Source organism: Hanstruepera marina (assembly GCF_019880635.1).
GTDB classification, from domain to species: Bacteria; Bacteroidota; Bacteroidia; order Flavobacteriales; family Flavobacteriaceae; genus Hanstruepera; species Hanstruepera marina.
The window spans coordinates 519,041-569,330 of the sequence record NZ_JAINVX010000002.1 but is presented as its reverse complement, the minus strand read 5'-3'; the positions used below and the strand labels follow the sequence as shown (position 1 = coordinate 569,330).

Below are 50,290 nucleotides of genomic sequence, written 5' to 3'. Positions count from 1 at the left end.
TCTCGGAAATTCCTACGTGTTTGCTAACTTTGGTTTACGGCGGAATAGTTCTCCCGAACCATTCCGCAACGAAACCATAGCCAAAACCGTTAGCACACATTTGAGAAAAAAATCGTGAAAATTGAAAAACCACATATTAAACTTCACAAAATGAATAACCAAACTGTTCTTGATATTGACACGTGGGAATTGAAAGACATTATCGAAGATTATTTGCGTGAGGAATGTGATATAGACTATGAATTTTTCCAAGAAATAAACCCTGAATTAGCTAAAACCAACTACGAAAGTTATCGACTTTTCTTCGCTAAAGAGTATTCTGAAAAAACAATAGCTGACTTTTTGAAAAAATACTCTGACAGAGAATTGATTGAAATTGTGGAATTTCAAAGAGCTCAAGCGAATGGCAGATTTTACTGTGATTGTTGTGGTTACAATACGCTGAATGAAAAACCAAACGGAACTTATCAGATTTGTACAACTTGTTTCTGGGAAGACGACCCAATTCAAAAAGAAGACCCGAATTATGAAGGTGGAGCAAATCAAGTTTCATTAAACCAAGCGAAAAAGAACTTTGCGGAATTTGGAGCTTGCGAAAGAGATATGATAAAAAACGTACAGAAAGTACATAAAAGTGACATTCGAAATCCGAAATATAAAGTTGAATAAAAAACGTGTGCTAACAATGTATAACCGCAATTACGGCGGATTCGACTACGTCCGAATCCACTCGGAATTGCTAACGTCAGTTCTTAACCGAAAAACATTAACTTTAAACCCGTAACTGACGGTTATACGAGACCGTTGGCAACAATAAAAGGAACTATATGAAAAACAAAACAATAAAGAATGTATTATTCATTTTAATCCTAATCATTACTTCTTATTCGTTTGGACAATCTATTAAGCCTCACACAATCGGAATAGTGGTTAGCGATATTGAAAAGTCTACTGATTGGTATGAAAACCTTTTGGAATTAAAACTTTATAAAGAAATGGCTTTTCCTGAATATGACAGTCTAAAGATTAACTTTCTGAAAGGAAAATATTTTCAGCTTGAATTAATGGAAAAGAAAACATCTTTCACAATTAATGAATATGTTGCTGATTACAGTCTAAACAACAAACCTTTAATCGGATTTTCTAAAATCGCATTTTCTGTTCCTAATATTGCTTCCATTTATAAAAGAATTAAAGAAATGAATGTCACAGAAGTTTTAGGAATTACGGAAGACAAAGAATTTAATTTGAGGTATTTTATAATTAAGGATTTAGACGAAAATGTTATACAGTTCATTGAACAAAAATCTGATTAATAAATACTGTTGCCAACACCGTGTAAGCGCAATAACGGCTGAATTTCCTAATCAGAAATTCAACTCGTTTTGCTAAATTAGATGCGTCAGCGGAAAGTACTCGCGCACTTTCCCGTTACTGACGCTTACACAAAACCGTTGAATCACATTCAGCTAAAGCTGACTTGTGTCCCTATATTTTGCAAGCAAAATCCCATTACACAAGATATGTGATTCAACGTCAGCGTTATGCCAAATTGCGCCAGGCGCGGGAATCTTGGGGATTGTATTACTAACAGCTCCAGCCGCCCATCTAGGGAAAACGTGAGCCAACTGCCATTATACGCAATTTGTTTACGTTTACTCTGTATTTTAAATAACACCGAATAAATTCGCTATATTTAAAATCCAAAACGTAACTACGCATAACGCTGACTTTCACCATAATAATTGTAACTTGCTAAATATCTATTAACCAATTAAATATAACAATATGAAAACAAAAATGACATTTGTATTAATTATGATTTTCGGAATTGTAATAACGGGATGTAAGCAAAAGGAGGAAAAAGTAGAAATAGTTGAAGTTGAAAAAGTTAAAATTGATTTAGTCAACGATGAATTTCCTGAAGCAAAACAAGAGGTAATGGAAACCTTTGGAGCAATTGCTCAAAGCATCAAAGACGGAGATATAGATAAACTAATTTCTTTTCATGCCTACAGTCCAAAGTTTACTGAATTTAAAAATGGAGAACCACGTAATGGCAGTGAAGCTAATGAAGCCCATGAACGCAATGTTTTTGGTTCAGTAACCGAAGTTGTAAAATTCGATGCAAAAGATTTGCAAATTGCAGTTTATGGCGACGTTGCTAATTTAACCTTTCACTCTGATTTTCATTTAAAATTTGGTGAGGATTTAGTTGTGGTAAATGACCAAATCACATTGTTATTCGTAAAAACGGACAACGGATGGAAAATGGTCCACGAACATCATTCTCCTTTGAAAAAAGAAGAAAGTTAAAAACGTGCTACAACACCGTATAAAAAAATTGCTAGTTTTAGCTAAACCAAAGTTAGTTGACAACAAGCTCAACGAAACGCTCTGAATTGAAAACCAAACAACCATACCTAAAAGGAAAATCCGTTTTTATAGTTTCATTACTTGTAATAGGAATTACAATCCTGACTGTTTATTTGACTGGAACAAATTACAATAGGGATTTGACTTCTAATCTCTATTTGTCTCTCGGAATTATCGCTACAGCCATATTTCTGTTTATGACTTACGGACTCTACTCTGGAATTGGTTTGATTGACAATTTTCCAAAATTTCGGAATTTTAAAAGTGGTGATTTGCTTGCTCATAGCGGAACTGGACCCACAATGGAGATTCCATCAGTCGGAGATGGAATTGGCGGAATAGTTTTATCAATTTTGTTATGGATAGCAATGTCAATATTATTTGTTATTTTACTAATAGTTCTGGAAGCCGTTTTTTGGTTTTCGTTATTTATAATTTTAGCAATGCTTTACTGGATTTTCTTTAGAGCATTGAAACTAGTTTTTAAAAAATCAAAAGATACTAAAGGAGATATTGGAATTTCAGCAGCTTACTCAATGACCTATACCCTACTCTATGTTGGTTGGATATTCGGAGTTGTATATCTGACCGAAATAATAAAATAAAGCCAATTGATGTATTATACATCGCAACAAACCTTGCCCATACTGTAAGCAACATTCTCCCCATTCTTATTAAGCATCGATATTTTTTTGTTTAGGTATAACTCTATTATTCGTATCTTTAAAATCCACTAAAAACCAACACCTTATGAAATCTTTATTACTTTCTGGACTTTTTATATGTTTGAGTATGAATTTATTCGCCCAAGACGACCCCTATTTGTGGTTAGAAGAGGTTGATGGCAAAAAAGCCCTTGACTTTGTAAATACCCAAAACCAACAAACAGAAGACAAACTTACCACCCTGCCTTATTATCAAGACATTTACGATAAGGCCTTGGCTATTTACAATTCTACCGACCGTATTGCCTACCCAACCACGCATGGCAATTATGTATATAATTTTTGGAAAGACAAAGACCATGTACGTGGTATTTGGCGTAGAACCTTACGTAATGATTATTTAAGCGGAAACCCTAACTGGGAAACCCTTTTGGATATTGATGTGCTATCTAAACAGGATGATGTAAAATGGGTTTACAAAGGTGTCAGCGGTTTACACCCAGACTATAATCGGTTTTTGGTCCGCTTATCCAAGGGTGGTGGTGATGCCGTGGTAACCAAAGAGTTTGATGTAAACACCAAACAGTTTATTGAAGACGGTTTTTATATTCCGGAAGCCAAAGGAAATTCTGCCTATGTTCACGAAAATACTATACTCGTTGCTTCCGATTTTGGTGACCATACCATGACGACATCAGGCTATCCGAACCAAATTAAACTTTGGAAACGCGGAACCGCTTTAAAAGATGCCAAGCTTATTCACGAAGGCAACCCAACCGATGTAGGATCTTGGGGAGCTGTTATGCGCGATGGTGAGAAAAGCTATATTATGGTCTATCAGGCTATTACTTTTTACACCAGAAGTGTAAAAGTGTGGCACAATAATAACATGGTGACGTTAGATATTCCTGATGATGCTGCACCTAGTGGTATTTTAAACAATCAATTGATTTTAAATTTAAAGTCTGATTGGACCGTTGCTGGACAAACCTTTAAACAAGGTACCATAATAAGTTTGAACATGACCGACTTATTGAATGGTAAACACAAGGCACATATCATTTATCAACCCGATACTTACTCCAGTGTTACTGGTATATCTACCACCAAAAACAAGTTGCTTTTAAACCTATTAACCAACGTAACCAGTAAACTATATGTATATTCTTTTAATGCTACAGCATGGACCAACGAGCAGGTACAAGCACCTGGTTATGGTAATTTATCGGTTGTAGACACCAACGAGTTGTCTGACGATTATTTCTTTCAGTTTGAAAATTTCTTGATTCCGGAAACATTATATACAGCAAATGCAGACAATAATACATTTAAAGCCTTCCAATCGTTACCTGCCTATTTTGATGGCGACAAGTACAAAGTGAAGCAATTCATGGCTACTTCAAAAGACGGTACCAAAATACCATATTTTGTGGTTGGCTCCAAGACTATGTCTGTTGATGGCAGCAATCCTACCTTATTGAATGCCTATGGTGGTTTTGAAGTATCGCGAACGCCTTTCTATTTGGGTTCTATGGGTGAAAACTGGCTAGAGAATGGCGGCGTATATGTATTGGCCAATATTAGAGGTGGTGGTGAGTTTGGACCTAAATGGCACCAAGCTGGGTTAAAGGAAAACAGACAACGTGTTTATGATGATTTCCATGCTGTTGCCGAAGACCTAATAGCCAACAAGGTTACAGCACCAGAGCATTTGGGCATTATGGGTGGCAGCAATGGTGGCTTATTAGTTGGTGTGGCCTTTACCCAACGTCCTGATTTATACAATGCGGTTATGTGCCAGGTCCCTCTATTGGATATGAAACGCTACAACAAACTATTGGCAGGTGCCAGTTGGATGGGCGAATATGGTAATCCAGATATTCCAGAGGAATGGGCTTACATTAAAAAATACTCACCGTATCAAAACGTTAATAAAGACACGAACTATCCTGAAGTGTTTTTTTATACCTCAACCCGAGATGATCGTGTTCACCCTGGTCATGCCCGTAAAATGGCGGCCAAAATGTTGGATATGGGACATCCCATTTACTATTATGAAAACACCGAAGGTGGCCATGCAGGCTCCTCAACTAACGAGCAGCGTGCCAAATCAAGTGCCATGGGATTATCGTATTTGTTGATGAAACTGAAATAATGGTGTGCGGGACATAAGCTACATCTTTCTGTTTCTAGCTTTAATTGCTGAAATAGTTGGTACTATTGGTGGTTTTGGTTCATCGGTGTTTTTTGTTCCGGTTGCTAATTTTTATTTCGATTTTTATTCGGTTTTAGGGCTTACTGCCCTGTTCCATTTGTCCAGCAACTTGAGTAAGATTTTCCTGTTCCGTAAAGGATTGGACAAAAAACTACTGATAAACATTGGAATTCCATCAGTGGTGTTTGTTATAATTGGCGGTTTTTTATCGAAGTATTTAGATAGCACGTACCTTGAAATTTTTCTTGGCGTGTTTTTGGTGGTCTTTAGTTTGTACTTTTTGATTAAAAGCAAAGTGATTGTACTACCCAACAAAAAGAATGCTGTTATTGGCGGTACGCTCTCAGGATTTTCGGCAGGCTTGTTAGGTACTGGTGGCGCCATAAGAGGTTTGACCATGGCCGCTTTTAACTTGGAAAAGAGTGTGTTTATTGCTACGTCGGCATTTATAGATTTTATGATAGACTTCTCCAGAACTTTTGTTTATTACCAAAATGGTTATATACAAGGCGACCTATTGAAATATGTACCGTTTCTATTTGTCATAGGACTCGTAGGCTCGTACATTGGTAAAAAGATATTGGTCTATATCCCTCAAACGAAATTCCGAGTCATTTCATTGGTTTTGATACTTCTGATTGGCTTGGTAACTATTGGTCAGTTGGTGATTAAGCATGATGTTCTATAAGTTGTCCAATTGGTTATCGGTTTTGTTTTCGCTAATCGTCCAAAAGAAGCCAATAAAGAAGAAGCTATCTGCTGCTGGTTTTAAGGCTCGACTGTTGTAATACCCATTACCATCTGGCATATTGGCAAATTGATATCCATTGATATTCTGTGTGCCCAAGACATTGTTAACCGATAGATACAATATTTTTTGCTGGGTAATTAAATAAGCCCAGTTCATGCTTATACTGTTGTAGTTTTTTGTTGTTTGGTTTAAAAAACCACCCAAATTAGGATCGGTATACGTGCGGCCAGTTGCAAAGGCATAGCTTATGCCTACCTGGCTTTTCCAATCATCAATCCAATATTTCCCTACAATAGATAGGTTGTGTGTATTGGCAAAGCTTGGCGTTGCCATTTCGGGAAAGTTTTGGTAATCACGTTCCGTATCTAAATAGCTATAGCTTACCCAATAGTCCACATTATTAATGCTTTTATTATCTCGCCAAAACAAATCGAGACCTGTAGCATATGCAGATCCTTTGTTGGTATAATTACTATTAAACATGGTAAACTCGGTATCGTATTTTACCAAATCGTCATAATTTTTATAATAGGCCTCGGCTCTAAAAATCTGACCTTCACGATTTAACTGGTAATTTAGAATATAGTGCTGGGTATTTTCGGCAACCAGATCTTGATTGAACTTTAAAATACTGCTATTCGGGTTTTGGTAGAAATTACCATAGGCCAGGGATATTTGGCTGTTTTGACCTGTTTTATATGCCAAAGCCATGCGTGGTGACAGGGTAAGCTGCTTAAACAGCTGACTGTACTCCAAACGCAAACCAGCCTTCAAAGCCAATTGTTTGGAGAAAATTATATCCGCTTCAGTAAATCCTGCAGCTATATTGTTATTGAATCCGTAATCCATAGCTTCGGTAAATGGATTACTGTAGTTTTCGTTAAAATCGGTTGTAAAATATTCAGCACCAAAGTTTAGTTTAAATCGACTACTAAATCGTCGTTTAAGCTTGAGCTTAGCATGAATCGAGTTTTCTGTATCGACTATATCATTTGTAATATATTGCGTATCGGTCTTGGCATAAGTATAACTCATACCTCCAAAAATAGACCACTTATCTGTTAACATGCCACGATACGAGCCGTTAAAATACAAATTGCTATTGTTTAATTTAGTATATACCCCTTCAGGAAAATTAATATCCTCTTGTGTTAAGGCAAACCCACCAACATCAAAAGCCGAATAGAGTTTCAACATACCAGAATAGAACTTTCGTCTAAAAACGGCTTCACCAGAACCTCCATAAAAAGGCTTATCCCAATCGTTTCTATCAGGAAACAAGGCTATATAAGGTGCTAGATTAATATATGAACCATTAACGCTTAAGGAACTTTTCTCCCACTTTTCAGTATGCCCCAAAGCAGCACCAACACTCATAATACCAATATCGGTTTTCTCTTGGTCGGGTTCCTCAATAGTATTCAGCAATAAGACACTGGATAGCGCCTGACCGAATTCAGCCGAATAACCACCAGTAGAAAAGGTTATGCCATCGAACAAAAAAGGTGAATACCTACCACGTGTTGGTATATTGTTGGTTGTTGGTGTGAATGGTGTAAACACACGAATGCCATCGATAAAAATTTGGGTTTCATTGGCATCACCACCACGCACGAACAAACGGCCATCCTCTGCAACGGTAGCCGTTCCAGGCAAAGTTTGTAGAGCACCTACAAAATCGCCCAGTGCACTTGCTGTAGTAACCACATCTAAAGGTTTTAAGACCGAAACCTTACTGTTATCTCCAGCTTCAAATGTACCTGCCGAGATTACTACCGTATCCAAAGCATTAACATCATCACGTAGTTTAATTGTAATATTATTAAATGTGCTGACATCTGCAAATTTCTGATAGGTTTCAAAAGACAAAAACGAAACCACAAGGGTTTGGTTTCCTGTTTCTTCTGTTATAAACGAAAAAGCGCCCTTTTCATCAGAAGTGGCTCCATCGTAAGTGCCTTCTAAGTACACATTAGCGCCTTCAATAGGTAGGTTTTTGGAATCGACAACAACTCCTGATATTTCAGTTTGGGCAATACCCATAGCCACGCAAAACACACATAATAGGTTGGTTAGTATTTTCATTTTTGATTATTTATTACTGTTTGCTTTAATTGATGCCCCAAAATTGCGGTATACATATAGATCATCAAACTAAAACGCACCGAACTGTCAAATTTTAATACTGAATTGCATATTTTTGATAGAAAAGATACATCATGCTAACCAAAATCGAAAAACTATTTACCGCATTCTTTTGCATTCTACTTTGTTTTGAAATGATAACCGCTGAATTACACTCCTTTTGGCACTATTTTGCAAAACCCTCATTACTTATAGCTTTATTGGTCTTTTACTATACCCGAAGTAAGTCTATACCTGTACCTTTAAAACGACTCACACTTGGAGCCTTGCTGTTTTCACTTTTAGGTGATATTGCACTCATGTTTGTCGATCAATCAGCTCATTATTTCACCGCTGGATTGGCGTCATTTTTAATCGCTCATATTCTCTATATTTTTGTATTCCTAAAGGCTAGAAATCGAAGCAAATCACCATGGCTTCTTGCAAGTATTTTATTAGTGTACGGCACAGGTTTATTTTGGCTTTTAAATGACAATTTAGGCCCGATGCTTTTACCGGTATTTTTATATATGCTTGTTATACTAACCATGGCAACAACTGCATTTTTACGTGAAGGTCGTGTGCCTAAAATCAGTTTTTATCTTGTGTTTTTTGGTGCTATTTTATTTTTAATTTCAGATAGTTTACTTGCTGTCAATAAATTTTATACACCTTTGGCATTTTCAAATATAAGTATTATGTTTACATACGCCTCTGCACAGCTTTTTATCGTTTTTGGGCTTATAAAACAACAATAGATTTTATTTATAGTAAACATTTAAATAATTATCTATCAATTACTTAATAACTCAATTTTAAACTATTACTTTACTTTATGAAAAGGACGAATAATTAAGCGTGCAGCCTTGTCAAAATTAATATAATTATACACCCAATTAAAGAAAACCACTACTCTATTTCGAAATCCCACGAGTGCCATGAGGTGAATAAACATCCAAACGAACCAAGCAAAAAACCCACCAAACTTTATCTTCCCTAAATCAACAACAGCTTTGTTTCTTCCGATAGTCGCCATAGAACCTTTATCGTTATATTTGAATTTTTGCATCGGTTTATCAGCTATAAACCTTAAGATATTTTTGCCCAATAATTGACCCTGTTGAATTGCCGGTTGAGCAACTTGTGGATGTCCCTTTGGAAAAGCTTCGGTTTCCATATATGCGATGTCTCCCAAAGCAAAAATATTTGGATAATTTTCTACCTGATTATAGCGGTTAACTTTATACCTATTTGAACGCTCCATTAATGAATTTGCTGACAAGCCTTTTACAGGACTTCCTGTTACACCAGCAGCCCAAATTAAGGTTTCGGATTCCAACTCTAAATTGGTATTGGTTTCTACTTTTTTTCCATTGTATTCTTTAACCAAGGTATTACAATGCACATGAACCCCTAGATCTTTTAAAAACTGTTCTGCTTTTGCAGAAGCCTCTTCACTCATGGGTGGCAATACCCGATTAGCCCCTTCCAACAAATGAATCTGCATGTCATTTGCGTTTAAATCGCGATAATCGCGTGGCACAATATGATTCTTTAGCTCGGCAATAGCACCGGCAAGCTCAACTCCTGTTGGACCAGCCCCAACAATAACAAAATTCAAAAACGCCTTACGCTCCGCCTCTGTTTTAGCTATAGTAGCTTTTTCGAGGTTTTGCAAAATTAAACTTCTGATATTTAGAGCCTGGGGAACGGTTTTCATGGGCATACTATACTTTTCAACATCGGCATTGCCAAAAAAGTTAGTTTTGGTACCAGTAGCCAAGACCAAATAATCATACGTTATTTCCCCTATTGTAGTTTTTATACGATTATTGTCCGGTTGAATTTCTTCAACTTCAGCCAAGCGAAAAAAAGTATTATTAGATTTTTTAATAATCTTACGCAATGGATATGCAATTGAGTCAGGCTCTAAACCCGAACTGGACACCTGATACAATAGAGGTTGAAAGGTATGGTAGTTATGCTTATCAATTAAAACCACTTGAAGAGGTTTGTTTTTAAGTGATTTTGCCAAATTAATGCCCGCAAAACCACCTCCAACTATAACTAGTCTTGGAAAATTGGACTTGGGAATATTCATACTAAAGAAGTAAAAAAAGTGTATGACAAAGATACAACATACCAATCTTAAAGACTATTTTTATGGAATATTTCAAATACCTGTAACATTTTAAACTTTATGCTACTTATAGAGTAACTAAACTACCAAATTGAGCGAAGAATTAGAACATAGTTTTATCGAGCAACTTGAAAAGCATCAAAACATTGTGCATAAGGTCTGTAGGTTATACACCAACAACCAAGATGCCCATAACGATCTCTTTCAAGAGATTACCATACAACTCTGGAAAGCCTACCCAAAGTTTCGTGGTGATGCCAAGTTTAGTACATGGATGTATAGAGTGGGATTAAATACCGCTATAACGCTTTATAGAAAGAAAAAACGCACTATTGACACACAGCAGTTTGACAATATTGAGTTTAAAATAAAGAGTGAAGAGTATGATGATACAGAAGAACAGCAACTCAAATTGCTTTACAGTGCTGTGCATCAATTAAACGACATTGAAAAGGCCTTGGTGTTTTTGTATCTGGAAGATAAGAATTACCGAGAAATAAGTGAAACAATGGGTATTAGCGAGGTGAATGCTCGTGTGAAGATGAATAGGGTAAAAACGAAGTTAAAAACCATTTTAAATCCGTAACATTATGGATGAATTAGATTTATTAAAAAGGGATTGGAAGAAAACAGAAGATGATTTTCCAAAATTATCCTATAATGATATTTATAAGATGATTTTAAAAAAATCATCCTCAATTGTCAAGTGGATATTCATCATTAGTTTGCTTGAGTTTGGTTTGTGGCTTATAATTTCGTTTGCACTAAAGGACAACAAAAGCATGGAGCGCTTTAAAACCTATGATGCCGATTTAATTTTAATCCCTCTAACGGTTATTGGCTATGTAGTTTTAGCTTACTTCTTTTATTTATTCTATAAAAATTATCGCACCATTTCGGTAACAGACAACGCCAAAGTCTTAATGGAAAATATTTTAAAAACAAGACGCTCTGTAAAGCATTATGTTGCTTTTAATTTAATTTATTTAGCTGTTTCTGTTGTATTGGTAATGTTTATACAGTTTGACCAAGACGAGCAGTTTATTGCACAAATACAACAGGCTTCGGCAGATGGTGAACTGGTAAAATACTATGTTATTGTTATTCTAACCACTATGGCCTTTTTAGCCATTGCAATTGGTGTATTACTACTATTTTATTGGTTAGTTTACGGCATCCTTTTAGGGCGTCTAAACAAAAATTACAGAGAGTTAAAAAAATTAGAGTTCTAGTTAGCTTTCCTTATAACTCCACCTACGTTTTTCGTTCAAGCGTTCTTGCTCCTCTAGTTCTTCTTGCGGAATAACTTTTAAAAAAGAAGGGTGCTGCTCTATGGCATATTCAATTTTTTCGACAATTTCTGCTATCGATTCATTTTCATAATCAATATCCAATGGTTCTTTTATTTCCATAGATTGCAGAATATTCTTTTTCTTAACCCGTAGCCCTTTTTTGTCAAACGAACGTCTAAATCCATCTATAACAATAGGAACCACAATAGGCTTGTAGTGTTTAATAATATGAGCGGTACCTTTCCTAATCGGCTTAAAAGGTGTGGTTGTACCTTGCGGAAAGGTAATAACCCAACCATCGTCCAAAGCCTTTTTTATATTTGAAATATCACTCATTTTAACCTGTCTCTGCACGTCCTTACCATCGGCACGCCACGTCCGCTCGATACTTATGGAACCTGCATAAGCCAGGATTTTTGGCAATAATCCAGATTTCATGGTTTCTTTGGCCGCCACATAATAAATATTCAGTTTTGGATGCCATAAATACCCTACATTCTTAATATTGTCATCACGATTACTTAAACTCGCATTGAAAACATGAAACATAGCCACAACATCTGCAAAATACGTTTGATGATTTGAGATAAAGAGCACATTGTTTTCTGGTAAATTTTTAATAATATCCGACCCTTCTATCTGCAGCTCATTAAAACCCCTAAAACGCCTATGGGTTAGCGTTCCGATAATTCGAATAACCCATTTTTTTAAAAAAAGATAATGTCCGAAAGGATTCGTTTTAAACAATCCCATGAAAATATTGTTGTTAGTTAAGAATACAAATGTAGTAAAACTGATAGTTTAGAGCATTTCTTTTAACAAGTCTTTTATCTCGCTTAACATCATGGCGGTAGCTCCCCAAACCACATGGTTATTGAGCTTAAAAGCCGGAACATCCACATCAACCTTATATGATGTTGATACTCTTTCGGTTATAACATTAGCATCATCCAATAAATCATTTATAGCCACTTCAATAATGGCTTCAACCTCATCATCCTGCTTTGTGAACATCGGAGTTTTAGGTGTTACCCCTACATAAGGCTGAACAAAAAAATTACTCGGTGGAATATAAACCTGCGTTAACTCCTTTAGCACTTCAATGCTGTGAACGGGTACACCTACCTCCTCATAGGTTTCGCGCAAAGCTGCATCTTTTATGGTTGCATCTTGTTTTTCCAACTTTCCGCCTGGAAATCCCACTTGGGCAGAATGCACCCCTTTATAAGTTTTTCGCAAGATTAACACCAGGCTTGTTTGGTTCTCAAAATTAGGGTAAAACAATGCCATGACCCCTGCTCTTTTAGCCTGTTTAATCTTGTCCTTTTGCATTTCCTGAAGCTTCAGCCTAAAGGGTGGTGACATTTTAAACTGCGATGTTTCGGCTGGGAGAGGGATATTTTCTATTTTTGAAACAGCATATAAAAATTGGTCAAAATTCATTTATGAAACGTATCGTAATAATTAGTGTTCTACTTGTTTTTTTAAGTTGTGAAGATAAGCAATCCCAACAAAAAAAGACAAACCCCAAACCTGTTCAAAAAAACACTAAAGTCAAAAAAAAGGACATTATAAGAGAAGACACACCCGAATTTCCCTTTTTGACAGACGACAATGCCATGGAATTCTTTTTGGAATACGAAAAGAAAAACAAGGAAAATAAAGTACGTATTACTACCAAATTTGGTGACATTGATGTTTTGCTTTATAATAAAACGAAGTTCCATCGTGCCAACTTTATTTACTTGACCAAGCGTGGTTATTTTGACAAAACCCAATTTTATCGCGTGGTCAATAACTTTATCATTCAGGCTGGAAATACCGATGATCCTAAAGTAAAGCGCAAACGCAAAGATATTGGCTACTATCTATTACCGCCAGACACCAAACGTGGCTATAAACACAACAGAGGCGTTATAAGCATGCCTAGCAGTGAAATTGAAAACGCCTATAAACTGGCCTCGCCTTTTGAATTTTTTATCGTTCAGGCTGAGCATGGCGCCCATCATCTAGATGGTGCATATACCATTTTTGGCGAAGTTATTAAAGGCATGAATGTTGTTGATGAAATTGCAGCCCAAGAAACTGATGAAGGCGAATGGCCATTACGTAATGTATATATTAAAAAAGTTGAGATTATTGAATAATGACAGATGACAGGTGATAAATGAATTAGGAATTACAAATAAGACAACTATTTTTCTTTATACAGACTTGGCAGACTTATTTTAAAACGTACTGCAAGCAACCTAACGGTAATAACAACTGCGCCTGCTATTAAAAAAACAAGCCCATTGTCTATAGGTAGTTTTCTGACCAAAAAATAGGTAACACCACCCAAAATACAGGCTGTGGCATAAATCTCTTTTCTAAAAATAACAGGGATTTCATTGCATAATATATCGCGAATAACTCCACCAAAACAAGCCGAAATAGTACCTAGAGCAATACAAATAACTGGGCTTAACCCTGCACTAATACCTATTTCGATGCCCACAACCGTATAGAGGCCTATTCCAATAGTATCAAACAAAAACAAGGATCGCCTTAAATAATCTATTTTAGACCTAAAGATTACGGTAAATATTGCCGAAACTATTATTACATAGGTATAGGTGAGGTTTTGCATCCAGCTGACTGGTGTTTCCCCTATAAGAATATCACGAAGTGTACCACCACCAACAGCTGTAACAAAAGCAATTATTAATATTCCAAACGGATCCATTTTTTTACTTAAAGCCACCAATACTCCCGAAATGGCAAATGCAATAGTTCCTAAAATGTCAATAGTGTAAAACATTACATATTTTGTGTATAGTAGTTATAATCTTTTAAAATGGTATCAATAAACTCTTTATCATACAATTCAGACTCTATATTCAACACCTCGCAAATTTTGTTTTTTAATGCGGTAAGCGTTTTGAAATCGTTGTTCTTTTTAGCTATCAAAAACGCTTCTTTAATAATGCGTACATCTTTATCACTTAACTGGGTAACTGTAGTAAACTTTGGACTATAATCATCTGTTATATCCTCAAGAATGGTACTGGTTATTTTATGTTTCTTTTTTACGCTAATTACTATAGTGCCTGCTGCAGCATCTCCAACACGTTGTTTTTTGTCTGATAACAGAATACTTAAAACACCAATAGACGCAAAAAACATCCAGATATCAATTATTCTTAGCATCCAGCGCACCAGAAAATTATACCATTGTGTTGGCGAGCCATCAAAACGAACGACTTTAATTTTCATGATGATTTTACCAACTGTCTGCCCTCCAAAAATTATATGACATAATAGTGAGTAAAAAAAGGCTGGCAGTAAAAACAAGCTTAAAAACCCAATGCGTGTCCAATCGTCAACATCAAATATTTTGGATACCTCTACTAAATTTTCAATTATGGTAATATAAGCCGTTAAAATAAGGCCATCAATCAAAAATGCAACCACACGTTCACCAAGTCCAATTAGCTTATAATCTAAATTGACATTTTGCGCCGTGTTAATTGCTAATTTGCTCATGGAAATGTATATTCGTTTAAATTTTATTTGTCTATGCGCGAAGCATCTTTCGTGAAGCAAAATAAGGAAAAATGGATAGGATTTGAAACCGCTTTACACAATAATGTGAAAATAAATCCAGACGACCTAGCTTCATACTATATACAATTAACCAATGACCTCTCATACGCCCAAACTTACTATCCTGATAGTAAGACGCTTTTGTATTTAAATTCGTTGGCCTCGCAAGCCCATCAAAAAATATACATTACTAAAAAGGAGTCTAAAAACAAGGTTGTCTCGTTCTGGAAATATGAATTTCCTTTGTTTTTTAAGCAGTATCATAAAACCCTATTCTACACCTTTTTGTTTTTTATGACAGCAGTTTTAATTGGTATAGTATCTACTTTAAACGACGATAGCTTTGTACGGTTGATTCTAGGAGATGCTTATGTAAACATGACCATTGAAAATATTGAAAATGGTGAACCCATGGCGGTTTACAAAAGTGGTAGTCAAGTTGGAACGTTTTTAGGCATTACAATCAACAATATTCGGGTAGCTATAATTGCCTTTGCCATGGGTGTTATATTTAGTGTAGGAACCATTTTTGTGTTATTTAGCAATGGTATTATGCTTGGTGCTTTTATAACCTTTTTCTATAACTATGGTCTTTTGGACAAAACCTCAACAATCTGGTTACATGGTACTATTGAAATATCAGTTATTGTAATAGCTGGTTGTGCGGGATTGGTTATGGGAAATAGTTTTTTATTTCCTAAAACATTTAGTAGGCGTGTTGCTTTTATGAAAGGCGCTAAAGATGGTTTAAAAATAGTAGTCAGTACTATTCCGTTTTTTATTATCGCTGGATTCATTGAAGGATTTTTTACCCGATTTGGAGAACAAATGCCACATGTTTTAGCCTACGGTATTATTTTAGTTTCCCTGTCACTAATAATTTACTATTACATTTTATATCCCATTAAACTCAACAAACAATACCTAAAAACCTCTTAACCATTATCGTGAAAAAGCCCTATTTAGAATTACGAACGCGAAACAGTTTTGGTGATATCATTAATACTTATTTTTTATGGCTTAAATACAATTTTAAACCCTATACTAATTTGTATTTACGTTATAATGCGGTAAGTATAATACTCACTCTTATTGGTTCATATTTATTGATTACCGGTTTTATGGGATTGGCCAGTAGAGATTTTAGATTTGGCATGGGCAGTAATGTTGATAACGACATGTACTTGTATGGCGGACTTTTTATGCTAGTCATTATTTTGGGGTTAACAGCCATTTTAAACTATAGTGTTTCCAGCGCCTATATTATTGAATACGTAAAAGAGGAAGGTGATGTTGAGCCTAAAAAAATAGGAACTGCCATAAAACAACGTATTGGAGCCGTTATTATATTTGTTATAATTGGAGCGTTTATTTATGTGGGCTACCTAATAATATCCGTTATTTTGGCCTTTATTCCTTTACTAGGAATGCTTGCCCAATATGCCATTAGTTTTACGTTATCGGCTTTCTTTGGATTGGCTTTTACTTCGCTTTTTAAAGGAAAAAATACAGTTACTGAAGCCCTAAATGAAGGGTGGTCGTTTACTTTTTCAAATTTTTTACGTGTGGTTTTCTACGGGTTAATCATTGGGATTTTAAATTTAATGATTACATTTTTAATTGTTTCTATCCCAGCATTTATATTAGGTTTTTATACTTACTTTTCTGTTGAGAGCAGTATAGATATTACAACTAGCGTTTTTGCCACTATTGTATACACTATTGGTTTTGCCTTATTTATTTTGGCCTTTGTTTTTACACAAGCTCTTTCACAAATAGCTTTTGGTATTCTCTATTTTAATTTACACGAAGAAAAATACAACATCTTTTTACGTGAGCGCATTGAACAAATTGGGATAAATGATTAAATGCCCTAAACATATACGGTTTTATTTACTTGGCTTTTTTGCAAGTTTGACATCAGTCCATTATAGTCAAGACAAGAACATAAAAACCGATAGTACTGAAGTAGCTATAAAGCCCTTTAAGGACCATATTAAAGACCGTTATCAAGACAGTGAATTTAATTATGACATCAATGACACTGGTGGTGTAAACTTAATCCAAGGTTTGTTTCGGAAATTCTTCCGATGGCTTGGCGATGTTTTTGGCATTGACATTGACTTTGTAGATTATCAAACTCTAGAAATAATAATTTACAGTCTATTAGGTTTAGGTTCGCTTTATTTATTTCTAAAATTCATGCTTCAATCGCCAATAGGATCCGTATTTAAAACTGAAGAACACGATATTGAAGGCTTTAGTTATGTTGAAGAAAATATAAACACGGTTAATTTTGACGATCTTATTACTTCAGCTTTAAAACAAAACAATTACCGTTTAGCCACACGCTATATGTACTTAAAGTCTTTAAAAATTCTATCTAAAAAAGGTATTATAGACTGGCATTACGACAAAACCAATTCCGATTATATAAACGAGATAACCAACGAGACTACGCGGAACCGTTTTAAACGCATTTCCTATATCTACGATTATGTTTGGTATGGTGAATTTGAAATTGACGAAAACCAATTTAAGCGCAACCAAACCGATTTTAACACACTAAACACAAACGCTAATGGATAAACGCTCTAAAATAGCATTGTACGCTATTGCTGCCATTATCGTTTTGTTAATGGTAGCAGAAATTACAAAGCCGAAAGCCGTAAACTGGAGAGACTCCTACTCTGCTGCCGATAAAATTCCGTTAGGTTGTTATGTACTGTTTAATGAGCTAAAAAACACATCTGGTTTTGATGTTGAAACTTCCAATAAAAGTATTTACGAATCCTTAAAGCATGTTGATAGCTTTACAAAAAAAAACTTATTCTTAATCAATGACTATATAAGTATTGAAGATGAAGGTACTCTATCTTTACTCGATTTTGTAGAGCGTGGCAATACCGTTTTTATTAGCAGTAATTATTTTTACGGCAAACTAGCAGATACACTAAATCTTAATTTCGACCAGGATTACGACGGGTTTTTAAAAAGTCCATCATACAGTACATTCACTAGTCCAAGTCTAAAATCGCATAATGTATTATTTGAAGATGTTATTGAAAACTATTTTGTAACATCTATAGACACCTTAAATACAGTAGTGTTGGGCCACGTTTTAAACGAAGACAAAACAAAACAAGAAATCAATTTTATTAAAGTACCTTTTGGCGATCATGATGGCGCATTTTACTTGCATACTAACCCATTTGCTTTTACAAATTATCATTTACTCGATGACAAAGAATGTTATGCTGCTGCTGTTTTGTCCTATTTACCCGACAACCCTATAATTTGGGACAACTACTATAAAAGCGGACGTAAAGTTATAACAAGTCCTTTGCGTTTTATATTAACAAATCAAGCATTAAAATGGGCCTTTTATATAGCTTTGCTATCGCTTATACTTTTTATATTGTTTAAGGGCAAACGCACACAACGTGTAATTCCAGTTATAGATCCACTTAAAAATTCTACGGTAGAGTTTACCAAGACTGTGGGCGATTTATATTACCAGCATGGTGATTTTACCAATATCATAAATAAAAAAATTACTTACTTTTTAGAGCACGTGAGAAGTTCGTATTATTTAGATACCAATGAATTAAGTGAGCGTTTTATAGAAAAGCTAGCCATAAAATCATCAAACAATAAGACAGACACTAAAGCTTTAGTCGATTTTATTGCCTATCTCAAATCAAAATCCGCACACACAGAAAACGATTTAATTGAATTACATAAAAAAATAGAAGAATTTTTAAAAAGACACTAATACATGGACGATTTACAACCAGAAACTGAAGATTTAAACTTCACCAATAGGATAGATTTAAAACCGCTACAGGAGCATGTAGAGCAAATAAAAACCGAAATAGGCAAAATAATTGTTGGTCAAAACGATATGATTGAACTTCTTATTATTTCAATCCTGTCTAATGGTCATACCTTAATAGAAGGTGTTCCTGGAGTTGCCAAAACCGTAACCGCTAAATTATTGGCCAAAACCATGGATGTTGATTTTAGTCGTATTCAATTTACTCCAGATTTAATGCCTAGCGATATTTTAGGAACATCAATATTCAATGTAAAAACCAATGATTTTGAATATAAAAAAGGGCCTATTTTCTCAAATATTATTTTAATTGACGAAATCAATAGAGCGCCTGCAAAAACCCAAGCTGCTTTGTTTGAAGTCATGGCAGAACGTCAAATTACAATTGACAATAATAAGTTTATAATGGAAAGTCCTTTTTTAGTTTTTGCCACGCAAAACCCAATAGAACAAGAAGGCACATATCGTTTGCCGGAAGCTCAATTAGACAGGTTTTTGTTTAAGATTGATGTCGATTATCCATCTCTAGATGAAGAAGTACAGATACTTATTGACAACCATAAACGCGAAGATAAATTAGATTTTAATTCTATTAATTCGGTTTTGAAGGCTCAAGACATCACAGCCTATCAAAACTTAATTAAACAAGTATTGGTTGAAGACCATTTATTAAGCTATATAGCAGCCATTGTCAATAACACCAGAACAAATGCTAATTTATATTTGGGTGCGTCACCTCGGGCGTCTATAGCTATACTAAATGCGGCAAAATCAAATGCTGCTATACACGGACGGGATTTTGTAACTCCTGATGATATTAAACGTTGTACTAAAGCTGTTTTAAAACACCGTTTGGTATTGACTCCAGAACGCGAAATGGAAGCTTTTACTGTTGATAAAGTTATAGACCAAATTCTTGAAACTATAGAAATTCCGCGCTAGTGAAGCTATTCTTTAAAAATACATATTTAGAATTTCGTTTTTTCATAGGTGTTATTGGCCTTATAGCCACTTATATACTCGCTTACCTTTTTCCAGGTTTATTAGGAATTGCAAACATGCTAAGTGCAGTTTTGACCGCCATTGTAATAATCGATGTCATTTTACTGTTCAAGCAGAAAGGTATATCGGCAACCAGAATACTACCTGAAAAATTAAGTAATGGGGATGATAATCCTATAGAAATCACCATAAAAAACAGCTATAATTTTAATCTCCATCTAAAACTCATTGACGAATTACCGTTTCAATATCAAAAGCGAGACTTTGAAATTACTACTACCCTTACTAAATCTGATTATAAAAAAATAACCTATACGTTAAGACCGTTAGAACGCGGCGAATACCATTTCGGCAATTTAAATATTTATGCAACCTCTCCTATAGGATTCTTATCTAGACGATTTCAGTTTGGCAACAAAGCCATGGTTCCCAATTACCCATCGTTTTTGCAACTCAAGAAATATATGCTCATTGCGTTTTCAAACAAGATTTTTGAATTTGGACTAAAGAAAATCAGACGTATAGGTCATACCATGGAGTTTGAGCAAATAAAGGATTATGTTGCAGGCGACGATATTAGGAATATCAATTGGAAAGCTACTGCCAAACGCAACCAACTTATGGTTAATCAGTATCAAGATGAACGCTCACAACCTATTTATAGTGTAATTGATATGGGGCGTGCCATGAAGATGCCTTTTAACGGGTTAAGCCTTTTAGATTATGCTATAAATGCTACGCTTGTAATAAGCAACGTTGCCCTTAAAAAGCAGGATAAGGCAGGTATGTTTTCGTTTTCCCGAAAAGTAACCGATAAAGTAGTTGCCGAACGCAGACCATCGCAAATGAATCAAATTATGGAAACCCTCTATAATTTGAATACTGATTTTGCTGAATCTGACTTTTCAAGACTATATATTGACATTAAGCGTAGTCTTAACCAACGTAGCTTACTATTACTCTATACAAATTTTGAAACTTTAGATGCACTTCACAGGCAACTTCCCTATTTACAAGCTATTGCAAAAAATCATGTACTCGTTGTCATTTTCTTTGAAAATACCGAGCTTTCGCAGTTTATTAAACAGCCAGCCTATAAAACCAATGAAATATTTGAAAAAACCATTGCCGAAAAATTTATTTTCGAAAAAAAGCTTATTGTAACCGAATTACAAAAGCATGGCATTCAAAGCATTTTAACGGCTCCTGAAGACCTTACCATTAATACCATTAATAAGTATTTAGAAATTAAAGCTAGAGGATTAATTTAGTGATTAGTGATTAGTGATTAGTGATTAGTGATTAGTGATTAGTGATTAGTGATTAGTGATTAGTGATTAGTGATTAGTGATTAGTGAAATTAACATTTCATCTGCACGATTCTACAATTCAGTAAAATGGATTTCGACAACTTCCTTATTGTTATAATATTTACACCATAACAATAAAATCAATCCATATTATGAAAACACTAGCATTAGTCATTACTATGACATTAACAACAATTTTAAGTTACTCACAAGAAACGTATACGTTAACCGTATCTGTAGATAATGTTTTAAACAATAACGGTCATGTACTGGTAGGTCTACATACCGAAGATACCTTTATGAAAGGCAAAGGCATTAAAAATGCCAAAGCCGAAATACATGAAGGCAAGATTTCTGTAACCTTTAAAGATGTAACGCCAGGTACTTATGCGGTTATGTTACTACATGATGAAAACGATAACGAACGCATGGATTTAGAACCTAATGGTATGCCTATGGAATCGTATGGTATGTCAAACAACCCTATGTTATATGGTCCTCCAACTTTTGCTGATGCAAAATTTGAACTAACCAAAGACACTGAAATGAAAATACGATTCTAGAATGCTGTTAAGAAAACGCATATTAGCAGCTTTAATAGATTATATAATCATTCTGGTTTACGGTCTAATACTATTTAGTATCAGTATTACCTTGGTACCATTTGATGAACTTTCTAAAAAAACAGACCCTGTTCATGGTCAGCTAATTGGTTTTTTTAGTCTTACGCTTCCTGTTATTTTGTATTTCTATATCATGGAGAGCAGTAAACTAAAGGCATCATTAGGTAAATTAGCTTTAAAAATACACGTAGGTTCAAATGGTGGTTCTGTTTTAAAACGTACCATTCTAAAGTTTTTACCATGGGAAGTAGCTCATTTAGGTGTGCATTGGATATACTTTTATGAGTTCCAAAACCATTCTGTCCCACTATGGGTATGGATAGTATTGATTCTCCCTCAAGCAGTTTCTTTATTATATTTTTTTAGTATCGTTTATTCTAAAGGAAAAAGTAGTCTCTATGACCAAATGGCTCACACAAGCATAGCATATCACCCATAAAAAAAGCGACCATTTTGGTCGCTTTTTAAACTATTAATCAAAGCTATTAAACCGTTTCACCCAACCAAGCTTTCATCATCCACACCGTTTTTTCTTGTTCTGTTATAAAGTCACTCATCATGGAGTTTGTTCCTTCATCATTAGCATCTCCAGATTTTTCTAAAATCTGGCGTTCTAATTTCAGTAATTCAGATAGCGAATCAACTATCAACTGAACAGCCTTTTCATCTTTTGAAATATTTTTACCCACAGGCACTTTTGCGGCTTGAGTATAATCTTCAAATGTATGAAGTGGCGTTATGCCTAATGTCAAAATACGTTCCGCTGTTTCATCTACCTTCATATTGGCATCGTTATAGAGCTCTTCAAATTTGACATGTAAATCAAAGAATCCCTTGCCTTTAATATTCCAATGAATGCCCCTTAAATTTTGATAATAAATTTGAAAATTTGCCAATAACTGGTTTAAATCGGTAGCAATCTCCTTTGTTTTATTTTCGTCTAAACCTATACTATTTAGTGTCATAATTTTTGTTTTAATTTTCTCACTACAAATTTAATTTATAATTAACAGGAACTTCTATAAATTTTATTGATAGTTTTTATATTTTTATAGCCTAAATTGATTGACATGACCATTACACAATTATACTATGTTTTAGCTGTAGCTGAACAGCAGAATTTTACCAAAGCAGCAGAAAAATGTTTTGTAACCCAGCCTACTTTAAGTATGCAAATTCAGAAGTTGGAAGACGAGCTTGATATCCAGATTTTTGATAGAAGCAAAAAACCTATTGAACTTACTGATGTAGGACGAAAAATTGTAACACAGGCCAAAAATATTGTTAACGAATCGTATAGAATTCAGGATATTGTTGATCAGCAAAAAGGGTTTATTGGTGGTGAATTTAAATTTGGCATTATACCTACTGTTATGCCTACTCTTTTACCCATGTTTTTGAAAACTTTCATTAAAAAATACCCTAAAATAAAGCTAAAAATTGAAGAGTTAACAACAGAAGAAATGATTTCACGCATTAACGACGGTCATTTAGATGCTGCTATTGCAGCAACACCACTCGAACATGATAATATTAAAGAGCGTGTGTTATACTTTGAACCTTTTGTGGGTTATATACCGCCACATCATAGGTTGTACAGTTCAGGTAAATTAAATGTATCTGATTTAGAAATTGATGACATGCTACTCCTAGAAGATGGGCATTGTTTTAGGGATGGTGTAATAAACTTGTGTAAAGCATTTAAAGACCATACTGACGATCAGTTCCAATTGGAAAGTGGCAGTATAGAAACCCTCATTAAATTATCAGATGAAGGATTGGGTATGACACTGCTTCCGTATTTACACACTTTGGATTTGAATGAAAAAGCTAAACAGAATTTACATTACTTTAATGATCCCGCTCCTGCCAGGGAAGTTAGCTTAATTTATCATAAAAGTGAATTAAAAATGCAAATAATAGAGGCTATGCAGGGCGTTATTTCTGGAATAATACGCGGTGCCATTGCGTTTCAAAACGTAAAGATAATCAGCCCTATATCCAAATAAAAAAAGCGACTCGTGAGTCGCTTTTTTTATTTATGGTTTTAAATATATTAAACATTGATTTAAATCGGGGTTTTGCTGTACTAAAGATTGTATAAAAATCTTTAACTCTTCAATTTCGTAGGGTAATAGACGTTGAAGCGCTTTTTGTACTTCCTTGCAAAACAACGTAGCATCAAAACTCACTTTATTTAGTACAGTCTTGGTGTACTCAAACATTGCTCTTGCCATTAATCTTAAGGTTTTAGGTTAAAAAAAGTAGATATGTTTTATAGGCCATCTTGGTTTTTTGTTTTCTAAATTTAATAAAAAAAAGAATTACTTTTTGGGTTTAAACAAAATTTTAACACCTCTAATACCCTTTTTTATTTAAACGAAAACCAACAGAAGTCAAGTATAACATAGCTTTTACAACAACAGAAAATTGTTAATAACATTTATTAAAATCTATTATCACCATCTAACAAATCGCCAAGACCTCCAAGGATGCTTCCTTCTCCTTTATCTTTCCCTCCTCCTTGCGGTGCAGCCGCCCAAACACGCCTAGCCAAGCGACTAAATGGCAGCGATTGGATATATACCGTTCCCGGTCCTTGAAGTTTAGCAAAAAACAAACCTTCACCTCCAAAAATGGTGTTTTTTATACCACCAATAAATTCAATATCGTAATCGATGCCTTGAGTAAACCCAACAATACATCCTGTGTCTACCCGCAACGTTTCACCGCGTTGCAATTCCCGCTTTGCCAATGTTCCACCTGCATGAACAAAAGCCAAACCATCGCCCTCTAACTTTTGCATAATAAACCCTTCTCCTCCAAACAGTCCTCTACCCAAGCGTTTACTAAACTCAATACCTACACTCACACCTTTAGCCGCGCACAAAAAAGCATCTTTTTGGCAAATAAACTTATTACCAAATGCCGTTAAATCTACAGCTACAATTTTACCTGGATAAGGCGAAGCAAAACTTACTTTTCGCTTTCCCATTAAGTCATTATAGAAAGCTGTCATAAATAAACTTTCTCCCGTAAGTATACGCTTTCCTGCTCCAAGAATGGATCCTAAAAATCCTTTGTTCTTTTCAGAACCATCTCCAAAAATGGTTTCCATCTTTATACCATCGTCCATCATCATAAAACTCCCAGCTTCGGCTACTACGCCCTCATTTGGATCTAGTTCTATTTCTACATATTGCATTTCTTCACCATAAATGTGATAATCTATTTCGTGTGCATTCATGTTTTTATATTTTTATTGATTGATACGTTTATTCGTTGACTAAATAGCATTTTTGTTACAATACAAATTAAGGCTTCACCTTAATTGTCCATTCAAAATTAAAAGTAGATACTTCTACACCATCAGAATTTGTTCCAACAGATTTCATCCAAACTGTTTGACCTTCACCTGTTTTAATAGACTTTGTTATAGCTTCGTCAACCTTTTCGCCATCGTTACAAAGAAACGTAATTCTACCCGTTGCTTTTTTTGTAAACGACGCATTATTGCTTAAAACCAACATCGAGATATTTCTCCCACTATGTTTTATTTTGGCCATAACCAAAGCACCTGTCGTTAATTCAGCTGCCATACCTTGAACAGCCCAAAACATCGATTTAAATGGATTTTGATTAACCCATCTGTGTTTAACCGAAACTGTACAGGACGATTCATTAATTGCCTTAACACGAATACCTGTAAAGAAAGCCGCTGGTAGTTTAAACAGATTAAAAAGGTTTATTTTGCTTGGAGTCAGTTCCATATATCAAGATAAATTTTCCTTAAAAGTATTGAAAATCTTCGAACTACAATATGTTAATATTTTGTTAATTTTTAGTACTTTGTATTGCATAATACCTTCTTTTAGATATATATTTGCATAAGAAACTATTATATACTTTAAAAAATGATAGATAATCACCAAAAAAATATAGCCACTTTTATTCATTTATCTAGCTTTAGTAGGTTTGTAATTCCATTTGGAAATTTTATAGGTCCAATTGTATTATGGGTTGCAAACAAAGACAAATCGGAGTTTGTTGATGCTCATGGAAAGCAGATTATCAATTTTCAGATTAGTATTTTATTGTACGCTTTAGTAATAGGCATGATTACTATTCCGTTTTTTGTTTTTAATTTATTTAATGGCATCGATTTTTTGGATATTGACGCTTTTGATAGCATTCGTTTTAACATTACCAAACCCTCTCCTCTATTATATATTACTGGTGGGTTAGGATTTTTAGCCCTTATGGGCTTTATTTTAGAAATGGTATTCATCGTTAGAGCCAGTTTAGCAGCAAAAGATGGCGAATATTTTGATTATCCATTAACCATCAATTTTTTAAAATAAATCAAGCTGATTAGCTTCAGCATTTCATCAATCACAATCAATCAAAAAATGAACAGTTTAAAAAATTTAAAACGCTTTAGAATATGAAGATAGAAAACACAAAAGCACAAATGCGTAAAGGTGTTTTAGAGTATTGCATCCTTTCGGTTTTAAAGGATGACGATGCTTATGTTGCAGAAATACTGGACACTTTAAAAGACGCCAAGTTGCTTGTAGTTGAGGGCACAATATACCCTTTGCTTACAAGGCTTAAAAACGCAGGACTTTTAAATTACCGATGGGAGGAATCTACTTCTGGACCACCTAGAAAGTATTATGGTCTAACAGAAACAGGCAAGTTGTTTTTAAACGAATTAAATACAACTTGGAATGAATTACAAAACGCAGTTAATATAGTAACAAGTCAAAAAAACAAAAAATAATGAATAAAACAGTCAACATAAATTTAGCAGGTATATTCTTCCATATTGATGAAGATGCATACTTAAAATTACAACGCTATCTTGAGGCTATAAAACGTTCATTTACAGATTCTCAAGGTCGATCTGAAATCCTATCGGATATCGAAGCACGAATTGCCGAATTATTCAGCGAACGCGTACAACACGAAAAACAAGTTATCGGCAATAAAGAGGTAGACGAAGTTATTGCCATAATGGGACAACCAGAGGATTATTTGGTTGATGACGAAATTTTTGAAGATGAACCAAAACAATCCTATCACAGACAAACTGGTCCGTCAAAAAAACTATTTAGAGATACCGAAAACTCTTATGTAGGTGGTGTTTCTGCAGGTTTAGCTCACTATTTTGGAATTGATGCCATTTGGATTCGTTTAGCTTGGATTGTGTTAATCTTTGGAGCGGGAACCGGTATCTTCCTATATATACTACTTTGGATTTTAGTTCCAGAAGCCGTTACTACTGCTGATAAATTAATGATGACAGGCGAACCTGTTAACATTAGTAACATTGAAAAAAAAATTAAAGACGGATTAGGTAGTGTTTCAGACGCAGCAAAAAATGTTACTGATTCTGTAACTGGAGCAGCAAAAAATGTTTCAGAATCAGTTTCTGATGCTGCAAAAAATGTCGATTTTCAAAAGCAGGGGAATCGTATAAAATCTGGATCACAATCATTTTTTGATGCCGTTGGCGACATTTTTATGTTCTTCTTTAAAGTTTTGGCAAAGTTTATAGGCGTTATACTAATCATTACTGGAGCTTCGGCTTTAATAGCCTTGATAATTGGCTTATTTACTTTTGGTGCATCTGATGTTTTCCATGTACCTGGATTTGATTTTGTTGATGCTGCCAATGCAGCCAACACACCTGTATGGCTTGTGTCTATGCTGTCCTTATTTGCTATAGGCATACCATTTTTCTTTGTGTTTTATTTGGGCTTAAAAATCCTTATAAACAATCTTAAATCTATTGGAAACATTGCAAAATTTGTATTACTTGGTGTATGGTTGGTATCCATTATTAGTCTAGTAGTTATTGGCGTTAGACAAGCTAGTGAACATGCCTTTGATGCCAGTGTTACTAAAAAAGAAGTACTAAATATAAGCGCCAGTGACACCTTAAACCTAAAAATGGTTGGCAACGACAATTACAGAAAAGGTGTTTATAGACACGGTAGTTCTTATAGACTGTTACACGACGAGAATGACGATAAAATTATTTACTCATCAGATATTCGCTTAATAGTACGATCGACTAAAGATTCGCTAGCCTCTATTGGTATTGAAAAAAACGCTGAAGGCAGTGATTACCAGTTAGCAAAAAAACGTGCCAATAACATCAACTATAATTACGAATTAAAGGACAACGAATTATTATTGGACGGCTATTTAACTACAAAAATTGAAAATAAGTTTAGTGACCAAGAGGTTGAGATTATTCTGTATTTACCTGAAGGCAGTACACTATATGCTGATGATAACACTTATAGCTTCCATAGAAATTCTAGCTACTATAATGATATTCTAGACAATGGTATGGAAGAACATTATTTAAAAATTATTGATGATGATGTTATTTGTTCCGATTGTCCTGACGAAGATTTTCATTTAAAAGTAGATGTCGATAATGATGGAGCACGTGTTAAAATTAATGATAAGGGTATTGAAATTAAATCAACAGACTCTAGTCTAGAAATAAACGAAGATGGTGTTAAAGCCAATGGCGAAGAGGTAAAAGTAAATATTGACGAAAACGGTATTGAAATAACTTCTGAAGACAATTAATTATAAAAATCAATCAAAAATAAAATCAATCAAAAATCATGACAACATTAACAAAACTAATTGTATCATTCATTTTATCTCTACTCCTATTATCATGCGAGTTTAACACAGGATGGGGTTCTGGAGTAACAGGTGATGGTAATGTAATAACCAAAGAACAAAGGCTACAAAGTGAATTCAACGAAATTCATGTAAGCCGCGGACTTGATGTGTATCTTACCCAAGGAACTTCTGATAAAGTTACCATTGAAGCCGATGGCAATTTACACGACATTATAATTGTAAATATTAATAACGGGGTTTTAGAAATCACTGCTGAAGATAATATACGATCAGCCTCTTCAAAAAAAGTACTGGTGAATTTTAAAAATATCGACAAAATTGTAGCAACCAGTGGTAGCGATGTGTTTTCAACCCATACCATACATACAGATAATTTAGAATTGGAAACCAACAGCGGTAGTGATATGGATCTTGAAATAAATACCCGAAAATTGTACTGCTTATCAACTAGTGGCAGCGATTTGGAATTAACAGGAACAGTTGTATCATTTAAAGCTGAAGCTAATAGCGGTAGCGATATTGATGCAGGCGATTTATTAGCTGAAAAATCTACAGTTAAAGCTACTAGCGGAGCCAGCATTTCTGTTAATACTTCACAAGAACTTATTGCTAAAGCTAATAGTGGTGGTGATATTACCTATTATGGCAATCCTGAAAAAGTAGAAAAATCTGAAGGTGTGTCAGGTGGTATTGCCAGAAAATAAAGTGCAATCATGAAAAAGCTACTTTACTCCTTGACCCTATTAATTGGTCTAATTGTATTACTATTCTATTTTAATATTATATGGAAATCTCCTTCATACTACAAAACAGTAAAATCCAGAGAATATGAAGCCCCGATAATGGATATGGGTACTTACATGGATAGCTTAATTAATGTTCATAGCAGACCATATGCGTATACCATAACCTCTCAAAAAAAAGGGAAAGTCATTGTTTTAGGTGTAGAGCACATTAATGATCCAAAAGCCCCTCAATTTGATCTTATTAAAAACCAATGGGAAGAGCATAAACCATCAGTAGCTTTAGTAGAGGGACGATTAGGGTTTTTCTGTAAATGGTTACATAATTCAATAGAACAATATGGTGAAAGTGGTTTAACTGCTGAATTAGCAAAAAGTGATGGAATAAAACTATATACCTGGGAACCCTCAAGGGATGATGAGATTGCCATGCTTATAAAAAAGTATCCCGCTCAAAAATTGGCAATGTTTTATTCGCTACGCCCCTTTTTTGGTATACCACTTAATGAAAGAGCTAATAACCCTGAAGATAAATTACAAGATTTAATTGAGGAACGAACCAAAAGGAAACATCTTAAAAACACTCTAAAATCATGGGAAGAAGTAGATAGTATTTGGCAAAGTGATTTCCCTGAAAAAGATTGGCGTACTTTTGATTCGGGATATGGCTACCCCAGTTATCTTCATGATATATGGAACGACTCCAATTTGGCAAGAGATAAGCATATGGTCAATATAATTGTTGAGCTTGTTGAAAAAGGAGAAACCGTATTTGTAACTATGGGCTCGAGTCACGCACCTCGTATTGAAAACACATTAAAAAGTGTAATTAAATAAGTGAGTAGTATTAAACCTGTTTTAAATACAGGTTAAAATTAACAACAACATCAGGGTCAACAACTATTAGTCCCATCATTTTCTTTGGAGCTTCTAATTGGTAATCCCTTAAATCTATAGAAAGATCGCCTATGATATGGATGTCTTCATTTTTTGTAACTTGTACTGGAAAAGTATAAGAATTAGCAACATCAGCTATATTAATTTCAACTTTAGCATTATAAGTATTTTTAAACTCTGAAGTCTTTTCAATTGCTACAAGCTTTAATTTTATATTAGGGTACAGATCGGTTTTCAATAGCTTGTTGAAATCTTTATTTATAGCCTTATGGCCACAATCGAAACAATCACTTTTCAACTCTAATACTGTTGATTGAAAAACCATGATTTTATTATTAGATTCAAAACTTACAGGAATAGGATCTTCTAATTTGGCTATATTATAACAACAGTTATAGGAGTTTATATTACTGGTTCCTGAAATGGATACCTCACTATCATTTTTAACTACAACTTCCAAGGATTTTCTTGCAACAAAAAAAGACATGGTAACAATAGTTAAAGTAAAAGACAATATCAATAATAAAAACCTTTTCATGGTAACAAATTAAAAACGCAATCAATTTAAAAAAACATGCCTTATGATACAAATCTTAAATTTTAAAACTGTCCCAAAAGGCATGTTTGATAATAATAATTATACAATGGGTTTAGAAGCTAATTACCGCTTCAACCATTAAACCATTGAATTTGCCATCATAAAGAATATTAGCCTCTGGATAGCCATCATAAGTTTGATTAACATATTCTAGTTTAGCCAATATGTTTTTTGTCAAGAAATATCCAGCAGAAAATTGGAATCTATTGATATCTACATCGCCAAATGATTGTTCAGAACTTACAGTATTATAACGACCACCTAGATAGAAGTTTTCAGTTTGTCCAAAACGGTAGATTATTTCACCTGCTAATTGTGTAGTACTACGGTTATCTGTTTCAGCAGATGCTCTACCATTTGCAAGTTCAATTGTGCCAAAAAATTCCAATCCATTATATTTTACAAAAGGATTAAACATTACGGCTGTAATTCTATTTCTGAATCCAGGATCAAAACGTCCAGATCTAAATGGAGATTTTGCACTAGCATCTATATCTTCCATAACGAAGTAATATCTAGAACCTGCTCTATCAGCTGTATAAAGATAGTTGTTAGGAACATAACCTGTTGTATACACAGAACCTGTTAATCTCACTCTTAAATCTTCAGTCAACTGATTGTCATATCCTAATTTGGCAATGAAAGAAGCACCTCCAGTTTTCTCATTTGAACCTTCTGCTACAGATTGATTCAATTTACCATTGGTAAACCCTATCATACCTAAAAAACCATTACGTTGATAATACAATTCAGCTCCTACTTCTGTAGTAAAAGAATCCATAATTAAGTTCCCTACAAATGGATTGTAGATAGCCTGTGCATTATCTGTTCTTCTAAAATGTGCGTCACCATAGTTGTTTTCCATGTGTCCAACTTTAAGAGTGGTATATTTCATTAGATTGTCTAGTAATCCTTCAGAAATAAAATCTAAATTGTCAATTTGGAAATAACCGCCTTTTACATAAGGTTCTGGGTGGTGACGAGAAGATAAGTATGTTCTTAAGTGCATTCTTACACCTTTGGCTAGAGCCACATCTAAATCTAGGTTTGCAGTAGCTAAATTAAAGTTAGACCCAATGCTCTTAAGCTCCATAACAGTACCATCATCAATCAACTCTTGAGGTACACCATTTTCATGGGATAATGCTTGGAATTGAAGCGTAGATGATCCACCAACTCTTACTTTTACTCTTTCAAAAGTTGACACCGTATCTTTTGGTGCTTCAAACACGTTGACACCTCTTTGGTCTGGAGCTCTCCAATTATCTAGGTCTCTTTTATTTTGGGCATATAAACTGACCCCAATTAACATTAGCGAAAAAATTATTGCTTTTTTAATAGTAGCTTTCATAACGTATTAGTATTTAAAGATTTATTTTTTAATTAGTTAATATTGATTTGAATTTTATGGTAACATCTTCACCTGTTGTTATTGTTCCGAGCAAAGCTTTTGGTGGCTCAATTCCATAATCTTTCATATTAAAGGTTTTTTCGCCTTCCAAAGTCACTGTATCAGCAGTAACTTTCATTTTGAAAGACAGATCAACTGTTTTTGTTACTCCCGAAACACTCAATTTACCTGATACAATAACCTGATATTCAGAATTACCCAAGTCTATTATTTTTTTAGACTCATACATCTTAAAAGTTATGTACTTGTGGTTTTTTGTATCTAAAGCTTTATAAGTATTTTTATCCATTGCAGATTTTCCACTTTTAATACTTTCAGCAACAATACTTATATTTAAAGCGGTTATACTTATCTGTCCTTCGGTATTTAGTTTTATGGTTCCTGATTGCTCTTCAACAGTTTCCTCCCAATCATGCAAACTAGATGTTCCAAAAATGGACATACTTGATTTTCCATTGTTAAGGTTGAATTGTTGTGCTAGAACATTTTGACTTGTGAAGATGACTATTAGAATGGTGAATAGCCGCATCATTCTGTTTTGTTTTATTGTTCTCATACCTCTATAGTTTAATTTTACAGTACAAATTTCGGGGTTATAAGAAACCTAAAACATGATTTATATCATGAAAAGCCAATTAACTTTAAAAACAAAAAAATCCGGGAGGACCCGGATTTTAAATTATAAATATTGATTAAACTATTTAATTATATGTAGACGTACTTACTTCAAACGAAGCATCTTTTGCTGCCAACCAACGTTCAGCATCTAAAGCTGCCATACAACCTGTTCCTGCTGCAGTTACAGCTTGTCTATATACATGGTCTGCAGCATCTCCAGATACAAACACACCTTCTATATTCGTTTTAGAAGTCCCCGGTACGTTAATGATGTAGCCAGTTTCATCTAAATCTAAAAAGTCCCTAAAAATATCTGTATTAGGCTTATGACCAATAGCTACAAAAAATCCGGTTGCTGGAATTTCATGCTTTTCATTGGTTTGGTTGTTAAATACACGAACACCTGTTACTACTTGGCCATCACCTAAAACCTCATCGGTTTCAGTATTGAAAAGAATTTCTATGTTTTCAGTGTTCTTAACACGTTCTGCCATTATTTTTGAGGCTCTAAATTCATCACGACGTACAAGCATGGTAACTTTTTTACATAATTTAGATAAATAGTGGGCTTCTTCACAAGCACTATCGCCAGCTCCAACTATAACCACTTCTTGATTTCTGTAGAAAAAGCCATCACAAACGGCACAAGCAGAAACACCTCCGCCTAGCTTTAAGTACTTTTGTTCTGAATCCAAACCTAGATATTTAGCTGAAGCTCCCGTTGAGATAATAACGGTATCACAATGTATTTCTTTGGTATCGTTAACCCATACTTTATGAACATCGCCTGAAAAGTCTACTTTAGTAATCCAACCATCGCGTACATCTGTATCGAAACGTTCGGCTTGTTTCTGTAGTTCAATCATCATTTCAGGACCCGTAATTCCATTAGGGTAACCTGGGAAATTTTCGACTTCGTTTGTAGTTGTTAATTGACCTCCAGGTTGACTCCCTTGATATAATACTGGATTCATGTTTGCTCTAGCCGCATAAATTGCCGCAGTGTATCCTGCTGGACCAGAACCTATTATAAGGCATTTTACTTTTTCAATTGTATCTGACATAATATGATTACATTTTATACGACAAAAGTAGAGTTTTTGTCAAAAAACTTTCACGAAACTTATTAAAAGTTATTATGTAACTATTGGAAAATATAATAGTAGTTTATTTCCAAAGAAATGAGCAAAAAATACATTAACCTATTTCAGAAATCGTTTTATAAGGGCATAAAAACCATACTTGCCCAAAACACTAAAAATAGTGCTCACCCAATTAATCGGCTTTAAACTATCTTGGAATTCACTTTTAACCAATTTCATTTCTTCCAAAGCAATATTTCGCTCAAGATCCAAACGCTTTAAATCTTTTTCAATATCTTTAAATGACTCGTATTGTTTCATTATTAAGAATTAAAAAATTTAGACGAAAGGCTCTTAATCACCTTACGTTCTATCAAGTGTCTTTGGTAATACACCAAAATGCAGCCCAATATAAAAACCGCTCCAAGTATTAAGTAACCTAAAGCTAGATTGTCCAACCATTCACCAATTGCTAATGCGAGAGCAAAGGCTGCGAAAAACAATCCAATCAATAACAAACTTCCTATCACTAATGCTTTGATAACAAAAGTAATGGAAACACTAATCTGCTGAAATACTTTTAGCTTAAAATATTCTTGAGACTTTTTTATATAGGCCTCTCCTGCATCTGTCATCTTGCCAGATGTTTCATTAATAGATTCAAAAAATTTCATTAGGGATTATTTTTTTTGATACTGTTTGTTTTTAGCTTTTAATTCTGCCAATTTCTTTTCAAGTGCTGAAATAACATCGTCTGCTTTATGACTCACATCAGAAACAAGAGACTCTATTTGTTCATCTAACGTTTCTTTTTTAGTCGCTACATTCTCGGCAACCTTATCACGTACATTATGAGCCGTTTCAGACACTTTATCGCGAGCTGCTGCGGCCTCATCTGCTATTTTTTGACGTGTTACAGAACCTTTATCCGGAGCAAATAAAATTCCTAAAGTTGCTCCTATTGCGGTTCCTGCCAATATTCCTAATAATGTACTGCTCTCTTTTCCCATAATATTAATTTAAAGATTTTATGTTAATAAACTATTTGAAGTGAATTAAGCACTCATCTCTTTTTTGTTTTAAGAAGTTAATAAATGTAATACAAAAAACCTTCGTGCGTTATTATTATTCACTAATATAGTATAATTAAAATTTATTTAACCAAGGGTGCTTTTAAAAGTTCTTTAACAAAAAAAGCTTGGAAAACCCAAGCTTTTTTTTTCAGATATATACCAAAACTATTTTATTTCCAATAGCTCCAATTCAAAAGTCAAATCTTGACCCGCTAAAGGGTGGTTGCCATCAACGATAATATGATCTTCATTTACGGCAGCAATTCGAAACTTATGCTCTGTTCCATCCTGACCTCTAGATGACAATCCCATACCTACTTCAGGCTGAACGTCCTGTGGCAATTGGTCTTTTTTAACTTCGTGGAACAATTCTTTATGAACGTCACCATAGGCCTCATCTTTAGAAACCACTACAGTTTTTTTATCGTTTACCTTCATATCTAATACAGCTTTCTCAAAACCAGGGATCAACATGCCTTTTCCAAGAGTAAACTCTAGTGGTTCTTTATCTACTGAACTGTCAAAAATTTGACCACTACTTAATTTTCCTGTGTAATGAACTTTTACTGTGTCATTTTCTTTTACGTGACTCATAATTATAATATTAAAATTTGAAGCAAAGCTAAAGTTTATAATACGGTTAGCTGAATATAATTGGAATAATCCTGAAACATTAAGGAAACCTTAACACTTACTGGAAATATTTATGGAAATAAAAAAGCTCAACATATGTTGAGCTTTAAAAGTCGGGGTGGCAGGATTATAACTGCTTCCCATTTATCTTTAATAATCAATAAGTTAAACATTCATCAAATTACGAGGTAACCGATTAGGTAACTTTATTGATAAGAACTTTCGCTTTGTATTAGTTTATACTTGAGCGGTGCAAATATAATGACCTCAACTAAACAATACAACCTAAATTTACACAAATTTTATGAGGATTAAAAGTAATTTATAACTATTTGATATACTGAATAAACTCTTCAATTTCTATCCCAGAATACTCTGAAAACTCCTTGATAGTTACAAATTGATGAGGTTCCTTATCAAAGTAATTTCTTATGTCCTGGAGCAATTTTCGTCCATAGCGTTCACTTCTGCCAGTAATTAGCTGAACGTCTTTTGGATATATACATAATCTTCTATTTGGGACCATAGTACTCTATCTATACTTTATCTACGCTTTATCCATACATCATCCATATATCACTGATTTATGATTATGGTGATGATGCGTTGTTAAAATGTTGCAAACCCGAATGGGTTTTCAACATTTTAATGACGTTTTTGGTTGTATCGGAATGGATGACCGAAAACGGAATTACTTTTTTAACAACGTGCTATAAATGTAATTGTTTTGACCTATTAAATCAAAAAACGAATTATTATGGCAAAACAAACTGGAATTATTAAACTGAAAGGAACTATCGGTGGTATTTCCTTTTACAAAACGACTGATGGTCATTTAGCACGCGAAAAAGGTGGTGTGGATGGCAATCGTATTGCGAACGACCCAGCGTTTCAGAGAACGCGTGAAAATGGGTCTGAATTTGGACGTGCTGGTAAAGGTGGTAAGCTTTTGAGAAATGCGATTCGAATTCTTTTACAAAATGCAAAGGATAAGCGTGTAGTGTCTCGATTGACTAAAACTTTGGTTGCTGTTACCAAAACAGACACAACCAACGAAAGAGGTTTGAGAACCTTACAGGATGGTGATTTAAGCTTGTTAGATAACTTTGAATTCAATTTGAATGGGAAGTTAGGTACAACGCTTTTTGCTCCATTTACAAAAGCCTTTGACCGTGTAATAGGTGATGCTACTTTGAACTTGGATCCATTCTCTCCTACTTTGAGAATTGCTGCTCCTACTGGAACAACACATTTTAAAGTGGTTATGGGTGCTGCGGAATTGGATTTTGCAAATGAGGCTTCAGTTTTTGAGAGTGATGAAACTGCCATTCTTCCATATACAGCTGCTGATACTGCCGCTATTGCCTTAACAGCTTCTTTGACTGCTAACTCAACTTTGCCTGTTGTTCAGGTGTTGGGAATTGAGTTTTACCAAGAGGTAAACGGACAAATGTACGAGCTTAAGAACGGTGCTTACAACGCTTTGGCAGTTGTTATTGTAGATACTCCGTAAGTATGGAATTAGTGCTGCATAGAGCCTATTTTGAAGAGGGCACCAATGGTGCTCTCTTTAATTCTAACAAATTCCTTTGTCATACCATTGAATTGCCCTGGAACAATAACAAGCGAAACATTTCCTGTATTCCTGAAGGTGTTTATGAAGTTGAACCACGTTTTTCCAAGCGGTTTAAGCATCATTTGATTTTGAAGGTTGTAAAAGGTAGAAGCTTTATTCTGTTTCACCCAGCGAATGATGCCTTAAAAGAGCTTCAAGGGTGTATTGCTCCAGTAACTTATTTGAGTGGTATAGGAAAGGGTATTTACTCTAAAAATGCTATGCAAAAACTGTTGTCTTTGGTGTATCAAGCTAAAGACCGAAAAGAACACATTTTATTAACTATTAAATCACAGAATTATGAACATTGTAGAACGTTATAAAAAACCTACTCCAAAATTCTTTAAAACTTTACGCAATATAGGTATTGCGTTAGCTACTGCAGGTGGTGCTATCATTGCAGCTCCAATCGCAATGCCTGCCATAGTAATAACTATTGCCACTTATATGACCGTTGCTGGAACTGTGGCCACTGCAGTAAGCCAAGCAGTAGTTGCAGATGACGAAAACACAGAAACTGATGAGGTTGACGATGGATTATAATACCAAATCTGCCATTATTGGTGGTACTTTCTTTTCATCAATCGTTAATATTGGTGTTGAGGATTTAATTACCACAATTGTTTTGGCTGTTGTTGGTGCTATCGTGAGTTTCTTTATTTCCCTACTGCTTAAAAAACTAATCACTTTTCTCGGGGCAAAGTGTCGTAGGTGGAAGTGATTATTGATGTAAAGCGGTTGGAAAGATAAATAAAGGGCATTTTCTAAAAAATGCTCTTTTTTTATGCGCGGTGTTGAGGTGGATGCCCCCTAACCCCCAAAGGGGTAATAGTGGGGTATTTACCGCAGACACAAGGCTAACATTAATAATTGCTGTAACCTACACCGTTGAAATGGGTGGCGGGGAAAAGTGGGAAAAAAGCGCGGGGAAAGCGGATATTTTACATAATGGCGTTATAACTACAGCTTTGGTGATGCGTGGATGTAGCGGCTGCTATTATAACAGCGCATTATGTAACATAGCTTTGGGTAGTTTTTGGTGTGAGTGTTGGAAACAGCTCTTTACTTTTTTGTTGTACCTATTTTTTACAAATAGTACTTTTAAACAAAACAAGTAATGTGCTGTGTGAGGTTGGCAGCCAAAAACTACAAGAGCATTGGCGAGCGGAACAAACCAAAAGACAGAGGATTTTTGTTTTTGCAACAAACTGGGTTTTGGTTTGTGGGGACTAATCTTCCCATACAATACTCAATGTATGCTTTCCATTCATTAAACAGTGTTCATAAAAAGGTCTTTTTGCTTGACTATCTTTCCAAACATTAAACCAGTCCATTGCAAATACTTGTTGTGTATTACTAAATTTTCTTCCTAAACTAAAATATTCCCCCGCTACTGTATCTTCGGGCAACTTATCCTTACCGTACTTTAAATACTTAAATGGAAAATCATCTGACGACCAATACCATTTGATTTTGTTATCAAATGCATAAACAACCATAATAGGGTGAGAACCAATTGAACAGAATCTTAATGCAGTAGCAGAAATACTTGTACCAAATTTTTTAGCTAGTTCCTGAATTATTCTGAACTCAAACTTTTTTCTAAAACAGTAGCCACGGAATCTTGTTTCTGGCATTAACAAACATGATGCGAAAAAATCAGCCTGTCTTTCGGCTCTATTTTTACTTTTGAAACCCGTAAAGGAGCAGTGACTTGGGGAAAGCCCAGAAACTAGTGCATTTCGGTGATCATCAATGAAGTAGTGGCCTAACTCATGTCCAAAAGTAAATCGAGCCCTTTCAGAATAAGCGTGTTCTAATTTGTCAACATTAATGTAAATGTGAAACTTGTTATTCTCGCATTCTAACAATCCATCAAATGCATTTGAATAATTACCAAAACTATAAGTGATTTGCTTTTTTTCAGCTATGACTATAGGGTCGATTTGGCTGTCTGGGAAATAAAAATCTGAAATATCACTGGCTAAATCATTTAAATTAACTACATCGTATTTAGAGAGAAAATCATTTTTGTGCATCCTTTTTGTCCTTATTCATTCTTTTTCTTATTTCATCCGTAATCTCTTTTCCTTCTCTTGCAGCCATAGATAATGGTTTAACAGAATTATTTTCTAAATGATTATTATTTAAGGAGATTACTCTATTTTGATTAGTGTTGTCTTTTTCAATGATATCATCAATGGATGACCACTCACTTGGCAACTCATAATCTTTAGTAAACTTATTTTCAAAAGCTATGACTTCTTCTTCCGATAATGGCATAGCATATCCGTATTTCTTTAATAACTCACCTATATCTTTATTGCTATTTGTTTCCATTTTATTGAATTTTAGTTGTCTTTTTTGCTGCTTCTTTAATTTGCTTTTTAACACGAGAAATTATTTGCCGAATATTATCCCAAGTTGTGTTAAACATAGACTCCATTAACTTTATGTTCTCACTTCTCATTTTTTTGCCTCCTTCATAAAGTTGAAAATAAACCCTTACAATGTCTTGTTTTTTTGGTTCCAGATTAGCTAAAATACCATCCAGAACATTATTCTTTTTTTGTAATTCGCTTTCTAAAGTTTCATATTCATTAGCTTCTAAATTGAAGAGCCAATCATTGTTAACATCATCAACTTTTGGCATCTCATTCTTTAAATATGATTCATTAGCCCTTAAGTACTCCAATGTTTTGTAGTAAGCAATTGTAGATAAGTATGCTTTAAAACCGGAGTCAGGTGATTTATGCTTTTTTTGATTGAATTCCCACGCTAAAGGATTGTTCCAAACATAGCAAAATACTTCATTAAGTATTGTTTTAGCAAATTCTTCTTTATGCGACTTATAATGGATGTTTTTTATTATCACATTATACAGAAACTTTCTAAAATGCTCATAAATAATAGAAAAAGAAGTTTTAGATTCTTTTAAATGTGTCTCCTTTTCGGAAATAGCAAGTAAATGAAATTCTATATCCATAATCACTATAATGATATGTGTTTTCTGTGACAAATATTTTTTGTCACACTTTGTTCATATAAATATAACGCCCCAAAAAGTTTGAGGCATTAATGATGTTAAAGTACACAAAATTTTATTAAGATGGCAACAAACGGAAAAAGCGGTGACAACCGAAGACACGGAGCAGTTAAAGGACGCTCGCAAGTAAAAAATCCAAAAACTAATGTTTGGGTAAAGCGTGATACAGAAACAGGACGGTTTATGGATGGCAAAACTTCCAGTAAAACTCCTTTTAAGGGTGTTAGAAAAGAAAAATAAGTACTTATAATATGACGAATTATTTACAACTAATAAACAGTTTACAGCCTATAGATGTGGTTGTAGCTAAAAAAAAGACTGGTATAGGACGCATTTTAGATCACTATGTCGTACATCTTGGAAGTGGAGTTTTTGTTGGAAACCTTAAAGGCTGCGTTAAACAAATTTCGCATTATGAGTTATTGGAACTCCTAAAGGAATATCAGCCTGTAAAAGTAAGACGTTTTACAGGTAATCAATTTCAAATACAACAAGCCATTATAAGAGCAAGACAAAAACTTGGGCATAAATATAGTTTTCTCGGTTTTAACTGTGAGCATTTTGCAAACTGGGTACAATATGGTAAAGAATCAAGTAGTCAAGTTACCAATGGATTTTTAATTGCACTCGGGTTTGTAGCATTTAAATTAATCACAAGCGATGATGGAAAAAGATAGATTACAATACACCATAGGCAGATTTGACCATTATTTTGATAGTGTAAACAATAAATCGGCGGTTTATATTGCCATTAATACTTTCATTACTGGAGGTATCATAGTACTATTAACACAAACTAATTTGGTTTGTGAAATGTCAGGATTTGGAAAGTTCTGTATTAGTCTTTTGCTATTAACAGGAGTTGTTAGCTTAATTATCTTGTCGCTAGCGAGTATTCCATTTTTTTCAAAAAAGCCAGATTCCCTTTATTATTTTGGTTCGGTTTCACAAATGAAAGAATCTGAATTTAGTAAAACATCAGAAGAATACTCGGAAAAAGATGAGTTAAAAGATTTAAGGTCACAAACCTATATTCTTTCAAAAGGATTAACAAAGAAGTTTACTAGGTTAAAATTTGCCGGAATACTTCTTGTTGCTCAATTTGCCTTGTTGCTCATTATACTTTTAACAATTTTAATTAATTCATAAACACAAAAATCATGAACATTTTTAACCCTTATTTAGACGTTATAAAAAAAGCTGTAGATAAAGATCCTAAATACAGTAATAGATTTTTTAGTAATGCACCAGATGAAGATTACGACTTGGGTTATATTCAAGATCTTCGAAGCGAACTTCCTGGTTTAGAAAATCTAAATGAATCCGTGCAATTAGTCAAAGGGCATGGAACACCTACTATAACCAATTTACCTAGACTTGGACATCACCCCGATTTTGGCCATTTAAGGGGTACAACTATTACTGAAAAACATTGGATAATATCAGGATTTGTCGATGTGCAAAAAAGCACCCAATTACATAACCGATTTACATTGGCTACAGTTGCTTTAATTACAGAAGGCATAGTAAAAGCATCTATATTCGCTGTTAACCTTTGTGGCGGCTATGTACATAGAATTCAAGGTGACGGCCTTATGGTTTACTTTGGCGGAAAAAATATCGAAAAAAGTCAAGCCACAAAGGATGCTTTAAAAGCCTTTTCAATGATATCATATTTTGTCAAGAATGACCTCAAGGATTATTTTGAATCTAATGGCATTAAAGATATTTATACAAGAACTGGATTAGATTTAGGTCATGATAATCAAGTATTATGGATGTATTCTGGGTTAGGTGAATCTGGTGAAGTAACAACCTGTAGTTTACATACTAGTTTAGCCCCTAAAATGCAAGCGACAGCGTTAAGTAATGGTATTGTTGTCGGACAGCACATTTTCAATCAACTTTCATCCACTAACAAATATTTTAAACAAAAACCCAAACCTATATGGGACCATGAAGATGGAAGATTTTATAATCATTATGATTTTGATTGGGAGAGATATTTAGTTGATAATGATTTTGCTAAACAAAATATTGATGGCAATTTGCTTTTAAATATTGGCAATACAAAAAGCTCATCACTTAACCCTGCTTATTTAAGCCCAATTGCCAAGATAAGTAAGCCATATTTTAAATTCTAATGAATACCAGATTAAATAAGGATTTAACTGATTTTCTAAATACATACTTCAATTTTATTATTAATGCAGATAAAACTAATGACGGCTATTTAGTTTTAGATGGTGTTATCAATGTAATTGACACGAATGGAGATTTCTGGAATGATTATGAAGTAAGGATAGTTATTCCAGAATTAGGATATCCCCATGTCGTTCCTGAAGTCTATGAAAGTAGTACTAAAATTGAACGTGATGATGATTTTCACATTTCAAAAAAAGGGAAATGCTGCTTGGATATACACCATAAGTTAATGCTTGAGAAAAGAAAAGGAATTACTTTAATAAGTTTTTATAAAAAATATGTTTATCCATTTTTTGCAAATCATCAATATAAAATTAAAACTGAATCCTATGCAGGTGAAGAATACGAACATGATGCTGATGGTGTAGTACAATTTTATAAAGAAGAATTTAATTTAACCGATTGCGAATTAATTGTAAAATACATAAACTGTTCTTTAGGGGTATTTAAAACAGAAAGAAACAAACAGTGCCCTATTTGTGGTGGCCCAAAATATAAAAAATGCTGCTGGATAACTGTAGAAAAATTAAAACCTTTTGGAAAAGAAATACTTAAATTAGATTTAGAAATTTTTAAAGCTAAATTAGCTGGAATAAGCTCTTAAAAAATCCATCCTTCACTTTTTCAATAGAGTTTTTTTAACCCTTTAATACTTCCAACAATCTAAAATTAAGATATAGCTTTTCTTTACCTACTTGTTCACTTGTGAGGAAGCCGTTGGCTTCCAACTCTTTTAAATAATTACCAACTGTTTTTAAATTACCCAAACCGGCACTCTCCAATTGATTCCGTTTGGTATAAGGCAACTTAAACAGTACTTCCAACAAATCTTTTGAATATATTTTCGGTAATTTTTCTTGAATTTCGGCGCCCATTTCATTCATTAGCCTTTCTATATCAGCGATTTGTTGACGTCCTTTTAAGGCTGTTTCCTCTACCATATCCAGCATATACAAAATCCAAGCTTCCCAATTATCATTTTCGGTAACGTTCCGAAGATTTGTATAATAATCGTTTTTATGCTCAATTATGTAACTACTTAAATATAATGCAGGTAAATCCAATAAACCTGTAAGTTTTAGATATAGCAAAAGAATGATTCTTCCTGTACGTCCATTTCCGTCAAAAAATGGGTGGATGGCTTCAAACTGATAATGAATGATGGCCATTTTAACCAAAGGATCTATATCATCTTCGGCATGAATGAAATCTTCCAGATTTTTTAGTTTTTTCCTGATGTTTTCTTCCCCTTCAGGTGGTGTGTAAATGACTTGGTTGGTAGCTGGATTCTTAAGCTGTGTTCCCGGAGCATTTCTAATACCAGATTTATTCTCTTTTATTATGCGCATTACTGCTATAAAGAGATTTGTTGTAAGCACTGGTCTGTTTTCAATCTGTTCTACCCCATACCATAATGCATCCTTATAGTGAATTACCTCTTTAGTCGCTGGGTTATTACTTTTTAAGTCTGCAATTGAAGCTTTAAACAGTTCATCCTGGGTTGTTATAATGTTTTCTATGGCAGAACTTGCTCGGGCTTCCTGCAAGTTAATAGTGTCAATAAATAATGTTGGATTAGGGAGATTGGTTATTGCTCCTTTTAATTCTGACAATGCCCTACTGGCCGTAATGTTTTTTTTAAGTATGGTCATACTCTCTACTTCTGCCGTTGGTGGAAGTAGTGGTAAACTATTATATGGCACTTCGGGATTATAACTCATTTTATTACCTATTTTTTTGTTTTGAACAAGGGCGTTAAACGTCCTTGATGTTAATACAAAGGTAAATATAGTGAAAAATTACTCTCGTTTTACACACAAGGGTAAAAATTGCCCTCGTTTTAAAGACGTGGGCAAAACTTACTTTTGTTACTAAAAATTGGTTTATTCAAAGAGTAATTAAGTTTTGGCAAATTTTGAGTTTTTTGCCAAAGTTTAATTTGGTGTTTTAGCGTAGATTTGTCGGTGTTGAGGTGGTGTTGTCCTTTATTTTCTCTTATCAACACTTTCTTTATCAAAAGCAATTAAATTGAAAAGTTGGCGCATTCTTGAGCGAACCCTATTACCATAGCGTTCTTCCAATTCTTGAGCATTTAAGTTTGTTGTGGCGTGGGTTCTAATTTTTCGCTGAAGAAATAAATCGTAGCGAGATAAGAGGATTTCGCCCATTACATTACAATCCTTTCCAAAATGGCGACCTGTTGTTTCTACACCCAAATCGTCAAAACAATAGAAATTGCTGTTTCCGTATTCTTGAATGGTTTTGTAGCCAATATTGTTAAATGCAAACGTGATATTTCTTGCTGGAATAACTTCATACGGTTTATGGTGAGGCACAATATACCTTAACAGTTTCATTAAACTGGTTTTACCACAACCAACTGGACCAGATAATAAAACACCTTTGTTTGGATCTATATTTAGTTTTGCACAGGCTTCAAAATCACGAATGAAATAGATACACAGTTTGTAAAGTACCACCTCATCTTCTTCATAAATCTTGAAGTTTTTACCAAACATCAATTTCCCTTTTGCATCGAGGTAAATGAGTATGCTCTTGAAATCATAATGGATATGATTGTCTTTGAGTTCGCCAAGTTTGTATTGCACTCCTTTTTCGATAATGATATGTGGTTGCTCATTTTTCATAAAGGCTCGTTGTAGTTTTTATTTTTAGTAGTCTTTAGGTTGTCCGAATTTGGGATACTGCTGTTATGTTTGCTGTTATTTTCAGAATCTTTAAAATCTGAATTTTTAAAATTTTTCTGTTTATTAATGTTTTTGTTTTCTATAGTTTGTATATGTTTATATATAGGTACCAGTGCTTGTCCACTGCTTGTCTCAATTTGAGTAGAGTTGTGTCCCACTACTTGTCCAGAACTTGTCCCAAATTTGAGCATCTTAATTTTACTCCCTCTATACGGATTGTGTGATGGGAAATACATTATATATTTCCAATGATTTAATTCCTTGATGCATCTGTGATAAGTAGATTTAGAGCCTATTTTAGATAACTGCATAACCTCATCACGGTTTATAAAAAACTCTTCTAAAAATCGGTTTAAATTCCACAATTGAAATAGAGCAATATATAAGCTTATATGTGTGGGGTTTAAACGACTGTCTTTAGAGAATTGGTTGAAAACTGCGTTAAGGTGTTTGATGTAGTTGACTTCTTCCATATGAGTGAGATTGCCACGTAGCTACGCTCCTCGCAATGACACTAAAATTTGTTATGGATGCGGTTTTCTTCCATTACCTTTAAAATTTCCTCATAGTCATAATAGATAACACCACCAACTTTGGTATAAGGCAAAGTGCCATTGATACGAAGATTTTGTAATGTTCCTGGTGAGATACTTAACAGGTCTCGAACCTCTGGTGATTTGAGCCACTTTTTTGGTGCGAAACCTGATTGATTATTCATGATTGCTTTGATGTCTTCAAGTAATTCTTTTTTAAATTCTCGAAGATCTTCGGTAGTGATAATTGTTGCTGCCATACGCAATGATTTTAGTTTAAAAAGCTACCACCTCGAACTCTCGCCCTCAATGGTAGCTATTAATAATGATTTGACTTTCGTAAGGCAAATATGAAGTGAATTAATGAGGTTTATTCACAAGACTGACCCAACATGGGTAATTTTATGAGCTCATTTTTAATGAATTAAATTATTATGATTTGATATCCATATTAAGTTAAAGAGCCACCAAAAAAAATAAAAAAAATTGAATATCGTAACACCCAAGACACACCCAAGTTGATGTTTTTTGTTACACGCAATTACACCTTTTTACCCATTAGGCAATCCTTGAAAAATATTTTATTATCAAAGGAATTGATTGTTCTTTTTAGAACCTTAAATCCGAAGTTTTCATAAAAACTGATTGCGTTGATGTTTCCTTCATTTACCAAAAGCTCTATTAAGTCCACACCTTCTTGCATAGCCTTTATACTTATAAAGTTTATTGATTCTTTTCCAATATTTTTTTTTCGATGGGACTTCAAAACATATAACTTGCTTAAAATGAGTCTATTTTTATTTATTTGAAAGCCAAAATAACCCACTTTGTAATTATTACAATAGATTAAATAATATTGATAGTTTTCTTTTCTTATTTGATAATCTATGATTGACTTGTTTTGGAAAGTATTTAATAGAAAAGCTATTTCCTCTTCTTTAAGTATTTTATTATAGGCTTCATAAAAAATAATGTTTGCTAATTTTTCCAGATCAGCAATTTCAGAAAACCTCGATACCTTTTTAAATTCTATATGATTAGAATATTGTTCCATAGACTATATATCTGATTCTTCCATACGTTTAAGCAGTGACTCTTTGAGTTTGTCAATAAGTTTTGTCTGATTGATTTTACGGGAACGTATTTCTAGAAAGGTTCGATAAAAATCTCCCAAACTGATATTAAACACCTGTTCGAACATTAATGCAATGTCCTTTATATCTGAAGCACCATTATTTATTACCCCTGAACTATGTAGTGCATAAATGAGTTCGATTAAATCAGTTTTATTTGCAGTCCAAAATAGTCTTGACTGATTTTGAAAGGGATTAATTATTGTTTCCATACCGTTGCTATTTTCAAGTTTATCAATTTCTGTTTTTAAATACACAATAAGCATATCATAGGCCAATATTGTAGCCACAGTACTATCATGGCTTGTAGAGAATTTATTATCAGTGAAAAAAGAAAATGTATCGGGAAACAAACGGATATCTATTTTCCCTCTTACAAAGTAATGATCGTCTAAAAATGTTGCTCCTCTACGGTAATAATGGTAGAATTCGAGGTGGTCATTGAAATAGTTTTGTAATCTGTCTATATATTTATTGAAATATTTTATTTGTGATTTATTACTTGATCGAGGTCTTTTACTTTCTATATTAAATAGCTTTTGATAATATATGAGCTTGCTGAAAATATGTGGTTTTATATTTTTAAAGAAATGTATTTCTTCCTCTTTCTTATTGAATTTCTTTTTGGAAACTAAAGCTCTTAATAATTCTAGTGCTTTTTTAGAAATTTTTATTCCTTCTTCAGCAATGGATAAAATATCTTCGGATTCAGATTCTAAAAAATCGATTGAATGGTTTAAGTTTTGGAGTATGTCCTCAATTTTTTTCAATACAATTGTCAGGAATTATTAATAGCATCGAAAATTACCTCTAAAAAGGAAAAAAATTATAGGTTTCGATTAAAATTTCATACCATCTTATAAATTAAGAATAGTTATTTATTCAACTAAAATTTATTAGGAAAAAAGCTAAACTATTTGGCATGAAATTATTATAACAAATATTTAACAAGCTCTTTTAACATACAAACTAAACTAAACCTAATTAATTTTTATCTTGCAATTAAAAACTTAAGTGACAGGTATAAATATTTATTCTATACTAGTTTTGTTTGCCGCAATAAGCTCTTTTAATATAGGGCTTTATTACTTAATTCAATCTGTTAAAAAAAAGTCTAGTATTTTTATGGCTTTGGGGACAATTATGTTCTCTATTTGTCTCTTTTTTTCTTACTATGAACTGGTTGATTTATCTCTGATTTATCCGCAAATTATGTGGATTAATGGCCCTTTATTGTTTACCGTTGGCCCTCTACTTTTTTTACATGTTAAAAGAAAAGTAACCTGGAAAGACACTTTGCATTTTATTCCTTTCTTGATAGTATTTATTTGGATATTGCCCTTTTATATTAAATCTGCTCCAGAAAAATTAGAAATAATTAAAGAATTTTATAGACCTACTGAAAAACCAGAAATGGAACTAATGCAATACTTATATGTACTTCATATTGGGCTATATTGCTTATTTGGGTATTTGGTTTTGAGAAAAAAATCAGCCTTGTTTGATTTGTATAGTTCCAGTGATTTAAAACAGCAAATTATTATTAGATCGCAAAATCTATACTTGTTGATTTCTACTTTATCAATTTTAAGTTTTTTTGTTTGTTTAATTTCTGATCATTTTGAGGTTTACTATACCGATGTTGATAATTATACGATTTCGCTTTTGGTTATATTAGTTCTTTTACTTCAGGTATATTTTTCTTTTGAAGGTTATGATAATAATATAGAAAATCAATTGAAAAACTCTTACAATAAAAGAAAAGGGGAAAACAAACCTAGCAATGAAGATATTGGTGATTATCAAGAAGTTATAACTAGATTAGAAGCCCTAATGGACAAAGAAAAACTGTATAGAGATTCTGATTTGAAAATAAGCACTGTTGCTGAAAAACTTGATGTATCAATGCATGAATTATCTGCTGCAATAAATTATCATAATGAAGATAATTTTTTTGACTACATCAACAAATTTAGAATAGAAGAGTTAAAAATGACATTACTTGATAAAAAAAATAAAAACTTAACATTGTTTGCAATTGCAAGTGAATCGGGATTTAAAAGCAATAGCTCTTTTTATCGTGTTTTTAAAAAATATGTTGCGTGCACACCAAAACAATATGTTGAACAAAATTCTAAAGCTAGCGAAAGTTAAATCTTTGAACTGTTCATTATTTTAAAAAAATCTCAATTTATAACATAAGACATAAAAACAAAACATTCAAGTAACTAAAGTTTGATATTAGTCGTCACTATCATGAAATTAAAATTAAACTTTAAATTATGAAAAATCAATTATTTACTTTTTTTGGATTATCATTTCTTATTACATGGTCTATTTTATTCACAATAATAGGCTTTGGGTTACCTGAAATCCCTTATTATATTCCTGCAGTTTATGGGCCAACACTATCGGCTATTATTCTAATGCTTTATTATTACGGTCTTGACGGGCTTAAAGTGTTCTTTAAACAGTTTTTAAAAAAAGGAGTTAAATGGTATTGGTATCCCATTGTAATATTCTCTTTCGGAATAATATTTTTAATAGCTAAAATACTTTGGTTTTTTGCAACTGGCGAGGAAGTAACTACAACTCCATATTCAATGAAATGGTTGCTAATGGTCTTTGTTATGCAAATATTAATAGCTGGCTTCGGCGAGGAATTTGGATGGAGAGGCTTTGCTCTTGAAAGAATGCAGATTATTTATTCTCCTCTTAAAGCTAGTGTTATATTAGGATTTGTTCATCTATTATGGCATCTCCCAACTTATTTTTTAGGAAATGGGATGCATAATGTCCCTATATTTTGGGCTCTTTTATATGTTATTCCTGTAACAATTATTTGGACATGGATTTTTAATAAAACTAAAAGAAGTTTATTGTTTGGTATTTTATGTCATTCAATGCATGGTATAATGCTATCTGTTATTTCTTTTTTACCACCCCCATCTAAAGTTGAATTAACACCAAAATTGCTTTATACTTTTACATTAGAAGGAAGCTACCTAGGACCTTATTTAATAGTAGTATTGTTATTTTGGATTGCTAGTTTAACCATAATCTGCATTGAAGGTAAAAATTTAGCTTATAAAGGAAATTCATATTTAAACATACTTACTTTGAGAAGATAATGTATGTTTTCAACGAAAGTTGAACTTTTTGAGTTAAAATTTAAAAGAGTCCTCTTACAAATTTAACTGATTATTGTGGAAATAGTTATAAAATAGTAGTAGTTGAAAGGAAAGAAAACGAAAATTAATTTAGTATAGTTTAGTGGTTAAATTCGGAAGTTATTTATTTTGAAAAAATACTTCCGAATTATTTTTTTGTCGATTTATATTGTAAAAGAAGCAATCCTAACTGATTAAATAAGTGCTACAATACCATTCAAATTTCCATAAAGAC

General features: G+C 33.7%; 63 protein-coding genes (1 of these 63 only partly in view). 34 read left to right on the top strand and 29 right to left on the bottom strand.

Features of this window, described 5'->3' with window-relative positions; translation table 11 throughout:
• Nucleotides 1-150 precede the first annotated feature (150 nt).
• From K7G76_RS10450 to K7G76_RS10425, 6 genes are all read left to right on the top strand, one after another.
• On the top strand, nucleotides 151-669 hold the full coding sequence (locus K7G76_RS10450; protein WP_223034143.1) for a CPCC family cysteine-rich protein: 519 nt from the start codon (nucleotides 151-153) through the stop codon (nucleotides 667-669).
• Nucleotides 670-827: 158 nt separating this feature from the next.
• Nucleotides 828-1,316, top strand: coding sequence for a VOC family protein (locus K7G76_RS10445; protein ID WP_223034142.1), 489 nt, complete (start codon nucleotides 828-830; stop codon nucleotides 1,314-1,316).
• A 472-nt stretch (nucleotides 1,317-1,788) separates the two neighbouring features.
• On the top strand, nucleotides 1,789-2,316 hold the full coding sequence (locus tag K7G76_RS10440) for a YybH family protein (protein ID WP_223034141.1): 528 nt from the start codon (nucleotides 1,789-1,791) through the stop codon (nucleotides 2,314-2,316).
• An 86-nt stretch (nucleotides 2,317-2,402) separates the two neighbouring features.
• Nucleotides 2,403-2,981 (top strand): hypothetical protein, encoded by a 579-nt coding sequence (locus K7G76_RS10435; protein WP_223034140.1) that lies wholly within the window; start codon nucleotides 2,403-2,405, stop codon nucleotides 2,979-2,981.
• A 145-nt stretch (nucleotides 2,982-3,126) separates the two neighbouring features.
• The gene (locus tag K7G76_RS10430) at nucleotides 3,127-5,196 is read left to right on the top strand and encodes a prolyl oligopeptidase family serine peptidase (RefSeq protein WP_223034139.1); all 2,070 of its coding nucleotides are present in this window, start codon (nucleotides 3,127-3,129) and stop codon (nucleotides 5,194-5,196) included.
• A gap of 4 nt (nucleotides 5,197-5,200) precedes the next feature.
• Nucleotides 5,201-5,944 (top strand): sulfite exporter TauE/SafE family protein, encoded by a 744-nt coding sequence (locus tag K7G76_RS10425; protein WP_223034138.1) that lies wholly within the window; start codon nucleotides 5,201-5,203, stop codon nucleotides 5,942-5,944.
• Here the strand turns inward: K7G76_RS10425 and K7G76_RS10420 are convergent.
• Complete coding sequence (locus K7G76_RS10420) at nucleotides 5,939-8,092, bottom strand: TonB-dependent receptor (protein ID WP_223034137.1); 2,154 nt, start codon at nucleotides 8,090-8,092, stop codon at nucleotides 5,939-5,941. The genes K7G76_RS10425 and K7G76_RS10420 overlap by 6 nt on opposite strands.
• 134 nt (nucleotides 8,093-8,226) lie before the next feature.
• On the opposite strand from K7G76_RS10420, the gene K7G76_RS10415 reads away from it, so the two are divergent.
• Entirely contained in the window at nucleotides 8,227-8,889 is a 663-nt protein-coding gene (locus K7G76_RS10415) for a lysoplasmalogenase (RefSeq protein WP_223034136.1), read from the top strand.
• 65 nt (nucleotides 8,890-8,954) lie between these two features.
• On the opposite strand, the gene K7G76_RS10410 is transcribed toward K7G76_RS10415, so the two are convergent.
• Entirely contained in the window at nucleotides 8,955-10,232 is a 1,278-nt protein-coding gene (locus K7G76_RS10410) for an NAD(P)/FAD-dependent oxidoreductase (protein ID WP_223034135.1), read from the bottom strand.
• Between the two features lie 130 nt (nucleotides 10,233-10,362).
• On the opposite strand from K7G76_RS10410, the gene K7G76_RS10405 reads away from it, so the two are divergent.
• Complete coding sequence (locus K7G76_RS10405; RefSeq protein ID WP_223034134.1) at nucleotides 10,363-10,857, top strand: RNA polymerase sigma factor; 495 nt, start codon at nucleotides 10,363-10,365, stop codon at nucleotides 10,855-10,857.
• 4 nt (nucleotides 10,858-10,861) lie between these two features.
• Nucleotides 10,862-11,503, top strand: coding sequence for a hypothetical protein (locus tag K7G76_RS10400; RefSeq protein ID WP_223034133.1), 642 nt, complete (start codon nucleotides 10,862-10,864; stop codon nucleotides 11,501-11,503).
• Here the strand turns inward: K7G76_RS10400 and K7G76_RS10395 are convergent, their stop codons facing one another.
• On the bottom strand, nucleotides 11,504-12,316 hold the full coding sequence (locus tag K7G76_RS10395) for a lysophospholipid acyltransferase family protein (protein WP_223034132.1): 813 nt from the start codon (nucleotides 12,314-12,316) through the stop codon (nucleotides 11,504-11,506).
• Between the two features lie 48 nt (nucleotides 12,317-12,364).
• Nucleotides 12,365-13,006, bottom strand: a complete 642-nt coding sequence (locus K7G76_RS10390; RefSeq protein ID WP_223034131.1) for an NUDIX hydrolase — start codon at nucleotides 13,004-13,006, stop codon at nucleotides 12,365-12,367.
• A gap of 2 nt (nucleotides 13,007-13,008) precedes the next feature.
• On the opposite strand from K7G76_RS10390, the gene K7G76_RS10385 reads away from it, so the two are divergent.
• Nucleotides 13,009-13,710: a peptidylprolyl isomerase gene (locus K7G76_RS10385; protein ID WP_223034130.1), complete on the top strand. Its 702-nt coding sequence runs from the start codon at nucleotides 13,009-13,011 to the stop codon at nucleotides 13,708-13,710.
• 47 nt (nucleotides 13,711-13,757) lie between these two features.
• Here the strand turns inward: K7G76_RS10385 and K7G76_RS10380 are convergent, their stop codons facing one another.
• Together K7G76_RS10380 and K7G76_RS10375 are read right to left on the bottom strand one after the other, a co-directional pair.
• A complete protein-coding gene (locus K7G76_RS10380; RefSeq protein ID WP_223034129.1) occupies nucleotides 13,758-14,363 on the bottom strand; it encodes a trimeric intracellular cation channel family protein in 606 nt (201 codons plus the stop codon).
• A complete protein-coding gene (locus K7G76_RS10375; RefSeq protein ID WP_223034128.1) occupies nucleotides 14,363-15,088 on the bottom strand; it encodes an RDD family protein in 726 nt (241 codons plus the stop codon). Before K7G76_RS10375 ends, K7G76_RS10380 begins: the two co-directional genes overlap by 1 nt.
• A 33-nt stretch (nucleotides 15,089-15,121) precedes the next feature.
• On the opposite strand from K7G76_RS10375, the gene K7G76_RS10370 reads away from it, so the two are divergent.
• The 8 genes from K7G76_RS10370 (at nucleotide 15,122) to K7G76_RS10335 (ending at nucleotide 22,357) form a co-directional block, all read left to right on the top strand.
• Nucleotides 15,122-16,087: a stage II sporulation protein M gene (locus K7G76_RS10370; RefSeq protein WP_223034127.1), complete on the top strand. Its 966-nt coding sequence runs from the start codon at nucleotides 15,122-15,124 to the stop codon at nucleotides 16,085-16,087.
• A gap of 8 nt (nucleotides 16,088-16,095) precedes the next feature.
• Nucleotides 16,096-17,016: a hypothetical protein gene (locus tag K7G76_RS10365; protein ID WP_223034126.1), complete on the top strand. Its 921-nt coding sequence runs from the start codon at nucleotides 16,096-16,098 to the stop codon at nucleotides 17,014-17,016.
• Nucleotides 17,009-17,737, top strand: coding sequence for a hypothetical protein (locus K7G76_RS10360; RefSeq protein WP_223034125.1), 729 nt, complete (start codon nucleotides 17,009-17,011; stop codon nucleotides 17,735-17,737). Before K7G76_RS10365 ends, K7G76_RS10360 begins: the two co-directional genes overlap by 8 nt.
• Nucleotides 17,730-18,923, top strand: coding sequence for a DUF4350 domain-containing protein (locus K7G76_RS10355; protein ID WP_223034124.1), 1,194 nt, complete (start codon nucleotides 17,730-17,732; stop codon nucleotides 18,921-18,923). The genes K7G76_RS10360 and K7G76_RS10355 overlap by 8 nt, the downstream gene beginning before the upstream one ends.
• A 3-nt stretch (nucleotides 18,924-18,926) precedes the next feature.
• On the top strand, nucleotides 18,927-19,925 hold the full coding sequence (locus tag K7G76_RS10350; RefSeq protein ID WP_223034123.1) for an AAA family ATPase: 999 nt from the start codon (nucleotides 18,927-18,929) through the stop codon (nucleotides 19,923-19,925).
• A 116-nt stretch (nucleotides 19,926-20,041) separates the two neighbouring features.
• Nucleotides 20,042-21,256, top strand: coding sequence for a DUF58 domain-containing protein (locus K7G76_RS10345; protein WP_255572990.1), 1,215 nt, complete (start codon nucleotides 20,042-20,044; stop codon nucleotides 21,254-21,256).
• 191 nt (nucleotides 21,257-21,447) lie between these two features.
• Complete coding sequence (locus K7G76_RS10340; RefSeq protein ID WP_223034121.1) at nucleotides 21,448-21,858, top strand: DUF2141 domain-containing protein; 411 nt, start codon at nucleotides 21,448-21,450, stop codon at nucleotides 21,856-21,858.
• Nucleotide 21,859: 1 nt separating this feature from the next.
• Entirely contained in the window at nucleotides 21,860-22,357 is a 498-nt protein-coding gene (locus K7G76_RS10335) for an RDD family protein (RefSeq protein WP_223034120.1), read from the top strand.
• A 46-nt stretch (nucleotides 22,358-22,403) separates the two neighbouring features.
• Here K7G76_RS10335 and K7G76_RS10330 read toward each other — a convergent pair whose 3' ends face one another.
• On the bottom strand, nucleotides 22,404-22,883 hold the full coding sequence (locus K7G76_RS10330) for a Dps family protein (RefSeq protein ID WP_223034119.1): 480 nt from the start codon (nucleotides 22,881-22,883) through the stop codon (nucleotides 22,404-22,406).
• Nucleotides 22,884-22,988: 105 nt separating this feature from the next.
• Between K7G76_RS10330 and K7G76_RS10325 the strand changes: the two genes are divergently transcribed.
• Nucleotides 22,989-23,927 carry a hydrogen peroxide-inducible genes activator gene (locus K7G76_RS10325; protein WP_223034118.1) on the top strand — a complete coding sequence of 313 codons (939 nt, stop codon included), beginning with the start codon at nucleotides 22,989-22,991 and terminating at the stop codon, nucleotides 23,925-23,927.
• Between the two features lie 30 nt (nucleotides 23,928-23,957).
• On the opposite strand, the gene K7G76_RS10320 is transcribed toward K7G76_RS10325, so the two are convergent.
• The 3 genes from K7G76_RS10320 to K7G76_RS10310 form a co-directional block, all read right to left on the bottom strand.
• Nucleotides 23,958-24,155: a hypothetical protein gene (locus K7G76_RS10320; RefSeq protein WP_223034117.1), complete on the bottom strand. Its 198-nt coding sequence runs from the start codon at nucleotides 24,153-24,155 to the stop codon at nucleotides 23,958-23,960.
• Nucleotides 24,156-24,364: 209 nt separating this feature from the next.
• Complete coding sequence (locus tag K7G76_RS10315; protein WP_223034116.1) at nucleotides 24,365-25,165, bottom strand: TIGR00266 family protein; 801 nt, start codon at nucleotides 25,163-25,165, stop codon at nucleotides 24,365-24,367.
• Nucleotides 25,166-25,232: 67 nt separating this feature from the next.
• The gene (locus K7G76_RS10310) at nucleotides 25,233-25,688 is read right to left on the bottom strand and encodes a DUF4442 domain-containing protein (RefSeq protein WP_223034115.1); all 456 of its coding nucleotides are present in this window, start codon (nucleotides 25,686-25,688) and stop codon (nucleotides 25,233-25,235) included.
• 144 nt (nucleotides 25,689-25,832) lie between these two features.
• On the opposite strand from K7G76_RS10310, the gene K7G76_RS10305 reads away from it, so the two are divergent.
• From K7G76_RS10305 to K7G76_RS10285, 5 genes are all read left to right on the top strand, one after another.
• Entirely contained in the window at nucleotides 25,833-26,279 is a 447-nt protein-coding gene (locus tag K7G76_RS10305; RefSeq protein ID WP_223034114.1) for a DUF4870 domain-containing protein, read from the top strand.
• Between the two features lie 83 nt (nucleotides 26,280-26,362).
• Nucleotides 26,363-26,701: a PadR family transcriptional regulator gene (locus K7G76_RS10300; protein WP_223034113.1), complete on the top strand. Its 339-nt coding sequence runs from the start codon at nucleotides 26,363-26,365 to the stop codon at nucleotides 26,699-26,701.
• Nucleotides 26,701-28,527: a PspC domain-containing protein gene (locus tag K7G76_RS10295; protein ID WP_223034112.1), complete on the top strand. Its 1,827-nt coding sequence runs from the start codon at nucleotides 26,701-26,703 to the stop codon at nucleotides 28,525-28,527. The genes K7G76_RS10300 and K7G76_RS10295 overlap by 1 nt, the downstream gene beginning before the upstream one ends.
• Nucleotides 28,528-28,565: 38 nt before the next feature.
• Nucleotides 28,566-29,294 carry a head GIN domain-containing protein gene (locus tag K7G76_RS10290; protein WP_223034111.1) on the top strand — a complete coding sequence of 243 codons (729 nt, stop codon included), beginning with the start codon at nucleotides 28,566-28,568 and terminating at the stop codon, nucleotides 29,292-29,294.
• 9 nt (nucleotides 29,295-29,303) lie between these two features.
• On the top strand, nucleotides 29,304-30,170 hold the full coding sequence (locus tag K7G76_RS10285) for a hypothetical protein (protein ID WP_223034110.1): 867 nt from the start codon (nucleotides 29,304-29,306) through the stop codon (nucleotides 30,168-30,170).
• Nucleotides 30,171-30,180: 10 nt separating this feature from the next.
• Here K7G76_RS10285 and K7G76_RS10280 read toward each other — a convergent pair whose 3' ends face one another.
• From K7G76_RS10280 to K7G76_RS10240, 9 genes are all read right to left on the bottom strand, one after another.
• Entirely contained in the window at nucleotides 30,181-30,768 is a 588-nt protein-coding gene (locus K7G76_RS10280; RefSeq protein ID WP_223034109.1) for a YceI family protein, read from the bottom strand.
• A gap of 112 nt (nucleotides 30,769-30,880) precedes the next feature.
• Nucleotides 30,881-32,179: a hypothetical protein gene (locus K7G76_RS10275; RefSeq protein ID WP_223034108.1), complete on the bottom strand. Its 1,299-nt coding sequence runs from the start codon at nucleotides 32,177-32,179 to the stop codon at nucleotides 30,881-30,883.
• Nucleotides 32,180-32,207: 28 nt separating this feature from the next.
• Nucleotides 32,208-32,795 carry a YceI family protein gene (locus K7G76_RS10270; RefSeq protein WP_223034107.1) on the bottom strand — a complete coding sequence of 196 codons (588 nt, stop codon included), beginning with the start codon at nucleotides 32,793-32,795 and terminating at the stop codon, nucleotides 32,208-32,210.
• Nucleotides 32,796-32,940: 145 nt separating this feature from the next.
• Nucleotides 32,941-33,921 carry a thioredoxin-disulfide reductase gene (trxB, locus tag K7G76_RS10265; RefSeq protein WP_223034106.1) on the bottom strand — a complete coding sequence of 327 codons (981 nt, stop codon included), beginning with the start codon at nucleotides 33,919-33,921 and terminating at the stop codon, nucleotides 32,941-32,943.
• A gap of 138 nt (nucleotides 33,922-34,059) precedes the next feature.
• Entirely contained in the window at nucleotides 34,060-34,260 is a 201-nt protein-coding gene (locus tag K7G76_RS10260) for a DUF6327 family protein (protein WP_223034105.1), read from the bottom strand.
• A 2-nt stretch (nucleotides 34,261-34,262) separates the two neighbouring features.
• The gene (locus K7G76_RS10255; RefSeq protein ID WP_223034104.1) at nucleotides 34,263-34,613 is read right to left on the bottom strand and encodes a hypothetical protein; all 351 of its coding nucleotides are present in this window, start codon (nucleotides 34,611-34,613) and stop codon (nucleotides 34,263-34,265) included.
• 6 nt (nucleotides 34,614-34,619) lie between these two features.
• On the bottom strand, nucleotides 34,620-34,949 hold the full coding sequence (locus K7G76_RS10250; RefSeq protein ID WP_223034103.1) for a YtxH domain-containing protein: 330 nt from the start codon (nucleotides 34,947-34,949) through the stop codon (nucleotides 34,620-34,622).
• 228 nt (nucleotides 34,950-35,177) lie between these two features.
• Nucleotides 35,178-35,606 (bottom strand): FKBP-type peptidyl-prolyl cis-trans isomerase, encoded by a 429-nt coding sequence (locus K7G76_RS10245; protein WP_223034102.1) that lies wholly within the window; start codon nucleotides 35,604-35,606, stop codon nucleotides 35,178-35,180.
• 367 nt (nucleotides 35,607-35,973) lie between these two features.
• Complete coding sequence (locus K7G76_RS10240; protein ID WP_223034101.1) at nucleotides 35,974-36,171, bottom strand: hypothetical protein; 198 nt, start codon at nucleotides 36,169-36,171, stop codon at nucleotides 35,974-35,976.
• 231 nt (nucleotides 36,172-36,402) lie between these two features.
• Here K7G76_RS10240 and K7G76_RS10235 point away from each other — a divergent pair, with 231 nt between their 5' ends.
• Genes K7G76_RS10235 through K7G76_RS10225 form a run of 3 tightly spaced genes read left to right on the top strand, consistent with a single transcriptional unit; the run spans nucleotide 36,403 to nucleotide 37,803 of the window.
• Nucleotides 36,403-37,158 carry a hypothetical protein gene (locus K7G76_RS10235; RefSeq protein ID WP_223034100.1) on the top strand — a complete coding sequence of 252 codons (756 nt, stop codon included), beginning with the start codon at nucleotides 36,403-36,405 and terminating at the stop codon, nucleotides 37,156-37,158.
• 2 nt (nucleotides 37,159-37,160) lie between these two features.
• Entirely contained in the window at nucleotides 37,161-37,583 is a 423-nt protein-coding gene (locus tag K7G76_RS10230; RefSeq protein ID WP_223034099.1) for a DUF5675 family protein, read from the top strand.
• Complete coding sequence (locus K7G76_RS10225) at nucleotides 37,561-37,803, top strand: hypothetical protein (protein ID WP_223034098.1); 243 nt, start codon at nucleotides 37,561-37,563, stop codon at nucleotides 37,801-37,803. The genes K7G76_RS10230 and K7G76_RS10225 overlap by 23 nt, the downstream gene beginning before the upstream one ends.
• 686 nt (nucleotides 37,804-38,489) lie before the next feature.
• On the opposite strand, the gene K7G76_RS10220 is transcribed toward K7G76_RS10225, so the two are convergent.
• From K7G76_RS10220 to K7G76_RS10210, 3 genes are read right to left on the bottom strand one after another with little or no spacing between them, the layout of a single operon-like run.
• Complete coding sequence (locus K7G76_RS10220; RefSeq protein WP_223034097.1) at nucleotides 38,490-39,299, bottom strand: ImmA/IrrE family metallo-endopeptidase; 810 nt, start codon at nucleotides 39,297-39,299, stop codon at nucleotides 38,490-38,492.
• The gene (locus K7G76_RS10215; RefSeq protein WP_223034096.1) at nucleotides 39,286-39,600 is read right to left on the bottom strand and encodes a hypothetical protein; all 315 of its coding nucleotides are present in this window, start codon (nucleotides 39,598-39,600) and stop codon (nucleotides 39,286-39,288) included. The genes K7G76_RS10220 and K7G76_RS10215 overlap by 14 nt, the downstream gene beginning before the upstream one ends.
• A gap of 1 nt (nucleotide 39,601) precedes the next feature.
• The gene (locus tag K7G76_RS10210) at nucleotides 39,602-40,246 is read right to left on the bottom strand and encodes an RNA polymerase sigma factor (RefSeq protein ID WP_223034095.1); all 645 of its coding nucleotides are present in this window, start codon (nucleotides 40,244-40,246) and stop codon (nucleotides 39,602-39,604) included.
• 123 nt (nucleotides 40,247-40,369) lie between these two features.
• Between K7G76_RS10210 and K7G76_RS10205 the strand changes: the two genes are divergently transcribed.
• The 5 genes from K7G76_RS10205 to K7G76_RS10185 are packed head-to-tail and all read left to right on the top strand — an operon-like array spanning nucleotide 40,370 to nucleotide 43,115.
• Nucleotides 40,370-40,546 (top strand): hypothetical protein, encoded by a 177-nt coding sequence (locus tag K7G76_RS10205; protein ID WP_223034094.1) that lies wholly within the window; start codon nucleotides 40,370-40,372, stop codon nucleotides 40,544-40,546.
• Nucleotides 40,547-40,557: 11 nt separating this feature from the next.
• Complete coding sequence (locus tag K7G76_RS10200; RefSeq protein WP_223034093.1) at nucleotides 40,558-40,983, top strand: lecithin retinol acyltransferase family protein; 426 nt, start codon at nucleotides 40,558-40,560, stop codon at nucleotides 40,981-40,983.
• Nucleotides 40,967-41,455 carry a Pycsar system effector family protein gene (locus K7G76_RS10195; protein WP_223034092.1) on the top strand — a complete coding sequence of 163 codons (489 nt, stop codon included), beginning with the start codon at nucleotides 40,967-40,969 and terminating at the stop codon, nucleotides 41,453-41,455. The genes K7G76_RS10200 and K7G76_RS10195 overlap by 17 nt, the downstream gene beginning before the upstream one ends.
• Nucleotides 41,456-41,466: 11 nt before the next feature.
• Complete coding sequence (locus K7G76_RS10190; protein WP_223034091.1) at nucleotides 41,467-42,450, top strand: hypothetical protein; 984 nt, start codon at nucleotides 41,467-41,469, stop codon at nucleotides 42,448-42,450.
• Nucleotides 42,450-43,115, top strand: a complete 666-nt coding sequence (locus K7G76_RS10185; RefSeq protein WP_223034090.1) for a ubiquitin-conjugating enzyme E2 variant — start codon at nucleotides 42,450-42,452, stop codon at nucleotides 43,113-43,115. Before K7G76_RS10190 ends, K7G76_RS10185 begins: the two co-directional genes overlap by 1 nt.
• A 34-nt stretch (nucleotides 43,116-43,149) precedes the next feature.
• On the opposite strand, the gene K7G76_RS10180 is transcribed toward K7G76_RS10185, so the two are convergent.
• The 6 genes from K7G76_RS10180 to K7G76_RS10155 all read right to left on the bottom strand — a co-directional run bounded on the left by K7G76_RS10180 (nucleotide 43,150) and on the right by K7G76_RS10155 (nucleotide 47,655).
• Nucleotides 43,150-44,232, bottom strand: a complete 1,083-nt coding sequence (locus K7G76_RS10180) for a Fic family protein (protein WP_223034089.1) — start codon at nucleotides 44,230-44,232, stop codon at nucleotides 43,150-43,152.
• A 264-nt stretch (nucleotides 44,233-44,496) separates the two neighbouring features.
• Nucleotides 44,497-45,159, bottom strand: coding sequence for a P-loop NTPase family protein (locus tag K7G76_RS10175; RefSeq protein ID WP_223034088.1), 663 nt, complete (start codon nucleotides 45,157-45,159; stop codon nucleotides 44,497-44,499).
• Nucleotides 45,156-45,692 (bottom strand): hypothetical protein, encoded by a 537-nt coding sequence (locus K7G76_RS10170; RefSeq protein WP_223034087.1) that lies wholly within the window; start codon nucleotides 45,690-45,692, stop codon nucleotides 45,156-45,158. The genes K7G76_RS10175 and K7G76_RS10170 overlap by 4 nt, the downstream gene beginning before the upstream one ends.
• A gap of 41 nt (nucleotides 45,693-45,733) precedes the next feature.
• Nucleotides 45,734-46,012: a helix-turn-helix domain-containing protein gene (locus K7G76_RS10165; protein ID WP_223034086.1), complete on the bottom strand. Its 279-nt coding sequence runs from the start codon at nucleotides 46,010-46,012 to the stop codon at nucleotides 45,734-45,736.
• 281 nt (nucleotides 46,013-46,293) lie between these two features.
• Entirely contained in the window at nucleotides 46,294-46,806 is a 513-nt protein-coding gene (locus K7G76_RS10160) for a GNAT family N-acetyltransferase (RefSeq protein WP_223034085.1), read from the bottom strand.
• 3 nt (nucleotides 46,807-46,809) lie between these two features.
• Nucleotides 46,810-47,655, bottom strand: coding sequence for an RteC domain-containing protein (locus tag K7G76_RS10155; protein WP_255572988.1), 846 nt, complete (start codon nucleotides 47,653-47,655; stop codon nucleotides 46,810-46,812).
• Nucleotides 47,656-47,899: 244 nt separating this feature from the next.
• On the opposite strand from K7G76_RS10155, the gene K7G76_RS15500 reads away from it, so the two are divergent.
• Nucleotides 47,900-49,039: a helix-turn-helix domain-containing protein gene (locus tag K7G76_RS15500; protein WP_223034084.1), complete on the top strand. Its 1,140-nt coding sequence runs from the start codon at nucleotides 47,900-47,902 to the stop codon at nucleotides 49,037-49,039.
• Between the two features lie 128 nt (nucleotides 49,040-49,167).
• Entirely contained in the window at nucleotides 49,168-50,016 is an 849-nt protein-coding gene (locus K7G76_RS10145) for a type II CAAX endopeptidase family protein (RefSeq protein ID WP_223034083.1), read from the top strand.
• A gap of 256 nt (nucleotides 50,017-50,272) precedes the next feature.
• Here the strand turns inward: K7G76_RS10145 and K7G76_RS10140 are convergent, their stop codons facing one another.
• A protein-coding gene (locus K7G76_RS10140) for a hypothetical protein (RefSeq protein WP_223034082.1) crosses the window boundary here: on the bottom strand, nucleotides 50,273-50,290 show its final stretch. 300 nt of this gene lie beyond the right edge of the window; only the last 18 of its 318 coding nucleotides appear in the window; its start codon lies off the right edge, out of view — the gene reads right to left on this strand; the stop codon is at nucleotides 50,273-50,275.

Bases quoted from the DNA above. Each gene is read 5' to 3' on its own strand.
- K7G76_RS10450 (WP_223034143.1), top strand. From the start codon at position 151: ATGAATAACCAAACTGTTCTTGATATTGACACGTGGGAATTGAAAGAC.
- K7G76_RS10445 (WP_223034142.1), top strand. From the start codon at position 828: ATGAAAAACAAAACAATAAAGAATGTATTATTCATTTTAATCCTAATC.
- K7G76_RS10440 (WP_223034141.1), top strand. From the start codon at position 1,789: ATGAAAACAAAAATGACATTTGTATTAATTATGATTTTCGGAATTGTA.
- K7G76_RS10430 (WP_223034139.1), top strand. From the start codon at position 3,127: ATGAAATCTTTATTACTTTCTGGACTTTTTATATGTTTGAGTATGAAT.
- K7G76_RS10420 (WP_223034137.1), bottom strand. From the start codon at position 8,092: ATGAAAATACTAACCAACCTATTATGTGTGTTTTGCGTGGCTATGGGT.
- K7G76_RS10415 (WP_223034136.1), top strand. From the start codon at position 8,227: ATGCTAACCAAAATCGAAAAACTATTTACCGCATTCTTTTGCATTCTA.
- K7G76_RS10410 (WP_223034135.1), bottom strand. From the start codon at position 10,232: ATGAATATTCCCAAGTCCAATTTTCCAAGACTAGTTATAGTTGGAGGT.
- K7G76_RS10400 (WP_223034133.1), top strand. From the start codon at position 10,862: ATGGATGAATTAGATTTATTAAAAAGGGATTGGAAGAAAACAGAAGAT.
- K7G76_RS10395 (WP_223034132.1), bottom strand. From the start codon at position 12,316: ATGGGATTGTTTAAAACGAATCCTTTCGGACATTATCTTTTTTTAAAA.
- K7G76_RS10390 (WP_223034131.1), bottom strand. From the start codon at position 13,006: ATGAATTTTGACCAATTTTTATATGCTGTTTCAAAAATAGAAAATATC.
- K7G76_RS10385 (WP_223034130.1), top strand. From the start codon at position 13,009: ATGAAACGTATCGTAATAATTAGTGTTCTACTTGTTTTTTTAAGTTGT.
- K7G76_RS10380 (WP_223034129.1), bottom strand. From the start codon at position 14,363: ATGTTTTACACTATTGACATTTTAGGAACTATTGCATTTGCCATTTCG.
- K7G76_RS10375 (WP_223034128.1), bottom strand. From the start codon at position 15,088: ATGAGCAAATTAGCAATTAACACGGCGCAAAATGTCAATTTAGATTAT.
- K7G76_RS10370 (WP_223034127.1), top strand. From the start codon at position 15,122: ATGCGCGAAGCATCTTTCGTGAAGCAAAATAAGGAAAAATGGATAGGA.
- K7G76_RS10360 (WP_223034125.1), top strand. From the start codon at position 17,009: ATGATTAAATGCCCTAAACATATACGGTTTTATTTACTTGGCTTTTTT.
- K7G76_RS10355 (WP_223034124.1), top strand. From the start codon at position 17,730: ATGGATAAACGCTCTAAAATAGCATTGTACGCTATTGCTGCCATTATC.
- K7G76_RS10350 (WP_223034123.1), top strand. From the start codon at position 18,927: ATGGACGATTTACAACCAGAAACTGAAGATTTAAACTTCACCAATAGG.
- K7G76_RS10345 (WP_255572990.1), top strand. From the start codon at position 20,042: ATGCTAAGTGCAGTTTTGACCGCCATTGTAATAATCGATGTCATTTTA.
- K7G76_RS10340 (WP_223034121.1), top strand. From the start codon at position 21,448: ATGAAAACACTAGCATTAGTCATTACTATGACATTAACAACAATTTTA.
- K7G76_RS10335 (WP_223034120.1), top strand. From the start codon at position 21,860: ATGCTGTTAAGAAAACGCATATTAGCAGCTTTAATAGATTATATAATC.
- K7G76_RS10330 (WP_223034119.1), bottom strand. From the start codon at position 22,883: ATGACACTAAATAGTATAGGTTTAGACGAAAATAAAACAAAGGAGATT.
- K7G76_RS10325 (WP_223034118.1), top strand. From the start codon at position 22,989: ATGACCATTACACAATTATACTATGTTTTAGCTGTAGCTGAACAGCAG.
- K7G76_RS10320 (WP_223034117.1), bottom strand. From the start codon at position 24,155: ATGGCAAGAGCAATGTTTGAGTACACCAAGACTGTACTAAATAAAGTG.
- K7G76_RS10315 (WP_223034116.1), bottom strand. From the start codon at position 25,165: ATGAATGCACACGAAATAGATTATCACATTTATGGTGAAGAAATGCAA.
- K7G76_RS10310 (WP_223034115.1), bottom strand. From the start codon at position 25,688: ATGGAACTGACTCCAAGCAAAATAAACCTTTTTAATCTGTTTAAACTA.
- K7G76_RS10305 (WP_223034114.1), top strand. From the start codon at position 25,833: ATGATAGATAATCACCAAAAAAATATAGCCACTTTTATTCATTTATCT.
- K7G76_RS10300 (WP_223034113.1), top strand. From the start codon at position 26,363: ATGAAGATAGAAAACACAAAAGCACAAATGCGTAAAGGTGTTTTAGAG.
- K7G76_RS10295 (WP_223034112.1), top strand. From the start codon at position 26,701: ATGAATAAAACAGTCAACATAAATTTAGCAGGTATATTCTTCCATATT.
- K7G76_RS10290 (WP_223034111.1), top strand. From the start codon at position 28,566: ATGACAACATTAACAAAACTAATTGTATCATTCATTTTATCTCTACTC.
- K7G76_RS10285 (WP_223034110.1), top strand. From the start codon at position 29,304: ATGAAAAAGCTACTTTACTCCTTGACCCTATTAATTGGTCTAATTGTA.
- K7G76_RS10280 (WP_223034109.1), bottom strand. From the start codon at position 30,768: ATGAAAAGGTTTTTATTATTGATATTGTCTTTTACTTTAACTATTGTT.
- K7G76_RS10275 (WP_223034108.1), bottom strand. From the start codon at position 32,179: ATGAAAGCTACTATTAAAAAAGCAATAATTTTTTCGCTAATGTTAATT.
- K7G76_RS10270 (WP_223034107.1), bottom strand. From the start codon at position 32,795: ATGAGAACAATAAAACAAAACAGAATGATGCGGCTATTCACCATTCTA.
- trxB (WP_223034106.1), bottom strand. From the start codon at position 33,921: ATGTCAGATACAATTGAAAAAGTAAAATGCCTTATAATAGGTTCTGGT.
- K7G76_RS10260 (WP_223034105.1), bottom strand. From the start codon at position 34,260: ATGAAACAATACGAGTCATTTAAAGATATTGAAAAAGATTTAAAGCGT.
- K7G76_RS10255 (WP_223034104.1), bottom strand. From the start codon at position 34,613: ATGAAATTTTTTGAATCTATTAATGAAACATCTGGCAAGATGACAGAT.
- K7G76_RS10250 (WP_223034103.1), bottom strand. From the start codon at position 34,949: ATGGGAAAAGAGAGCAGTACATTATTAGGAATATTGGCAGGAACCGCA.
- K7G76_RS10245 (WP_223034102.1), bottom strand. From the start codon at position 35,606: ATGAGTCACGTAAAAGAAAATGACACAGTAAAAGTTCATTACACAGGA.
- K7G76_RS10240 (WP_223034101.1), bottom strand. From the start codon at position 36,171: ATGGTCCCAAATAGAAGATTATGTATATATCCAAAAGACGTTCAGCTA.
- K7G76_RS10235 (WP_223034100.1), top strand. From the start codon at position 36,403: ATGGCAAAACAAACTGGAATTATTAAACTGAAAGGAACTATCGGTGGT.
- K7G76_RS10230 (WP_223034099.1), top strand. From the start codon at position 37,161: ATGGAATTAGTGCTGCATAGAGCCTATTTTGAAGAGGGCACCAATGGT.
- K7G76_RS10225 (WP_223034098.1), top strand. From the start codon at position 37,561: ATGAACATTGTAGAACGTTATAAAAAACCTACTCCAAAATTCTTTAAA.
- K7G76_RS10220 (WP_223034097.1), bottom strand. From the start codon at position 39,299: ATGCACAAAAATGATTTTCTCTCTAAATACGATGTAGTTAATTTAAAT.
- K7G76_RS10215 (WP_223034096.1), bottom strand. From the start codon at position 39,600: ATGGAAACAAATAGCAATAAAGATATAGGTGAGTTATTAAAGAAATAC.
- K7G76_RS10210 (WP_223034095.1), bottom strand. From the start codon at position 40,246: ATGGATATAGAATTTCATTTACTTGCTATTTCCGAAAAGGAGACACAT.
- K7G76_RS10205 (WP_223034094.1), top strand. From the start codon at position 40,370: ATGGCAACAAACGGAAAAAGCGGTGACAACCGAAGACACGGAGCAGTT.
- K7G76_RS10200 (WP_223034093.1), top strand. From the start codon at position 40,558: ATGACGAATTATTTACAACTAATAAACAGTTTACAGCCTATAGATGTG.
- K7G76_RS10195 (WP_223034092.1), top strand. From the start codon at position 40,967: ATGATGGAAAAAGATAGATTACAATACACCATAGGCAGATTTGACCAT.
- K7G76_RS10190 (WP_223034091.1), top strand. From the start codon at position 41,467: ATGAACATTTTTAACCCTTATTTAGACGTTATAAAAAAAGCTGTAGAT.
- K7G76_RS10185 (WP_223034090.1), top strand. From the start codon at position 42,450: ATGAATACCAGATTAAATAAGGATTTAACTGATTTTCTAAATACATAC.
- K7G76_RS10180 (WP_223034089.1), bottom strand. From the start codon at position 44,232: ATGAGTTATAATCCCGAAGTGCCATATAATAGTTTACCACTACTTCCA.
- K7G76_RS10175 (WP_223034088.1), bottom strand. From the start codon at position 45,159: ATGAAAAATGAGCAACCACATATCATTATCGAAAAAGGAGTGCAATAC.
- K7G76_RS10170 (WP_223034087.1), bottom strand. From the start codon at position 45,692: ATGGAAGAAGTCAACTACATCAAACACCTTAACGCAGTTTTCAACCAA.
- K7G76_RS10165 (WP_223034086.1), bottom strand. From the start codon at position 46,012: ATGGCAGCAACAATTATCACTACCGAAGATCTTCGAGAATTTAAAAAA.
- K7G76_RS10160 (WP_223034085.1), bottom strand. From the start codon at position 46,806: ATGGAACAATATTCTAATCATATAGAATTTAAAAAGGTATCGAGGTTT.
- K7G76_RS10145 (WP_223034083.1), top strand. From the start codon at position 49,168: ATGAAAAATCAATTATTTACTTTTTTTGGATTATCATTTCTTATTACA.